The organism is Maridesulfovibrio spiralis (SeqCode) (assembly GCF_048571135.1).
Lineage (GTDB): Bacteria > Desulfobacterota > Desulfovibrionia > Desulfovibrionales > Desulfovibrionaceae > Maridesulfovibrio > Maridesulfovibrio spiralis.
Genome location: NZ_CP182344.1, coordinates 1950898 through 2008568, shown reverse-complemented (window position 1 = coordinate 2008568; position 57671 = coordinate 1950898). Strand labels below are relative to the sequence as shown.

General features: G+C 50.6%; 47 protein-coding genes (2 of these 47 only partly in view). 9 read left to right on the top strand and 38 right to left on the bottom strand.

The window, feature by feature from the left end; genetic code table 11:
- The 4 genes in view from ACNI29_RS09000 to tssJ are tightly spaced (at most 26 nt apart) and all read right to left on the bottom strand, a layout consistent with a single transcriptional unit that may run on beyond the window.
- Positions 1-2704 carry the 5' portion of a type VI secretion protein IcmF/TssM N-terminal domain-containing protein gene (locus tag ACNI29_RS09000; RefSeq protein ID WP_419781872.1) on the bottom strand. It extends 803 nt beyond the left edge of the window, so 2704 of the gene's 3507 nt are visible here — the first part of the coding sequence; it begins with the start codon at positions 2702-2704; the stop codon falls past the left edge of the window.
- Positions 2705-2730: 26 nt separating this feature from the next.
- A complete protein-coding gene (locus ACNI29_RS08995; RefSeq protein WP_419781871.1) occupies positions 2731-3465 on the bottom strand; it encodes a DotU family type IV/VI secretion system protein in 735 nt (244 codons plus the stop codon).
- A 2-nt stretch (positions 3466-3467) separates the two neighbouring features.
- Entirely contained in the window at positions 3468-4847 is a 1380-nt protein-coding gene (tssK, locus tag ACNI29_RS08990) for a type VI secretion system baseplate subunit TssK (protein ID WP_419781870.1), read from the bottom strand.
- A 4-nt stretch (positions 4848-4851) separates the two neighbouring features.
- The gene (tssJ, locus tag ACNI29_RS08985; protein ID WP_419781869.1) at positions 4852-5424 is read right to left on the bottom strand and encodes a type VI secretion system lipoprotein TssJ; all 573 of its coding nucleotides are present in this window, start codon (positions 5422-5424) and stop codon (positions 4852-4854) included.
- Between the two features lie 197 nt (positions 5425-5621).
- Between tssJ and ACNI29_RS08980 the strand changes: the two genes are divergently transcribed.
- Positions 5622-7067, top strand: coding sequence for a type VI secretion system contractile sheath domain-containing protein (locus ACNI29_RS08980; RefSeq protein ID WP_419781868.1), 1446 nt, complete (start codon positions 5622-5624; stop codon positions 7065-7067).
- A gap of 193 nt (positions 7068-7260) precedes the next feature.
- Here the strand turns inward: ACNI29_RS08980 and ACNI29_RS08975 are convergent, their stop codons facing one another.
- The 32 genes from ACNI29_RS08975 to ACNI29_RS08820 form a co-directional block, all read right to left on the bottom strand.
- A complete protein-coding gene (locus tag ACNI29_RS08975) occupies positions 7261-8034 on the bottom strand; it encodes a hypothetical protein (protein WP_419781867.1) in 774 nt (257 codons plus the stop codon).
- A 266-nt stretch (positions 8035-8300) separates the two neighbouring features.
- Positions 8301-8705, bottom strand: coding sequence for a DUF4150 domain-containing protein (locus tag ACNI29_RS08970; RefSeq protein ID WP_419781866.1), 405 nt, complete (start codon positions 8703-8705; stop codon positions 8301-8303).
- 61 nt (positions 8706-8766) lie between these two features.
- Positions 8767-9390 (bottom strand): DUF3540 domain-containing protein, encoded by a 624-nt coding sequence (locus ACNI29_RS08965; protein ID WP_419781865.1) that lies wholly within the window; start codon positions 9388-9390, stop codon positions 8767-8769.
- A gap of 153 nt (positions 9391-9543) precedes the next feature.
- Positions 9544-10605, bottom strand: a complete 1062-nt coding sequence (locus ACNI29_RS08960) for a pentapeptide repeat-containing protein (RefSeq protein ID WP_419781864.1) — start codon at positions 10603-10605, stop codon at positions 9544-9546.
- Positions 10602-14435 (bottom strand): DUF2169 domain-containing protein, encoded by a 3834-nt coding sequence (locus tag ACNI29_RS08955; protein WP_419781863.1) that lies wholly within the window; start codon positions 14433-14435, stop codon positions 10602-10604. The genes ACNI29_RS08960 and ACNI29_RS08955 overlap by 4 nt, the downstream gene beginning before the upstream one ends.
- Positions 14436-14447: 12 nt before the next feature.
- Complete coding sequence (locus ACNI29_RS08950) at positions 14448-16763, bottom strand: type VI secretion system Vgr family protein (protein WP_419781862.1); 2316 nt, start codon at positions 16761-16763, stop codon at positions 14448-14450.
- A 21-nt stretch (positions 16764-16784) separates the two neighbouring features.
- A complete protein-coding gene (tssH, locus tag ACNI29_RS08945) occupies positions 16785-19481 on the bottom strand; it encodes a type VI secretion system ATPase TssH (RefSeq protein WP_419781861.1) in 2697 nt (898 codons plus the stop codon).
- On the bottom strand, positions 19478-20518 hold the full coding sequence (gene tssG, locus ACNI29_RS08940; RefSeq protein WP_419781860.1) for a type VI secretion system baseplate subunit TssG: 1041 nt from the start codon (positions 20516-20518) through the stop codon (positions 19478-19480). The genes tssH and tssG overlap by 4 nt, the downstream gene beginning before the upstream one ends.
- Entirely contained in the window at positions 20482-22212 is a 1731-nt protein-coding gene (gene tssF, locus ACNI29_RS08935) for a type VI secretion system baseplate subunit TssF (RefSeq protein WP_419781859.1), read from the bottom strand. The genes tssG and tssF overlap by 37 nt, the downstream gene beginning before the upstream one ends.
- A gap of 6 nt (positions 22213-22218) precedes the next feature.
- Positions 22219-22638: a type VI secretion system baseplate subunit TssE gene (tssE, locus tag ACNI29_RS08930; RefSeq protein WP_419781858.1), complete on the bottom strand. Its 420-nt coding sequence runs from the start codon at positions 22636-22638 to the stop codon at positions 22219-22221.
- 153 nt (positions 22639-22791) lie between these two features.
- Positions 22792-23274, bottom strand: coding sequence for an Hcp family type VI secretion system effector (locus ACNI29_RS08925; protein WP_419781857.1), 483 nt, complete (start codon positions 23272-23274; stop codon positions 22792-22794).
- A gap of 72 nt (positions 23275-23346) precedes the next feature.
- The gene (gene tssC / locus ACNI29_RS08920) at positions 23347-24828 is read right to left on the bottom strand and encodes a type VI secretion system contractile sheath large subunit (RefSeq protein WP_419781856.1); all 1482 of its coding nucleotides are present in this window, start codon (positions 24826-24828) and stop codon (positions 23347-23349) included.
- Between the two features lie 11 nt (positions 24829-24839).
- The gene (gene tssB, locus ACNI29_RS08915) at positions 24840-25322 is read right to left on the bottom strand and encodes a type VI secretion system contractile sheath small subunit (protein ID WP_419781855.1); all 483 of its coding nucleotides are present in this window, start codon (positions 25320-25322) and stop codon (positions 24840-24842) included.
- 109 nt (positions 25323-25431) lie between these two features.
- Positions 25432-26991 (bottom strand): type VI secretion system protein TssA, encoded by a 1560-nt coding sequence (gene tssA / locus ACNI29_RS08910; protein ID WP_419781854.1) that lies wholly within the window; start codon positions 26989-26991, stop codon positions 25432-25434.
- Positions 26992-27277: 286 nt separating this feature from the next.
- The gene (locus ACNI29_RS08905) at positions 27278-28063 is read right to left on the bottom strand and encodes an ATP-binding protein (RefSeq protein ID WP_419781853.1); all 786 of its coding nucleotides are present in this window, start codon (positions 28061-28063) and stop codon (positions 27278-27280) included.
- Positions 28064-28138: 75 nt separating this feature from the next.
- The gene (gene cooS / locus ACNI29_RS08900; protein WP_419781852.1) at positions 28139-30016 is read right to left on the bottom strand and encodes an anaerobic carbon-monoxide dehydrogenase catalytic subunit; all 1878 of its coding nucleotides are present in this window, start codon (positions 30014-30016) and stop codon (positions 28139-28141) included.
- A gap of 166 nt (positions 30017-30182) precedes the next feature.
- Positions 30183-30833: a Crp/Fnr family transcriptional regulator gene (locus ACNI29_RS08895; protein WP_419781851.1), complete on the bottom strand. Its 651-nt coding sequence runs from the start codon at positions 30831-30833 to the stop codon at positions 30183-30185.
- Between the two features lie 146 nt (positions 30834-30979).
- Entirely contained in the window at positions 30980-31801 is an 822-nt protein-coding gene (locus tag ACNI29_RS08890) for a DsbA family protein (RefSeq protein WP_419781850.1), read from the bottom strand.
- A gap of 93 nt (positions 31802-31894) precedes the next feature.
- On the bottom strand, positions 31895-33121 hold the full coding sequence (locus ACNI29_RS08885) for a protein-tyrosine phosphatase family protein (RefSeq protein ID WP_419781849.1): 1227 nt from the start codon (positions 33119-33121) through the stop codon (positions 31895-31897).
- Between the two features lie 91 nt (positions 33122-33212).
- A complete protein-coding gene (locus ACNI29_RS08880; RefSeq protein WP_419781848.1) occupies positions 33213-34439 on the bottom strand; it encodes a type II secretion system F family protein in 1227 nt (408 codons plus the stop codon).
- Between the two features lie 23 nt (positions 34440-34462).
- Entirely contained in the window at positions 34463-36055 is a 1593-nt protein-coding gene (locus ACNI29_RS08875; RefSeq protein WP_419781847.1) for a GspE/PulE family protein, read from the bottom strand.
- 14 nt (positions 36056-36069) lie between these two features.
- Positions 36070-37644 (bottom strand): secretin GspD/PilQ domain-containing protein, encoded by a 1575-nt coding sequence (locus ACNI29_RS08870; RefSeq protein ID WP_419781846.1) that lies wholly within the window; start codon positions 37642-37644, stop codon positions 36070-36072.
- A 90-nt stretch (positions 37645-37734) separates the two neighbouring features.
- Positions 37735-38583, bottom strand: coding sequence for a PDZ domain-containing protein (locus tag ACNI29_RS08865; RefSeq protein WP_419781845.1), 849 nt, complete (start codon positions 38581-38583; stop codon positions 37735-37737).
- 44 nt (positions 38584-38627) lie between these two features.
- Positions 38628-40205, bottom strand: a complete 1578-nt coding sequence (locus ACNI29_RS08860) for an ABC transporter substrate-binding protein (RefSeq protein WP_419781844.1) — start codon at positions 40203-40205, stop codon at positions 38628-38630.
- Positions 40202-41545, bottom strand: a complete 1344-nt coding sequence (locus tag ACNI29_RS08855; RefSeq protein ID WP_419781843.1) for a PilN domain-containing protein — start codon at positions 41543-41545, stop codon at positions 40202-40204. Before ACNI29_RS08855 ends, ACNI29_RS08860 begins: the two co-directional genes overlap by 4 nt.
- 14 nt (positions 41546-41559) lie before the next feature.
- On the bottom strand, positions 41560-42597 hold the full coding sequence (locus ACNI29_RS08850) for a type II secretion system minor pseudopilin (protein WP_419781842.1): 1038 nt from the start codon (positions 42595-42597) through the stop codon (positions 41560-41562).
- 4 nt (positions 42598-42601) lie between these two features.
- Positions 42602-43201, bottom strand: a complete 600-nt coding sequence (locus ACNI29_RS08845) for a PilW family protein (RefSeq protein ID WP_419781841.1) — start codon at positions 43199-43201, stop codon at positions 42602-42604.
- Positions 43173-43601, bottom strand: coding sequence for a type II secretion system major pseudopilin GspG (gene gspG, locus ACNI29_RS08840; RefSeq protein ID WP_426803764.1), 429 nt, complete (start codon positions 43599-43601; stop codon positions 43173-43175). The genes ACNI29_RS08845 and gspG overlap by 29 nt, the downstream gene beginning before the upstream one ends.
- Positions 43598-44080, bottom strand: coding sequence for a PDZ domain-containing protein (locus ACNI29_RS08835; RefSeq protein WP_419781840.1), 483 nt, complete (start codon positions 44078-44080; stop codon positions 43598-43600). Before ACNI29_RS08835 ends, gspG begins: the two co-directional genes overlap by 4 nt.
- On the bottom strand, positions 44077-44493 hold the full coding sequence (locus ACNI29_RS08830) for a type IV pilus modification PilV family protein (RefSeq protein ID WP_419781839.1): 417 nt from the start codon (positions 44491-44493) through the stop codon (positions 44077-44079). Before ACNI29_RS08830 ends, ACNI29_RS08835 begins: the two co-directional genes overlap by 4 nt.
- Positions 44483-44968, bottom strand: coding sequence for a prepilin-type N-terminal cleavage/methylation domain-containing protein (locus tag ACNI29_RS08825; RefSeq protein ID WP_419781838.1), 486 nt, complete (start codon positions 44966-44968; stop codon positions 44483-44485). The genes ACNI29_RS08830 and ACNI29_RS08825 overlap by 11 nt, the downstream gene beginning before the upstream one ends.
- Positions 44969-44986: 18 nt before the next feature.
- Complete coding sequence (locus tag ACNI29_RS08820) at positions 44987-45292, bottom strand: hypothetical protein (protein ID WP_419781837.1); 306 nt, start codon at positions 45290-45292, stop codon at positions 44987-44989.
- 442 nt (positions 45293-45734) lie between these two features.
- On the opposite strand from ACNI29_RS08820, the gene ACNI29_RS08815 reads away from it, so the two are divergent.
- The 8 genes from ACNI29_RS08815 (at position 45735) to ACNI29_RS08780 (ending at position 56438) form a co-directional block, all read left to right on the top strand.
- Positions 45735-48011 (top strand): hypothetical protein, encoded by a 2277-nt coding sequence (locus ACNI29_RS08815; RefSeq protein WP_419781836.1) that lies wholly within the window; start codon positions 45735-45737, stop codon positions 48009-48011.
- A 283-nt stretch (positions 48012-48294) separates the two neighbouring features.
- Positions 48295-49647: a hypothetical protein gene (locus tag ACNI29_RS08810; protein ID WP_419781835.1), complete on the top strand. Its 1353-nt coding sequence runs from the start codon at positions 48295-48297 to the stop codon at positions 49645-49647.
- A complete protein-coding gene (locus tag ACNI29_RS08805; RefSeq protein ID WP_419781834.1) occupies positions 49640-51142 on the top strand; it encodes a hypothetical protein in 1503 nt (500 codons plus the stop codon). The genes ACNI29_RS08810 and ACNI29_RS08805 overlap by 8 nt, the downstream gene beginning before the upstream one ends.
- 61 nt (positions 51143-51203) lie before the next feature.
- Positions 51204-51818 (top strand): hypothetical protein, encoded by a 615-nt coding sequence (locus ACNI29_RS08800; protein WP_419781833.1) that lies wholly within the window; start codon positions 51204-51206, stop codon positions 51816-51818.
- Position 51819: 1 nt separating this feature from the next.
- Positions 51820-52518: a MotA/TolQ/ExbB proton channel family protein gene (locus tag ACNI29_RS08795; RefSeq protein WP_419781832.1), complete on the top strand. Its 699-nt coding sequence runs from the start codon at positions 51820-51822 to the stop codon at positions 52516-52518.
- Positions 52515-52964, top strand: coding sequence for a hypothetical protein (locus ACNI29_RS08790; protein ID WP_419781831.1), 450 nt, complete (start codon positions 52515-52517; stop codon positions 52962-52964). Before ACNI29_RS08795 ends, ACNI29_RS08790 begins: the two co-directional genes overlap by 4 nt.
- A 7-nt stretch (positions 52965-52971) precedes the next feature.
- Complete coding sequence (locus ACNI29_RS08785) at positions 52972-54360, top strand: hypothetical protein (protein ID WP_419781830.1); 1389 nt, start codon at positions 52972-52974, stop codon at positions 54358-54360.
- Positions 54360-56438, top strand: a complete 2079-nt coding sequence (locus ACNI29_RS08780; RefSeq protein ID WP_419781829.1) for a hypothetical protein — start codon at positions 54360-54362, stop codon at positions 56436-56438. The genes ACNI29_RS08785 and ACNI29_RS08780 overlap by 1 nt, the downstream gene beginning before the upstream one ends.
- Positions 56439-56530: 92 nt before the next feature.
- Here the strand turns inward: ACNI29_RS08780 and ACNI29_RS08775 are convergent, their stop codons facing one another.
- Together ACNI29_RS08775 and ACNI29_RS08770 are read right to left on the bottom strand one after the other, a co-directional pair.
- Positions 56531-57136, bottom strand: coding sequence for a UbiX family flavin prenyltransferase (locus ACNI29_RS08775; protein ID WP_419781828.1), 606 nt, complete (start codon positions 57134-57136; stop codon positions 56531-56533).
- Between the two features lie 50 nt (positions 57137-57186).
- Positions 57187-57671, bottom strand: the 3' portion of a protein-coding gene (locus tag ACNI29_RS08770; protein ID WP_419781827.1) for an IclR family transcriptional regulator. It continues 331 nt past the right edge of the window; 485 of the gene's 816 nt are visible here — the last part of the coding sequence; its start codon lies off the right edge, out of view — the gene reads right to left on this strand; it ends in the stop codon at positions 57187-57189.

Genomic DNA, 57671 nt, shown 5'->3' with positions numbered 1-57671 from the left:
CTGCCATGGCCCGTGTTGCGCCATCAACAGGGTTCTTTTTTACAGCTCCAGCCGGAGACTTGCTGTTCGCTCCGCTATCCCCGCCACTCTGTCCGGTGGAGGGATAAAGGGCCGCCGCGCTCTTAAATGCCGTCTCCTGACTGGTGGTGAATCCGGCCAGATCATTGAGTACCTGCATGTACTCATCAATCTGCTTGGCACTCTCCATACGGACTTCAATATTTTTAGCCATCCTGCCGCCCAGATCGGCTACGACCTTACGCAGGGAATTCTCAGCCTTCTGGGAAGACTCTGCGACTCCCTTGGCCTTAAGAGCCTTGTACTGGGTCAATACGATATTGAAATCGAAGAGGTCATTCACCCAAACCGGCGGTTCATTAAGATCCTTGATACCGGAAAACTCTACTTTCATCCTGGTCAGCAGTTTAAAGTACGGGTTGTCCGGATTAGCCATGACATGGGCCATGTTGTTGTAATCGTCTTTGGTCAACAGCTGCCGCTCACCCTCGGTGAAATGCTCGGAAAAAGAGTACCATGCCTGATAATATTGAGTGGCGTACCAGCTCCAGAAATCCTTTTCCCGCTGTTCAAAACCGGATTCATCCGGCATTGCCCGGCGTAATTCCGCCAGAAAGTCGGTCAGCATTTTATGTCCGGTGGTTGTGTATGCCGGAACAACATGGACCTCATTTTCAAAATCCAGTCGCGGCCCGCCCCAGAAATCGCGAAGGGTAACAGACTGCACTTCCGGGTTGGAATCAACCCAATCCACCAGCCATTTGAAATCAGCACCCTTAAGACTGAAGACCTTGCCCAGCCTTGCCTGCAAGAGCAACCGCTGCTCCCTGAAAGCTTCCTCGTTCCGGCCCCAGGCAAGATAGGAACTGTAGGTACTGGCGTAGTATTTCATCAAATCAGGATCGAAACCCTGCACAGCAAAGGACATAGCCTTTCCGGTCGGCAGTTCATAGGAGGCCAGCGGTTTGATCTTTCCGCCTTCCAAACGATTATCCAGCAGGTCGATGCGCCAGCCCAGCAGCTTGACAAAATCACTTATGACCTGCTCCGAAGATCCTGCATGCAGCCCTTCAATGGCCCGGGTCAGTTTATCATCCACCGGCTTTAGCAGTTCTGTCTCAAAATCCTCAGCGTAAAGCTCTTTGACTTCCTGCTCGGCTTCAAGGCTGGCATCAAAGCCCATTCTCGGAATCCACCAATTCGAATTAAGCTTGTCCAGATGATCAATCTTCTGGCGGAAACCTTCCATCTGCGCAATACGCTCATCAATCCTCTCGGAAAATTCAGGCGGCTTGGGAAATGCCGTAAACAAGTCATTAAGCACGCTTCGATTGCCCCAGAAAGACATGCTGAACAGGCCGCAGACAACAAAAAGCAGCAGCAACCAGACCAGCATCCCCAGATTCCGGGTCAGCAGCTTCCATTTCAAAAATTCGATAATAGGCGTGAACAGATTACGGTCACGGGTCAGCACTTTGGAAAAAAAGTCATGCAGGAACAGGCCCTGACGCGTTCCAGGTAATTTGGTCTGCACATTCTGCAAAGACGGCAGACTGTCCAGAAAGACCGAACTCTGTTCCCCGCTCTGCTCGCCGCTGGAAAAATAAATCCCCCGGAACAAGGGCTGTTCCTGATAGGGATTTTCCTCGAATACGCCGTCCGCAAAAGCGCGGATACGCGGCCGCAAACGGTCAAGCTCGTCGGCAAAAAGCAGGAAAGCGGGATCAAAACTATTTTCGCGGTCCAGCAGGGTCATGCGCAGTTCCCGCAAACGCTCGATCACCCCGGAAACAGCCTTATCCACAAATTGTTCCGGGTCTGAAAGCATGTCCTCGTTCGCCATGCCCATAGCCTGGGAATGGGCTTCGGCGGGCAGCATCTCGACCAGCCCCTTAAGCCCGAAGACCAGATCCATCTTGGTCACCAGCACATAGACGGGAAAACGCACGCCCAGCACACGCATCAGTTCATTGATCCGCCTGCGCAGACTGCGCCCGTATTCATGAAGGCTGTCCTCGTCCCCGGACTGCAAACGGTCGGCAGGCAGGGTGATTATCAAGCCGTTCAGCGGTTCACGCTTGCGATACTTGACCAGCAAGGTGAGGAACTTTTCCCACTCTTCCTTATCCCGCGATTCATCAATGGGAATGGCGTAACGTCCGGCAGTATCGAGGATGACCGCCTCTTCAAAAAACCACCAATCGCAGTTGCGGGTAGCGGAAACACCGGGAGTCGGACCGACGTCGGAAAGGATTGAAGTCAACCTGCTGCTGGCTACGGCAGTACTCTTGCCGGAATCGGATTCACCGAAAACCATGTACCACGGCAGAGCATAAAGAGGATTGCCATGCTTACGCAGATCGGAATTGCGCAGCAGATGCACGGCCTCGGTCCAGCGGGTCTGCAACTCCTGCAACCGCGAGCGTTCGTGCAAAGGAGCAGCTGCAATCGCCGAATCATCCTGATCCACAATGCGCTTGACGAACTGTTTCTCCCGCCTGCGCAACAGCCACTTGCGAATAAAAAAGAAAGCGGCAACCAGCCCGATAATCCCGCCGAACAGGCAGGCCCCTGCCCACCACGGCCAGCCCGCATAAGTAACAAGGGCATAGGAAGCTACTGCCGCCAGAACAAACAGCAGCACAATAAATATGATCTTGAGCAGATTGAGTAGGAACTTCTTCATGCTTTCGCCTTTTCACCCCTTGATAATCAGCCGAACCAAAGCTTCAGGCTGTGCTCAAGCAGAACCTTATAAGCCAGATACATCCCGCCGCAGACCAGCACGGGCAGAATGAAAAAGATTAGTGAAACCGGATCAAAAATACGCCCATAGCAACATTTGCGCGGGGCTACTTTACCGCTTCCGTAAGATTGCGGAAATGCCGGCCCGCCGTAGCTTTCCAGCCCTCCGGGAATGCGCTTCACACATTCCCGGCGCAATTCATCAAGCCTCTCCCCACCGGATTCGCTGAAGTATTTCCCGGTATAGCCGAGGGAAAGGCAAAGGGCGTAAACTTCCAGCACTTCACTCAGACCGTTACTGCTGTCCGCAACAACTTCCCCTTCTTTCTCCATATCAGCAAAGAGACTCTGGTCCGTCACACCGTTATTACGCTTGAAAAGTCTGTCCAGCCGCTCGAAGAACTCCTCCCCCGCATTGGCTGTGCCATAAAATTCCCGCTGCAGGGGATGTTTCAACCACTCGTTTACACCGCTCCACTGCGAGACAAGCACAGCCTCATCCGCCCATGCAAAAACAGCAAAACGGGCCTCGTCATAAAGTTCTTCGGAAATATCAATCCTGTCGCTGCGGTCATCCATGCGGTTGATCAGATTCCCGACATCTTCGCGCACCTGTACATACTCGGCCCCAACCATTTCTGCCGATCCGGTCAGGAGCCTGATGTAGGTGAAGAGCTCAAGGAAACAATCTGCAAGATGCATGGCTACCCTCTCATGGCTGCGATATAGACTGAAAGGTCACTGGGCGCGCTATCCCAGTAAAGGGAAAGACTTCCCGAATTAACTACATCAGCCCAGTGCGGAGATTCTGTATCAATACGGAAGCACAGAGCACCCTTGGTGCGCGGCAATCCGGGCGGCAGGTTTTCCTCGTGGATAATGCCGATACCGTGAACAGCACGGGCCAGCAGCGTGCTCATGCCCCTGGTTGCTGAAAGTTTGGCAATGTTTAAAAGCTCCGGTAAAGCCTGTTCGGGATTCTCGGTCCTGACCAGCAGCCAGAAACTGTTTCCGGCGGCAAAAGCCCGCTCGGGCAGTTCAACGGTGAAGTACGGATCACTGAATACAAACTGGCTCATCAGTTCCGGTCCGGCGGTCAGGCTATCAAGAATATTGGTGATGATCTCGCGGGCCTTCTCGAAGCAGGGACCCATGTCCTCATGATCGTAATCCGGCAGCACCTTCTGCCCGTCCGGGCCTTCGCCAAGGGCTGACATTTCACGGGAAAAGGAGGAAAGCTCCCCGATAATCTGACGCAGCAGGCCGAAGGCATGCCACGGGTGGATATGCGGAACCTGTACATAGTGATCCAGTTGCGGGGCATAGCGGTTCAGGGTCCGCAGGACCAGCAGGAAAACTGTGGAAGTAAAATCAAGATCGCCGGAACCGAGACCCGCCGGATTCTTGTACTGTTCCAGACGGCGACAGCGCGAAGCGACCTGATCGCTGATGTCCCGGAAAATATCATTCAGCCATCTTGAAGCTTTCAGGGTGATGCAGGGCGGCACGAAATTTTCCGCCAGACGCACTTCCTGAACATCACGCTCCAACCTTGCCAGCGGAATGATGTTATAGGCTCCGAGATCATCCAGCTCATCTTCCCAGAACAAACGCAGCACATAGCGCATGGGCTTTATCTGGGCCGGAGGGCCGCTGCCCAGAAGGTCGGGCTGCTCAACCGGGTCCGGGGAAACAGCGAACATGGTATTCACCGAGGCGACGGTGTCTTCAACCTGCGCGACATTGCCTCCCTCAGGATTCCATTTGCGCAGTCCCAGATAAACCGTGAAAGGTTTGCCGCCATCATCCCATGCCTTATCAAAAGAACGCGGTTCAATGTGGGCATTGCCCGGAAAAGTTATCAGGTTTCCGTTGTCGAAAAGAACCTCGATTTCTGAGACTTCAAATTCCCTGCGTTCAAGGGCTCCTTCCCTGATTTTTAGTCCGCTGACACCCCAGAAATAGGGAAGTCCGTATTGACGCAAGGCCCGGAAACGGTGCAGCTGATGCAGGTCCGCAAGCTGGAAATGCTGCGGCTGTAAAAATAATCCCTGATGCCAGAAAAGAGGCTTGTCCGCATGCATACGCCTACTCCCCTACCTTCTGGATTTCATGGGGTCCGAGAATGATCATGGCATCAAGCTTTGCCGGGGCATACCATGTATCGCTCCACCAAAGCATCCCGGTTTCGCTGACATCCATGGGAATCTGCCATGTGCGCGAACCTTTCCCCTGCAAGTCGTAATATCCGGCCACAACGCCTACAAACTTTGTTCCTTCTGCCCGGTCCATGGTAATGGTCGAATTACGCCCGGGCTGCACGAATTCGCGCTTGACCTGCGTAACGCTGGGATCAAAGCTGGTGCAGTTGAACAGTTTTTCCATTCCGGTGGAAGTCCCGGCAAGTTCATTGAATTTGCTGAGATTTGAAAGCTGGTAAAAACAGAGCAGCAGGGAATGGGGTGCTCCGTCATATTCATTGAGGTTCTTATCCACACCAAGTTTAAAGGAAATGGCGTTAATCTGATAAGTCCATTTCATCTGGTCCGGGCTTGAAGCCGGGGTTGTCACCGTTGTAGGATTCACCGGTTTATTATTTCCGCCACAGCCGCAAACCGCTACCAGCATGATTATCAGGGGTATCACTAATCTGCCACGCACAATCCGCCCTCCGATTGCATAGTTGGAGCCACCAAAAGAGATTTCAGCAATTAATACCAATTTACACTGAAAATAAATTTATGTCGACGACTGATACTATTTAAGAACAAAAGAGAAACACTTTATTGCCTCGAAAGACCGAACTGCGCTAATATGGTTTTAATTTATATCCGCAATATAACCCCAGCGAGGTCTTCATGCATATCGAACTGGCCCCTTTTAAAATTCTGGCCCTGGCCCCTTTTTCTCCTGCCCTTGAAACCGATCACCCCCCATCCATCACAACCGACACACTTTCCGTTGATCAGGCCCTTGCCGAGCTGAACCCCACTTTGGATATCCCGCTGGACCAAAAAATATTCCCTGCTGCATCCATCAGTATCTCCATCAGCAGGATGGCTGACTTCCGGCCCAAGAACATCAAAAGGCTTCCGGCTTTCAAAACAATCGCCGAGCATCTGGAAAAAGAACACCACCCTGCACAAGCAAGTATCCCGGACCCGAAAGAGGCCGCAGTTCTGGACGACATCCTGTCCATGGTCGACAGCGGTCAACCGCAGCAACCCGACACCGATCAGGGCAATCAATCCCGAAGCAATCTCTTGCAGGCCATCTTCAGCGATCCGGATTTCAGGAAAATGGAATCAGCTTGGCGGGGACTGGAACTCGTGGCCCGGCAGGTTCCTTCCGGCAGCAAATGCAATGTTGAATTCATCCTCGTGCCTGTATCTGAAAGCAATCTGCTCGCGGTAATCGAGAAGCTCACCGAAACCCTCAGCACTTCACCGCCCGACATGACACTGCTCGACCACAGCCTAAGCATCTCTCCAATATCTATAGAAATATTAGATAAAGTCATGAATTTTTCTGAACAAACTCTAACTCCTGCACTGGTCGATTTCGGACCGAAATTCTTTGAAATCGGAAGCTGGGCCGGAATTGACCGCTTACCCTTCGTCCCCACGCAGCTTGAAGGTGCGGAATACGGACGCTGGAAAACCCTGCGCCAGCAGTCAGCGGCCGGTTGGGTGATCGGTTGTGCCGGGGAAATAATGGGCCGGACCATGCACAAGCCTGAAGGCGACTTCACATCTTCACTGTCCGAGCCGGACCCGCTCTGGGTCAGCTCAGTCTGGGGAACAGCGGCCCTTTGCGCGCGCAGTCTTGCCGAGAACGGCAGGGCGACCCTCTTCGCAAACCATTCCAGTACCCGTCTGGAGGGCTTGTCCCTCACCGAAGGACGCGACCCCAGCCCGGTTAATCCGCCCCTCTACACCGAACGGATCAAAGATTTCCGGTTAGCCGGGATCAACACCTTTGCATTCAGCGGTGATCAGGCTTTCCTGCTTGGAGCGGTATCCATTGATGGCGGTCCGGCAAATCTGCGGTTCTATCTTTCAAGGCTGATCCATTTTCTGATCCAGCTATCCACAGAGAAGCGCAAAGAGTTCACTGATCTTGAACCGCAGTTGACCGAAGCGGTCGCCCTGCTCCTGCAACAACAGGGCTACCCGGAACCTTACGACCTGAGCATAAAAAAAGGAGAACCGTCCACAGATTCGGTTCTCCTTGAAATCTCGCTCACGCCCGGACCGGAAATCCTGCCCGGAGCCGCGCCAGTCAGTTTTGGTTTTAATTGGTAAAAAAATTATTTGATGCGCTTCGCGTTTTGATAAACAGATTTCGCCTCCGGCGGCTTAAACCCTTTTGCAAAAGGGTTTAAGAATCCCAAAACCTTTTATTAAGCTTCGCTGATGTTAATTCCAAAGAAATTCACTGTAAGCTATATGCGGAGCATGGCCAAAACGTCTTCCAAGTAGAGGAAGCAGGCATATATTACTTAAGCTGCAGTGAATAAAACTCTGCGTCATCGCCGTCCGGGAATTCACCGAAGATCAGTGCATCCGGGGTTCCGGTTACTTTGACGAAGTATGATTCGTTTTCGGCCAGTTCGTTTTTCACCGCCCAGCCGATGAAATCCTTGCCGCCCATTTCCATTTTCAAGCCCTTCATGGGATAATTGAGCACGCATTTTTCCGGCAACTGTCCGGCTGGCCCCACGCCGTGGGCTGCTATGTCGCCGTCGCTAACTCCCAGCAGTGCGCCTTTCCACGCATGGCCCGGAGCAGGACCGACTTCAACCCACAATCCCAGACTGGGCAGGGGATAAAGATCAAAACGGTATTCGGCCTCAATTTTCCTGATCGGCATGTTGGCCTTGGCCGCCAGCTTTGCGCCCATTTTGGATTCATCCACAATTTCCACACCGCGCAGCATGGTCGGCAAAGTCGCCGGATCAAGCTCGCCGTCATCACAGATGCAAAGGATCGGAAAACCGTGCCCGCGCCGGGCCTGCACCGCTGCTGCCAACAAGCCCAGACCGAAACGGATGTCCGGGTTTTCATAGCTGGCCTTGCTGCCCTTGATCAGCCAGACGCCGACCTCCGGCTTCTCCAACTCGCCAATCGGCCCGGCCCATTCCATCTTTTCCAGATTGTCCGACCAGAAATGACCGTTCACGCCCAAGCCGTAACGGGTGACTGTCTGGAACAGCCCCTTACCCTTGGCCTCGTCTTTCTCAAGAATAGATATGAAAATACTTTTTGCCATGTATTGCCTCCCGGCGGGCCCTGCCGGGGGCCTTAAACCCTTTTGGAAAAAGGGTTTAAGAATCCCAAAACTTTTTATTAGGGCTTCGCCAAGTTAAATATAAAATTGAGATTAATTTTTAATTGTCTTCCGTGGGATAGCGATCCGTTTGCATACAAGTAGCTTCGGCCTCCAGCGGCGAAGCCTTATTATAAAGTTTTGAGGGGATGGGGTCTGGGGAAGGGGAACTTTTCCCAAAAGTTCCCCTTCCCCAGCCGCCGGAGGCATCACCCAAGCGTCAAAACCGTTACCTGACTGGGTACGGCGCAGATTCCGGGGGCGTTAGGCATAACTCCGAGGCAGTTCTGGCCGGTCACGCTGGTCAGCCGCTGCACCGGGATGCCATCGGCAAGGATGGTTATACAGCCGACGATATATTCAGTCTGCCCGGACTCCAGATGCGAGACCACTCCCAGCTCCACGCCGGGTTCGTCGCCCTCGCTGACAAGTCCCAGCGAGGTCTGGTTCAGAGTCGGCATGCAATCGCAAAGAACGTTATATGCTGCCGGTGCCGTAGTGGCCGACTCGGCAATATTCGGATAAGGAACCGGAACCGGGACCGGGCCTGCCGGAGTCAGGCAGACATCGGGAAAGCCCATATCCACACCCGCTCCCATGGTAAGCGCAAACATATCTAACTCCTCTTTTTAATCGCCATCATCAAAAGTGAACCACAACTCACTTTTGCAGGGTCTAACCCATATGGATCAATTCACCGTCAATCTTCACATGCTCTTCGGAAACGATCATGGTATTTTTGCTCTGTATGGTCAGGGTCTCATCCACAAGCTGTCTGCGGGACTCAGCCTGACAATCTTCATGCTCCTTGGTGAACCGAAAATAGTTAACCACCCGGCGGGTAAATTCCCGGCTGATCTCATCCACATTCCCGGCAACCTTCTTGACCCGTTCAACATTGCTGCTGAACAGGCGCGAGGTCAGCGAGACCTTTCCGGCAGAAATTTCGACCTCATCTGAATGCAAAGCGGCTTTGCTGCTGATGCAGGTAAGCTCTTCATCCGCAGCAAAAGTCAGGCTTCCGTTTTTGCTGCGCAATGTCAGATCCCCCTCAACTTCCAAAGCAGTAGGACCAGCTTCCGCCCTGCTGAGTACAGAGAGAATCCAGACCCCGCCCTGCGTATCCACCGAGAGCAGCACACTGTCCCCGACTTCAGGGCTGACCAGACAGCTGACAGCCTTCTGCGCTTCAAGTTCGCCAAGAGAAGATTCAACCACAAGACCGCCATCCACCAAAATCACCCGCCCGTATTCCAACTGCGGAGCGAGAGTTTCATGTTTCCTAGCCAGATTATTCATATATCCTCCCAAGGTTGAGAAAATTCAATGTCACTTTTCCAAACAAATCCGCGAAGCGCTAATAAAAGTTTTTGAAGAGTCCAGAGAAACTTTTTACAAAAAGTTTCTTTGGTCCCGCTGAAGGCGACCCGCGGTAGCACCGCCGGAGGCATTCTAATCATGCACCCAGTTTTCGGCTTCTTCCAAATCTTTATCCGTACCTTGCAGCATAATCAGAGACGCGCCATCCCAGCGGGTATCTTTCTCGACTATGCAATGCAGTTTAGCCCGATACATGGAGGACCTGCTGAAATCGGCATGGGTCAGGTCAGCATACGAAAAATCAGAATGCTGCAAACTGGCCCCGACGAATCTTGCGGCCTGACAATTGGCCTTTTTAAAGATTGCATGCACCATGGTCGCCCCGGAAAAATCGGCGATTGTTGCGTCGACTTCCCCTAAATAGGCCTTGGTCATGTCGGCCCGGCTGAAATTTGATTCACGCAACGTTGCACCGCTGAACATGCAGCTACGTAGCACCGTACCTGAAAGATCAGCCCCGGTCAGGTCCGCGCCCATGAAATTGGACATGGTCATATCAGCACCGGAAAGGTTGGCCCCGCGCAGGTTGGCACTATCGAGCAACACCTGAGAAAACAGCTGCCCGGAGATATCCTGATTCTCCAGATCGGCCCCGCGCATCATCATTTTAAAATAGGTCCCGCCTTTGAATTTAGTTCCTTTGAATGATGCTCCGTTGAAAACCACCCGATCCAGATTGGCCCCGAAAAAATCAGCCCCGTCCAGATTGGAATGAGACAGCACGGATTTGACAATCTGCATGGACCTCATGTTTGCACCCTTGAAACTTGAATGCTGGGCCATGGACCATGTCAGCTCCGCTCCGGTAAAATCGGCCCCGCTGAAATCAGCTTTCTGCAAGGTAGCCATGTGAATTTTAGCTTCCTTGAATGAAGCTCCGGTAAAGCTCATGCCTTGCAGATTAATCTTGGTCAGCTCGGTTCCGTCGAACCGTGATTCATTAAACTCGCAATTCTTGAATCCGGTCTTGAGAATATTGGCCCCGGAAAGGTCCACACCATGCAGCTTCACGTTGTAAAAACGCCCCCCGGTGAGATCGGTTCCGGAAAGGTCCGCACCGGAAAGGTCCACATCGCGCAGGGTCCGGTTGTCGGCAATGGCCGCAAGTATCTGTTCTCGATTCAATGTGCTCATGAGTCATCATCCAGCAGTTCGAGTTTTCCATGCAGTTGGCTGCGCTTTAAGTTGGCAGCTTCGAAACGGGTATTGCCGAGCACGGACTTGTAAAAATCCACCGCAAACAGATTGGAGCCGCGCAGGTCGGTATCCACCAACCGTGCCTTGCGCATGCCGCCCATGTGAATATTGGCAGCACGCATGGATGCGGCTTCTAGATTGCTTTTGGTGAAGCGCGCTCCCTTGGCGGAAACGCCGTTGAGGTTAGCCCGGACCAGCTGGGAATTTTCCAGCAGACCGTTTTCAAGATCCGCACCCCGAAAATCGGACCCGGTAAAATCAGATTCACGCAAAGCTGCACCGCGCAGGGTGGCATTGCGGAAATCGCAATCCTTGAACTTGGAATTGCGCCCGGTCCGCAGCTTATCAAGATTGGCCTCACTGAAATTGATCTTATGGGCCTCAACATCATTAAACAGGGTTTCGTTAACTGAAGCCTTGCAAAAATCAGCTTCGTTGAGAGAGGAGGATTTGAAGATGCACTTCCTGATCGCAGCCAGCCCGAAATCAGCATGATCCGCCTTGCCGCTGATCATGCACATATTCAACCGCGCACCCTTTAGGTCTGCTTCGGTAAAATCCGTTTTCTCAAGGATAACCATGTCAAACTCAGCGTTGTGCAATACGGACTTTGAGAAATCAGCACCCTTGAACGCCGCCTGCACAGCCGAAGCTCCGTTCAGGTCACTTTCTCTGAATATCGCCTTATTAAAAACTCCGCGTCCGAAATCCGCTCCTTTAAGTGAGGCCTTGCTGAAATCAGCGTCCTTGCCCAGAGCCTGAACAAACTTGGCCCCGTCCAGAACGGACCCGCTGAAATTGGTTCCCTGCAACTGGCAACTGCTCAGGTCGGCATTGCTGAGATCAAGCCCGGAAAGATCCACACCGGAAAGGACTGCCCCCTTCAAAGATTTACCCTGCCCGTGAAACCGCTGCACTTCCTCACGGGTCAGAGCACGCATGGAATCACCGCTCAGGCCGTGTTCCGCAAGCTTCGCGGTAGCAGCATCGGGCAGACTCTTTGCTTTCAGCTTTTTCAGCCCTTCCTCCAACTCAACTTTCTTGGCCTCAAAAGCCTGGTTCAACTTCAGCTTCTGCGCATCCAGCTTGGCCCCGAGTTTCTCAGCTCCTGCCGCCTGACTTTCCATTTTGGCCTCAACATCCGCAGGCAGCAGTTTGCGCTGCTTCAAATCAGCAGCCTTAGTCCTGATCTTGGCGGCAATTTCTTTACCAAACTCAGCAGGGGATTGCTCTGGTCCTGTTTTACCCATGGCAATTTTTGATGGGTCCACACCGTACTTTGCATACTTGGCGGCTTTCTCGCGCATGGTGGCAAGCATGGCGTCCTGCTCGGCCTTAAGCGGAGCAAATTTAGCTTCCATAGCCTTCTTCACCTCGGCATGGATGCCCTTGGCTAAACCCTTCACATCAGGAAACGGCGGCATGAAGCCTTTCAGGAAATCGCCATCAGGGGTGCTGCCTTTTTCAGGCAAAGCCATGGAAACGGCATGGGCCTCCCCATGCTCTGCGGGAAGATGGTCCAGCACCCACTGCCGGATATCACTGCCCTTTTTGCGGGACTCAAAAACAGTGCGACCATGTTCGAGTTCCAGCGGCAGACCATCATTGAATGCGGACTGCCACTCGCTCCATTCTTCATTGAGCTTAGTGTCTTCCTTCCATTTTTCAGGACGGACAATCAAAATTGCGTCAACCTTTTTCAGTTCCTTGGCTGCATCCTTGCCCGGTTTCTCTTTGGGAGATCCGAGAGCCAGAATTGAACAAAAGTCACCTACTTCCTGCTCCATGAACAGGGCCTGTAATTCATCCGCAACGCAGACCACCGGAGCTGCTGCGGCTGCAGGCATGCTCGGCAGGTCAATGAGAGTCGCGCCGGGAAGGAACAGGGGTGCTTCATCAGAACCTGAAACGAGCTGTTCTTTGCCGCCGGCAAAAGAAGCCGGATTGCTCTTGATGTGGTTGAGCACCGGGCCGTCAAAACGGGGCAGCACCAGCCCTGCGGGAATGGAAAATTCATCATCACCATCCAGCCCCCAGTCTGCCGGACGCTCATGCAATTCTTCATCGTTAACGCCCAGCCACATGCGCTTGATGGTCTTTCTTTCAATACCCAGATCGGTGAGTTGCTTCATCTTCTCCGGGGCATTTTCCAGATTTCTGCGCCACTGGACCACCAGAGGGAAACCCCGGTCGTGCCAGGGATTGACCTTTTTCTGGAGTGGAAAATTATCAGGAACAGGATTATCCGGGTCCAAACCGTTCTGTTGCAACAGCTCCGGCTTGATACCCTTCATTTTGGACGAAGCTCCTTTCGCGGCATCCTTTGCCGCCGCTTCCATCTGTTTTTTGGTGGCGGATAACTTTTCGGTGGTTGATGAAATCCGCTTTTCAAGCCCCGCAATTTTGGAACGGAATTTATCAAATATTCCGAGATTTATTTCCACCAGATGCCCGTGTTCTGCATGGGCCTTGCGAGCCATTGCTTCCAGACTGTCCAGGGTCTTGTACTGTCCGGCGATGATCTTCTGTGCCCCGGCCAGCATTTCTTCAGGCTCCTGCATGGGCATGGACGGACGGTTGCCAAGGGCTTTCTGCCTGATTTCATCCGCAAACTTGGAGATGTTCTTAACTTTAAGCAGACTCTTTTTCGCTTTCTTCATGGCTTCTTCAGCCTTGGACATATCTATGTCCACACCACGATCCAAAAGACTGACCTGAAGATCACGGTAATACTCAAGGGATTTTTCTTCCCCGTCCTGATCTTCGTGGCGAACCAGCACCCGCAGTACATCCGCACCTTCTTCATCCACAACTTCAGTGGTTCCACGATAGATGAGGAGCCCGCGCATAATGGAGGGAAAAAACCAGACCGTTTCCAGCCGGGTGGATACTTCGCGGAACTCCTCATCTTCGCTTATCTGGTGGGATGGCAGTGGCCCCACCGGAAATCTGTGCGGCTTGAAATTTTTATTTACAGTAACAAAGCAGCGCATGCGCAAGCGGGGCAGCGCACTTTCAATAAACGGAAAATCAGGGTGCATGTTTTTAATCTCAACAGATTCGCCACCCTTGAAATATCCGTCCATATACTGGTCTTCCATGGCCGCATTGAAAAATTCATAATTCATGTCATCAGGATAAAACGGCCAACGCTGATTCTTCCACTTTTCATCATAAGTTCCGTTCTTGCTGGCCCGCTGCGGCCACATGAGATCAAGCGGCCCGAATCCGGCAGGGTCCACCTTCTGTGACGGGGAACCGATCTGCTGCTGCGGAAGTTCAATGTTCGGCAGAGGCACAGCTTCAGAGCCGTCAGGCATGGGAACCCTGCCCATGCCCTTGCCAAGCGGATTTTCGGCGTACTCCGGTCCGCCGTAGGCATTGGCCCAGACCACGGGCATTTCCACAAACGGTTCCGGGTCGGTGATCAGACCGTTTTTCCAAAAACGGTCACCGAAAATATTGAGTGTTTTTTCCTTCTCCCCCACCCGAACATGCACCTGCGAAGCCGGACGGAGCTGTCCGCGCGGGGCAAAACAGGAACCTGTCACCAGAAATTCACCACGCGGCTTGGGGACTCCCTGATCAATAATTGATTTGGAGCCAAGCTGCGCGGGTACGGTCTTCCAGAGTTCCTGTTCATCAAGCAGATTTTCGGGATCATTGAGGTCAAAAAAGGCCATGACCCCGACACTGAGGTAGAACTTGTCCCCGATGCCAAGCGGGCGGGGAAAGAAGGAATGTTGTTTTTCCTTGAATATCTTCATATCACTCCGGGGCTAGATATTGTTTATCAAGCCTGCGATATTGTTCATCTCTGTTGAAATACTGCTTGCCTCTGCAGAGACAGTGGACAGCGATCCGACCAGCCCGGTCCTGTTACCGGCTGTGTCGATGACATCACCGTTTACATCATTACGCTCAGCAGCCAGCTTGGTAACCTCGCCACAAACATTCGAAACACTTCCCGCAACCTCGGTCACCTGTCCGCCAAGGTTTTCAACTTCCCCGGCAAGCTTGGATGCTTCTCCGGCAAGTTGTTGTGTTGCGCCCTTAAGATCAGTATGATCAGCGACAAGATTACTATGGTCAGCACGCAGCGAAGTAAGCTCCCCGTTCATATCAGCGCAGGTAGCATTAAGATTGGTCATATCAATAGACATGCGCTTGTGGTCGGCCATCAGCTCTTCCTTCTCCAGCTCCATCTTACGGGCAGTTCCCAGTACAAGGACATTCTTGGTCAATGTACATTCAATCAGCCCGGCAAGCTTGATCCCGGTTTCCAGACCGGCCACCACATCTTCCTTTAGCCCGAAATACATCTTGGTATCATTCCCGACCAGAATGTCTTCAGAAGAACCGCCGACAAACTTGAATTCGTTACCCAAAAAAACTTCAGCGGAAGAGCCAGCAAAAGCGGAGATATGCCCGCTGGTGTGCAGCTTTACCCCGGCCTTGCCCTGTTCGCTTGCTTCTATCTGTTCGTCGGCGATCTTCTTCACCTTGTCTTCAGTCATCGGCTCATCTTCACCCGCTGCCGGGGGATCATTAGGCTCGCCCATACGAATCCATGAATCGGATTTAGGAGAATGCATCAGGATGCGCTCGCCGCCCTTTTTATCTTCAATATGAATACGGTTCTGGCCCCCGGTGGTAATCTGGCACATGGTCTGGTTGGAATCCTTGACCAGACTGGGATTCTCCGGGTTGGGAGCCGCAGCCTGAATCAAAGGACGATCCGGGTCTCCATCAACATAGGTAATCAGCACCTCGGTTCCCTTATGCAAGGGGAAGTGCATACCGTGGTTGGCCCCCCCGTAGGGCTGGGCCATACGCAGCCATGTGGTAGCCTTGCCGCCTTTGCGCCCGGACTCGTCAAAAGGCATGATCACCTTGTAGCGGCCTTCCCCGTCCAGCTCGGCGTACTGCCCGCTGCCGGAGGCATCGACCTTGGCATTGAGAGTGCCGGAAAATTTGGGCTTCACCGCCTTGCGTTCGGGCCGGTACTGGGTCTGGGCCGGGATGCAGGAGAATGAATTGCGATAGTAAAGACGGTCCGCGTCTTCAGCCAGATTAAGCCCCAGACCTGAGACAAGGTAGGCTTCCTGACTGCCTTCGTGCACGACTTCGGTGGTCAGATAACGCTGGTTGAAATCCTGACGGTAATGATCTTTCAGCTCGAAGATATACCCGGTACGCACATACGGAACCGTGGATACACCGTGAAAGACCTTTTCCCGGCAAAGGAACTCCTGCGACCTTATTTTAGCCAGCTGGTTACCCTCGTCCGGGGTCTTGAAATGCTCTCCGTAGATGTAGATTTCACCCATGCCCTGCTGCGAGACCAAAGCCTCGGCTTTCATTTCAAGGCTGGGCTTGCGGTAGTTGTAGTCTTTGAGCAGAACTTTCTTGGGCAGCGGCTGCTGCTTGAGCATGAAATTCTTGACGATTTCATCGCGGTGGGCGTGGTCCAGATTACTGGGCGGGGAATAAGTGAGGCTGGTCCCCTCCTTCATGGGCGAATGGGAAATATGGGTATCGGTGATGACCATCTTCTCGCCCTGCTCGGTCTGCTCAAAATAGTAATACATACCGTCCCGCTCCATCCAGCGGGATACAAAGTTGAAATGGGATTCATCATACTGGCAGACATATTCCCAAGAGGGATAAGAGCCCTGTAGCTTGAAATCAAAACTCAAGCCTTCCTTGAGTCCGGCCTTTTTGAGCACATCGCCAAGGAAGCCCTGCACGTTCTCATGAAGAAAAATCTGATTGCAATGGGTCAGGGTGGACCACCAGAGCTTGGGAACCAGTTCCGCCCGGTAGAAACAGACTTTCCCGGCCTGATGCAGCTGTTCAAAAGAACTGAGCATGCCCTTGAACGGGATATCCCCGTCTTCACGTTTGATGGTGAATTCCGCCGGATTTTGCAGGATTGAACCGATATCGAGATCATTTTTCTCCGAAAGCAGCGTGATGCTGAAACGGTAAATGGTCGACAAGCCTTCAGTCCCTTTAAAGCGAACCACGCTGAAGGTATTCTTATCCACACCCTTGGACTCGAAAATAAACTTGGGCTTGGAGTTATCTGCCATTATATTACCCTCTCATGCTCATTATTCAGCGGAGAATTCCATTGCAAAGGAACCGTCTTCATCCACACCCAGATGCACCGCCGCAGGCATGCCGCCTTCAGTCATATGCATAAGGATTTCCTTTGACATCCTGGGCAGCACATTGCCGTTCAGGATGTACTCGATATTGCGCGCTCCGGTTTCCACCTCCGTGCAACGGGCCGCGATCTGATCCACAACCGCAGCGTCATAGCTCAGCTTCATCTTGTTGTTGGCAAGAAGCATCTTCTCCAGCTTGCCCAGCTTGAGGCTGGTGATCAGCTTCATGGCTTCGGGGTTGAGGCTGAAGTAGGGCACGACATTCATACGCGCCAGAAGTGCGGGCTTAAAGTGCTGGGAAAGAATAGGCCGCACTGCTGATAAAACGGCGTCCATAGGCATTTCATCTGCGGAACCGTCACCGGCGGCGGTCATTTCCTGAATCACATCCGTGCCGAGGTTCGAAGTCAGGATAAGGATAGTATTCCTGAAGTTGATATCCTTGCCTTCGCCATCGGTAAGCACACCCTTGTCAAAGACCTGATAGAAGGTGTTCATGACATCCAGATGGGCCTTTTCAACCTCATCCAGCAGGACCACGGAATATGGCTGGCGGCGCACGGCCTCGGTAAGCATGCCCCCCTCGCCGTAACCGACATATCCCGGAGGCGAACCGATCAGCCGGGAAACAGTATGCTTCTCCTGAAATTCACTCATGTTCACGGTGACCACCGAACGCTCATTACCGAAGAGCAGGTCAGCCAGAGAAAGCCCTGTTTCGGTCTTACCCACACCGGAAGGACCGACCAGCAGGAAAACACCGATGGGCTGGTCAGGATTCTTAATCCCGGCCTTGGAAGCGCGGATAACTTCGGCAATAGCCGCAAGTCCCTGATCCTGCCCCTTGATACGCACCTTCAGTTTTTCATCCAGATCGGCAACAGTGGCCGCTTCATCGCGGGCCATCTTACCCACCGGGATTCCGGTCCAGTCGGAAACAACCCGGCCCACCAGATCAGGGGTGACTTCAATCTGAACCATGGGATCATCACCCTGAAGTTCAGCAAGTGCGGCATCGGCCTTAGCCAATTGTTCTTCCAGATCAGCAAGGCTTTCGACAACAGGGCCGTCTTCGGCAGCCACAGCTTCTTCGGCAGGAACAGCATCAACAAGATCACTGTTGCGGACTTGCTGAATCCGCGCCCGGATATCCAGCACCGCATGGGCTGCTTCTCTTTCCTTTAGCCACCTTTCGCTGATTTCATAGGCCTCGGCTTTCTTGGCCTCTATCTGCTCCAGCAGTTCCTTGTAGTGCTCTTCATCCACTTCAACAGCGTTGCTGCGGTCACGGTCCACGGCTTTCTGTTCCCGTTCTAGAGCCTGAACCACACGCTGGCAGTCTTCCAGCATTCCGGGCTTGGCAGAAAGGTTGACCTTGACCCGCGCGCAGGTAGTATCCAGCAGGTCAATAGCCTTGTCCGGCAGGAAACGCCCGGTGATGTAGCGGTCGGAAAAGACCGCAGCCGCAACGTTGGCATCATCACGGATAATTACATTGTGGGCCTTTTCATAACTTTCACGCAGGCCGCGCAGAATGATAGTTGAGGTCTTAACGGAAGGCTCATCAAGCTTGACCAACTGGAAACGGCGGGCCAGAGCAGGGTCTTTTTCAAAATATTTCTTGTACTCGGTCCAAGTTGTGGCGGCGCAGGTTTTCAGCTCCCCACGGGCCAATGCGGGCTTGAGCAGGTTGGCGGCGTCCGCGCCCCCGGCTGAACCTCCGGCCCCGACCAGAGTATGCGCTTCATCAATAAACAAGATGATCGGAGTCTCGCTGGACTTGATCTCGTCAATAACTCCTTTAAGACGGTTCTCGAACTCGCCTTTCATCCCCGCCCCGGCTTCAAGCAACCCCATGTCCAACCCAAGCAGGGTCACTTCACTTAGAATTTCCGGCACATCACCTTCAGTGATACGCAGGGCCAGCCCTTCGATAACAGCAGTCTTGCCGACCCCCGGTTCACCCACGAGAATGGGATTGTTCTTGCGGCGGCGGGCAAGGATATCGACCATCTGCCGCATTTCCGGATCACGCCCGAAAACAGGATCAATTCCGCCTTCACGGGCCTTGGCAGTAAAATCAATGCAGAACCGCTCAATAAACCCGCCCTCGCCTTTCGAGGAGGTTCCGACAGCTGAACCCGGAGCAGCGGCGGGCATTTTGTATTCCACCGATCCCTTGGTTACGGTCCAGAATTCCTTGAGCAGTGTTTCGCGGTTAACAGCCGAAAACAGATCCGCGTAATTGCCGGACGCATAAAAATTAGGCTTGCCCAGAAAGGCCAGCAATACAGTCCCGGAACGGATGCGGGTTTCGCCCATTTCAACAGAGGAGATCAACCATGCGTCTTCAAAAAGCTCCAGCAGCATCGGCGAGAACACAGGCTTGCCGGAATTCCCGGTTTTGAAATCCTGCAATACATCGGTGAGTGCGGCGGTTATGCGAGGCACTTCAACCCCGTACTGCCGAAACACGAGCGGAAGATCACTGTTTACTTCCTCAATGCACTTGATGAAAAAATGCTCTACTGAAACTTCATAGTTACTGAGTGAAACACTGAGTCCTGCCGCGTTGTGCAATGCGTTAGTGCAGAAGGTGTCCAGCTTTGAAAGCAGATTTCTTATGTCGACATTGATCATGATTCATACCTCTCATGGACGTGTCCGCCCTTGTTGGGAAAAGACGCTTTCGCATATTCCAAATGGTTCCCGGAAAAAACCCATGTATCGCAGCCGAGACCGGACCACTGCTCGCCGCCGAGCACTGCGGTATTGGCCTCACCGGGCATCATTTCAAGGACCAGATCATATTTAAAAGGTTCCACCAGATAACCGCGCACCAGATTATCCAGCTTGTCTCCGTCTGCGGCTCCGGGAAGCAGCTGGTGAAAACGGCCTGAATCCAACTCATGCAGATGCACCGCGAACTTGCTGTTGCGGTCTTCAAGCTCTTCCCCGACCCATGAACGCTCACCAAGCACATTGGAATCCACACCGAGACAGAATCGCTGGTCATCGGGAATCTTGACCTTGCGCAGCACGCACTGTTCCACATGGATATCTCCATGCTGCAACGAGTCTTTCAGCAGTGTTTCAAGCCCCACGGCACTGCGCGGATACTGGGTAAGCAGGCCGATATGGCGAAAACGGCGGCATTCCGGCGGCACATGAGAAAATGCTTTGTAATGCCCATAACCGAGCAGGCTGTTCAGTCGCTCCAGCCACGCCCCGTCCTTCTCGTCCACAGCTTTGAGCATCAGCCGGGATCGGCTCCAGGCCCGGAAAAACTGCACATATGGATTATTATTGATAATATTCAGAAAATCGCGGGTAACGGACTTGTCTTCAGAGGCTTCAGCCAACAACTCTTCGGTATAAAAAACCGGAAGAGGGGAAGAGGCCCCGTAAAGCCCCAGAAAAGTGGTTTCGAGACGGTAGATGTCGCCGTCCTCGCGCTCTTCCTGTTCAATGCCGGTGAGATCGGTAGCCGGGAAGCCGAGGGACAGCTGCGGACGCACCCGCAGGTGGTCGCGAAAGAACTCTTCAAGCTCCTTGCCTGTGCAGGTATGCGAATGCAGCCGCAACAGGCGAATGGCCTGAAAAAAGGAATACCCGGTCGTTTTATCGAGCAGGTTCCCTGTTACAGAAGCGGACGGTTTCCGATCATCGCAGTCCACTTGTAAAGCTCCTTGTTTAAGGTGTCCTCAACGGTCAGCCGGGTAAAACAGTTGACCGAGGCATAGCCTGAGAAAAAGCGGTTCATTACCGAACTGAACAGATACAGATCGCCGCTGTTGGCAAAGCCGTCACAGCTGAGCGACATCTTGATTTCACGCCCGCGCATGACCAGCCCGCGAACAAGGCGGTCCCCTTCGCTGACCTCCATTCCGGTAATAGCTTCCACACGCTTGGTATTGGCGACCACGGAACTGCGGTCACGGGTATCGGTAAAAATATACAGTTTAACCATTGCCCGCAGGCTTTCCATGTCAGCAACTGAAAGATAATTGAGATAAAGGTGCGAGAGCAGCCGCCAGAGCAGGTTCTTGCCCAGCGGAGGCTGTACCGGGGAGGTGGGCTGGCGGATATTCTCAAATGACGCCAGCTCCGGGGAGGTCCCGGTGGGTTTACTGATATCACCGTAGCGCAACTTTTCCGGCAGGATTCCGTTGGTGCAGGTCAAAGCCATGGACAATGTTTCCGTAACCGGCTCATCACCCTGCGCCGGATAAGCTACAGACACAAAAAGATCAGTCTTATCCCGTACCGGGGAACGGCGGTGGTGCACCGTGTATACAGGCATTTCCCCGGCCTGCGGATTAAACATATGGAAAGGTTTGTAAGGTTTTTCCTCAACCGTTCCCTGCACATAGCCGACCACGGAATCCACGGAATAAACCTGGTAATCGCCCCCGGAATCACCGGAAGGACGGACCTGATATTCAGGCCGCTTATGATCAAGGATCACCGGCTCCGCATCGCGCTTGAACAGGTTGATTGCCGGAGTAGCGAACAGGCAGATATCCTCTACCGTAAAACGGTCAAAGGTCTGGGGAATCTTCTCCAGTTCCAGAGTTATCCTGAATTTCCCGGTGCTGCCCCGGTTGCGCCAGTTCTCCAGCCCGGTAACTTCAAAGAAAAGAAATTTTTCAGGGAGGATGAAATATTCCTGCAAAATTCTGTAGCCCGGAAAAGACTGCGATGGATATGGCAGCAAGGCTTCTTCATCTTCAAAGCCCACAGCCTTGAGATTCCGCTTTGGAAGTACGCAAAGACTTCCAGCATCAGAGCTTATTTTAATATCGCGGATGTAATTGAAAAGAAATTTGTAGCGCATGGACGCGCTCGCCGCATCCCCGGTCAGGTGAAAACGAAGGCTGGAGTTATCCCACTCATCCAGCAGGATACCGTTCAACTCCAGATCAATATGCAGATTTCCAGAAGTCCCGGCCCCCTTAACAAGCTCCACCCCGTTGATGCTCAGCGGATGCAAATCAACGTCATACGTAGTTGAAAAAGTGCAAGGAACGCCGCTGACCGGAATCGAAGCAATCTGCGATCCCAGGGGGACACGCACACTTTCCATCAGGCTGGGTTTGGGAGTAAATTTAACTATGGTTGTTGAGGGGATTGGACGCAGATAATGGGGAAAAATAAGCTGTACCAGCCCGTGTATTATCTCCGGGAATTCATCATCCAGCTTCTGGTTGATCATGCCGGACAAAAACGCCGATCCTTCCAGCAACCGTTCCACATCAGGGTCAGCCCCCGGTCCGGTCAGCATGGGAGCCAGCGCGGGATGGGTCTTGGAAAACTCCACCGCCAACTCACGCAAATGGCTCAATTCCCTCTGATAATACTTTTCAATCATAACACACTAATTATCCTGCACAGAAATTTGGCCGTCGGGGTCGAGAACCGTCTCGAACACCACTGGCATGTCCTGCCCTTCGAGGGCCAGCTTGGCCTGCAATTTGAAATGCAGGGCCAGCGGGTTATCCTCCATAGGCACAAATTCAATCTTCACGTTTGCCAGCCGGGGCTCATACTTGAGGATAACCTCGGTCATGGATTCCTCGATGGAGCGCACTGCATCCAACCCGGTTGCCCCGATCATGGAAGTGAAGTCCGGCACACCGAAATCCGGGGCGATCTGGGCATTGCCCTGCCGTGTATTGAGGATCATGCGCAGATAATCGAGCACAGACTTGACCACCTGTCCCGGCTCGGCACTATCGCGCCAGTCCGGGTCTTCCTCCATGAACCGTATACGTTCAAGCAGACGCTGCGTGGTCAAGGCTTTCTCCACTCAAAACACCACACCGCCCTTTCAAGCTGGGACAGCGAAGCTTAATAAAAGATTTTGGGATTATTACCCCTTTTTGCAAAAGGGGGTAATGCCCCCGGCAGGGCGCCGCGAGGCCGCCGGAGGCATTACCCTCAACAATTTCTAACTGGACTTCCAATCGTCGGTATATTCAATATTACCGTCAGCGAAGGTCCAAGTGATCTTGGAATAGGTGAAGCTCACATCTTCCATGTCGTGATAGCCTTTGTTTTCGGCAAGAAAGGTCACGGGTTTGTAATTGTGAAGATTCACGATGATCGCTTCTTCCATTTTGATAGTGTAGTACTTTTTCTCAATCCCGGTGGCGTCGATACGGTAATGATCGATTTCAACAGTAAGCTGTTCGCCTTTGCAGCAGGCCTGAGCGAGTTTGGGGGATGCGTTGTCCACATGTTTGGTCACAGTGAACGGTTTATGAATGCGCTGTCCTGTGGGGAGTCCGGTGTGGGTGTCCTTGGGGATTTCCACATTGTGATCCAATGCATAGACGAGCATGGTATCTTTTTTATCTCCAGTCTGGGTGCAATCACCCTTGATCTGTCCCTGAGTCTTTCCTGTTACCTTCATATACGAAGTAAGTGCCATAACCCTTCTCCTCAAAATGCATGGTTAAAGGTTGACCGTTGCAGCGGCTGCTGCCGGACTCTTTCGACTAGACTATTCCTTCTCCAGCTTGCCCACCAATGAGAGGGTGAAAGAAGCACCCATGTACTTGAAGTGCGGACGGGCCTTCAGGGAAACCTGATACCAGCCCGGATCGCCTTCCACATCGCTGACCTCGATCTTGGCCATACGCAGCGGACGTCTGCTGCGCACACTGGGTGCGGGGTTGTCCATCTCGGTGACATACTGGGAAATCCAGGTGTTGAGTTCGCGCTCCAGATCGCCACGTTCTTTCCATGTGCCGATATTTTCGCGCTGGATAACTTTGATGTAATGGGCCAGACGATCCATGATCATCATGTAAGGCAGCTGGGTGGAGAGCTTGTAATTAAGCTCGGCTTCCTTGCCTTCCTTGCTGGTACCGAAGAACTTCGGCTTCTGGCAGGAGTTGGCTGAGAAAAAGGCCGCATTATCACTGCCCTTACGCATGGTCAGACCTATGAAGCCTTCCTCGGCAAGCTCGAACTCCCTGCGCTCGGAAAGAAGGACCTGCGTGGGAATCTTGGTCTGGACCGCGCCCATAGCCTCGTACTGGTAGAGGGGCAGATCTTCCACGGCCCCGCCGCCCTGCGGACCGATAATGTTTGCGCACCAGCGGTACTTGGCGAATGAATCCGTCAGCTTGGAGGCAAAGGCAAAAGCGGTGTTGCCCCAGCAGAAATCATCGTCACCGTCAGAGACGGACTCGTTGTAGTTGAAGCTCTTGGCCGGGAGGGTTTCCGGGCCGTAGGGAAGCCTGAGCAGGAACTTGGGCAGGGTCAGCCCGACGTTACGGGCATCATCAGACTCGCGGAAAGAGTTCCACTTGGCGTATTGCGGCATTTCAAAAATGGATTTGAGATCCTTGAGATTTGGCAGCTCGCTCCACTTCTCAATACCGAAGAAATCCGGTCCGGCGGCGGCGATAAACGGCGCATGGGACATGGAGGCAACAGAAGCGGTATACTGTAAAAGCTTCATGTCCTGCGGTCCGGGACCGAAATCGTAATTACCGATGATTGCACCGAAAGGCTGACCGCCGAACTGTCCGTACTCAGCGGTATACGCCTGCTTGTAAAGACCGGATTTGGTAATTTCCGGGGCATCGTCAAAATCATCCAGCAGGTCTTCCTTGGAGACGTTCATCATCTGGATACGCACGTTTTCCCGGAAATTGGTGCGGTCTACCAGAAATTTGAGCGAACGCCATGAGGATTCCATTTTCTGGAATTCCTTGTTGTGGATGATGCTGTCCATCTGGGCGGAAAGCTTTTCATCAATCTGGGCCAGCATATCGTCAACCAGATTACCGGAAACCTTGGCTCCCTGGCGTTCAGGCTTGACCATTTCCTCCAGAAAAGCCTGCAGCCCGGCCTTGGTTACGGAATAGGCTTCGTCTTCGGGCTTGAGTTTGGTGGCCTCCACAATATCATCAAGAAGCGAAACCTCAGCTGAGGATTGTTCAGCCTGCTGTTGTTCGAGTTTTTCTTCTGCCATGGATAATCCCCCTACTCGATTCCAAGTTCTTTGAGCAGTTTTTCGCGCGCGCCGTCATCCTTGACCAATTCCTGAACTTTTTTCCTGAATTCCGGCACGTTGGAGAGCGGACTCTTCAGGGCTTTCAGAGCCTCACGAAGTTCCATCAGCTTCTGTAATTCCGGGACCTGCCTAATGATCCGGTCCGGGTCGAAATCCTTAAGGCTTTCAAATTTGAGATTGACCGCCATCTGTGCATCGGCGTCCCCGCTGACCTTGTCTTCAACGCCGAGCTTGAGTTCAAGGTCCTGCGCCTTGAGCACTTCGTTGAAGTTGTCCTTGTCGATGTTGACCGGGTCCCGGTCCTCGACCATGCGGTCATCATCTTTCTGGGTGAAATCTCCGACTACCAGCAGCTTGAGAGGAAGCTCGACCTCTTCCTTGGCATCCCCGGTATCAGGCTTGTAAACAATATTGACCCGCTCCTTGGGAGCAACAGAACCTTCTTTAGCCATATTAAAGACCTCCGCTGAAAAGTTTCTGGGAACAGTCCAAACCGTTTAAAATTACGCCTAACAGATTCATGAAAATGAAATTGTTAGTAAATTTTCCTTATTTTAGGGCCTAAGTAACTCCATTGATTTTCAGGGCCTCAACAGGACTGAGCCTGCTGATACGCTGTAAAAGCTCTATGCTTTTCGCCGCCGACGCTTCACTTCCTTCCGCGACCACGGCTTCGTAGGCAACCCGCAATCCACTCAAGGCCAGCTCCGGCTCCCATTGTTCAAGCCCTGAACTCTCAATTTGTTTCAGCAATTCAATGGCATGCACATGGGCCACCCCAGCCTGACCTTCTGCGGTAAGCAATGCAGTCAATTCTGACCGCAACCTGAACGCAGATCGCAGGGAGGGAGATTTATTAATCCTACCACAAATCAGGGATATTGCCTCCAACAATTTCTTATTCACAATCAATTGATTAGCTTTGTTCATTATTTCAGCCGCTTCATCATGACCGCCAGAGGAGGCAGCATCCGCCCCGCCTTTCCCTTTTCCAAGGGATTGCAACCATGAACGGGTCTTTGAATCGGCAAACGGGGTTCCGTCCGCGAAACTGAGTGAGGCCAGTCCGGGCAAACGCTGCAGATAAAACCCAGTTTCCAGCTCAAGGGCACTGAGCGCGTCTGCGTAACCTTCGCCCAAAGCTTTCAGTGCCTCAGCGGACATGCGGGTCAGGTCGAGCCAGAAAAGATATTCCCCGATACGGGATTCGGCCTCGCGCAATGCTCCGCTGAAATCTGCAGATTTGAGTTGGTTGGCGATGGAATCTTTGGCCGGGCCGTCCGGGGCGGGAACCATGGTCTGCCCGTTTTCAGCAGGCGGCAGGTTGGTGATCGGCGTCCATGCAGACATGCGCCGCAACCTGTATCCATTGGGATCAGCAAGGTCATTGGCGAGGAGATATTCGGAAACAGGATCAAGAGAGGAAAGTCCGGCCTTGAGAATGACCATGCATTCATCGGAAGAATTGATATTGCCTGCGCTGACCGCCCCCTGTAAAACGGGGGCAGGGCCAGGCTGCCCGGAATCTCCTGCAGCCGGAGAATCAACAGCTGAAGCAGCTTCGCTTTGCTGCGGTTCGGAAGGGGCTTCTACAGGTAAACGCTGCACGTAACCTGACAAATCCCGGAGCATAGGCGCATCCTCGGATTTTTCCGCCAAGCCTGCATCAAGGTCATTGATGCGCTTAGCCAGCAGCTCCGCAGTATCTTTGGGAATTTCATCACCGTCATAGCTTTTGAGAAATTTCTCGGCATTTTCGATCCACCAGCTGATGGCCCCGAACCTGCCACGCATTCGTTTCTTTGCCGGATAGAGGGTATCCCAGAAGTTGGAGATAAGATCGTGCAGAAGCTGCGCCCCGGCAGAAAGACCTTCCACACCTTTAAAATGCAACAGCCCCACTCCCAGATAGGAGGCGACCTTCAAATCCTTGGACTTACTGCTCAGAATAACGGAACCGAGTTTGACCACCCGCTTCCAGTCCACAGCCCCCCCGGCAGTAGCGCTGGCAAGCTTATCGATTTCCTGCTGCAGCTGGTCATATTCCGGCTCATAGCGGGCATCAATTCCGGCAGGGTTCTCTTCACTGACCGGCTTTCTACCCAGTTCGAGTAAATCCATACATCCTCCACCTCGGCTTGGATTGTTAGCAGCACACCGCCCAGATACAGTACTAATTACTAACAACCATAAACCAGCAGACATAATATGGCAAACCAAGATGGAAATTATAACACACTATTGAACAACAGGATTTTTCACCTGACGATAACCGCACCCCGATCTTCTTTGTGAACCATTGTTAAATAAAAAATCCCTGAAACTCACAAAGGGAGCATCAGGGATTTTTTACTATAGGAGAATTATCAGTAGTCTAAATTTATAAGGAAATATTAATTATACATTTTCAGCTTACATCTTTACCCAATCTTTTCAGGATACTGCTGACAATTCCATCCAGCATGGGCTGCTCCGGCAGATCGAGCACCGAGGCATCTGTCATCTGCCGCTCTACCAGACCGGGAAGCGATGGAATGGAAAAACTATGTTCAGGAAGGCCGTCCAGAGCCGGAGGTGTTCCCTGAATATGCCGGTTCAAGACCAGCACCTGATTATCAAGCCCGAGGTCCTGCGCCATACGTCCCACTTCGGCTCCGGTTTGCAGGCTGCGCATGCTCGGTTCGGAAACAACCACAAGACCGTCTACATGAGTTACTGTCCCGCGCCCGAGATGTTCAACTCCGGCCTCAAGATCAACCAGCACCCAGGCATTACTTTCCATGACAATATGCGCCAGCAAAGCCTTGAGCAGGGCATTGGCATCACAGGCGCAGCCGCCGCCCGCGTTGGTGACCGCCCCCATGACCAGAAGTTTTTTATATCCGGGCGTGACGCCGTTTACCGGGGGCGCACCAAGAGGGATGTCGCGGGCCAATGACTTGGGCAGGTCTGCAACCTCGGGATTCAAATTCAAAAAACCGCCTTCATGGATTCGCTCCCGCACCAGATCTTCACGTTTAATGAGCGGCGTGGGCAACTCCTCCACACTCAGGCCGGAAGCCTGACCAAGGGAAAGAGCCGTGTCTCCATCCACCATCCAGACATCATGACCGTGGCGGGCCAGCCAATCGGCAACCCATGCGGTCAACGAGGTTTTCCCAACTCCGCCCTTTCCGGCGAACGCAATTTTCATAGCACCGTCCTTGCTTCACTATTCCCGGAAAAGCCGGAGAAAGCATTTCGCCCTCTCCGGCATCTTTTCAGTTCTCTATTCGGATAAACCAAGCCCTTTACGCTTCGCCTTGATCCGTTCATCAAACATCTCTGCGGTTTTCACCGGATCGGGTTCAATGAAGAAGGTTGCGCCCACCAGATCTTCGAGACCGGAAACCGCAAGATTGGTCACGGTTTCTGAGCCGAGGATGTTCGGTGGATGTCCAAGGTGGGTGTAGATACCGGAAGCCACCGCGTACAAACCGATAGCGGCAGCCTTCTCAGAATACCATTCCGGGGAAGAAGCCCCCACAGGAAGATCGGAGATGTCCACATTAAGCCCGTTGGCAAGGGCGGCGCAAAGCTGGAGGATACGGGAGTTATCAACACAGGAACCGTAATGCAGAACAGGCGGGATGCCGAGTGCTCCGCAGACTTCCCTGAGTCCGGGACCGGCCATTTCAATGGCTTCGGGTACAAGCAGCCCGGCCTTACCGGCAGCAGTGGTTACACAACCGGTCGCCAGCACCAGAATATCGCGTTTGATCAGTTCTTTGGCGAGGCCGACGTTCAGTGAATCCTGCTTTATTTTGGGGTTGTTGCAACCGACGATACCAACAGCGCCGCGAATCTTGCCTGCTGCAATGGCTTCAATAAGAGGAGTGAGGGAACCGCCCAAAGCCTCAATCACAGCTTCGTTGGAAAAACCGGTCATGATTTCAACCGGTTCACAGGGAATATCGACTCGTCCGGCATCACGTTCGGCATAGGCTTCAACAGCGATGGAAACAATCTCTTTGGCCTGCTGCATGGCTGTGCGCGGCTGGAAGTCGAAATGGATACCACCGGTAAAGCGGGCCTTGTTGGCGGTATCGATGAATTTGGTATGGTAACAGCCGGAAATCTGGACCAGAGAAGGCATGATGCACTGATAATCGACGACGATAGCCTCAACAGCTCCGGTCAGGATGGCAAGCTCAGTCATCAGGTGGTTACCGGCCATGGGAATGCCTTGGCGCATAAGCAGTTCGTTACCTGTGCAGCAAAGGCCGCCGACGTTGATGCCTTCGGCGCCGAGTTCCTTGGCACGGGCCACCAGCTCGGGATCACGGGCCGCAGACAGAATCATTTCGGAAACAACCGGATTATGACCGTGTACCAGCAGGTTAACCTTGTTTTCCTTGATAATCCCGAGGTTAGCGGTGGACATTTTGGGAGTGGGAGTACCGAAAATAACATCGGAAAGCTCCGTACCGATCATGGAGCCGCCCCAGCCGTCAGCCAGAGCTGTACGGGCCGCATGAATAAGTGTGTTGGGCGCATCGTTGTCGCAGCCCATATGGGTGCGGTGCATCATCTCCGCAATCTCACGGTCAATGCCACGGGGAGTCATACCGAGCTTTGCCCATATCTTCCTGCGCACTTCAGGAACACGGGAAAGGAAAGCGACCTCTTTCTTGCGGGAGCCGAAATCTGCAAAGCAGCATTCCATGAGATCTTCGGCAACAGCCATAAGCTCACGGCCTTCGGTATCAATGCCTACTTCAGCCGCCAGACGGATCAACTTGGCTTCGTCGGTAATTTTGTAATCCGGCGCTTCGCCTTCCACGATGGCCTCAAGGACTTCAATAAGATCACGGCCATGGTCGGAATGGCCTGCCGCCCCGCCGGCAACAAAACGTCCGAAGTTACGGGCCACAACAACATCAGCGTCAGCACCGCAAACGCCGCGGGGCATTTTTGCACTGATGCGGCAGGGACCCATGGTACAGTTACGGCAGGTGGTTCCGAGTTCGCAGAATTTACAATGGGGGGTCTGCATGGCCATGCGCTCATGCACAGTCTCGATACCTTCCTCCCGGCCTTTCTTGATCATGGCCTTGGCATCATCCCAAATCGTAAGTTCATCAATCGGTTTCGGTTCTTTCGCCATATTTCCTCCTATCCCTGTTTGCGGGAAGCGGCATTGCATTACCCGCAGCTAAAAAATAAAAACCCTACTCTAGTGCAGAGAGTAGACTTTCATTCTACCAGTGTATGTCGCCTAGCGGACAAATAGAAGAAAAATGCAAAAAAACTTTACTGATCCAAACTCAGGCTTAACGGCCTGCCGCCCGCGCCAGATCATCCATGTTGACAATCAGGTACTGTCCGCGCCCGCGTTTTTCAACAAGCCCCGCACGGACCATATCGTTAAGCAGGGTTGAAACGGTCTGGCGGGTTGCGCCCAGCAGCTGCGACAACTGTTCGATAGTGAGATTGATGGTCACGAGAACGCCGCCACCCTCCTGTTCCACCCCGTTATCATGGGCTTCGGCAAGCATGTAGTCCATGAGGCGGTTGTAGATATCCTTAAATGCCAGTCCGCCGATAATTGAGAATGAGTTTTGAAGAATATGCCCCAGCACCCGGACCATAGTGCGCGTAAAAAGCGGAACCGAATCCATGATCCTTTTGACTTCCATGACTCCGGTCGTCATGAGAGTCACATCATCCAAGCCTTGAATGTAACAGCCTGAATGAGTGGAATAAATATCGCCGGGGTTGAGGATTCCGAGGGTGAATTCCTTATCCTCGTATGCAAGATAGATACGCACACGCCCCTTAGCCACAACGAACACTAAATCTGTTTCATCAGGCGCAAAGATGACCGCTCCCTTGGCGTAATTTCGTTCATTGAAGATTGCACGCAAGTCGGCAAGATCAGGCTTGGCAAGTTCGTCAAGAAGATTGACGCCGGAGAACTTCATAATCCCTCACAGGGCTACGGTTGTATTTTTTGCAGCACTATCACAATGAAGGAACCCCGTCGAATCAAGACCACCGGACCCTTATGCCGGCCTGACTTCTTTTACCTCCGGCAGACGGAGTTACCCATTGTCACAGCTCAAGCCTCCTACTTCTGGTTCAAGCAATCTTCACAGATTTCGCCGTCCTGCGTTTCCGCTTTGCTTTTATTTTCTTCCTTGAGGATCAAATCAACGGTTTCTTCGAAACGATCCACCGGAACATAACCGCGTATCGCCACACCGTTAACAAGAAATGTGGGAGTTCCGTTAATCTTGAATCTCTTGGCTTCCTGTTCATCATCAACCAGAAATTCGAGCACTTGCTTGGAATTGATACTTTCCTGAAGATCTGCAGGGTCTATATTTATTTCTTGGATGATCTTTTTCAGCACGGCCCCGGTCTTATCTTCATAAAGAGCCTTCTGCTGTGCAAAGGCCAGATTATGGAACCGGTAAGCCTTCTCCTTATCAATCCGGGCTATGGCCTCATAAAACAGGGCCAACTCGCGGGATTCCTTGTGCAAGGGCAGATGTTTGAAGAAAAGCCTGTATTTTTCCGGCTGCTCAGTTGCCAATCTGCTGACTACGCTTGCCCCCTTACTGCAATAGGGACAAAGAAAATCTGAATATTCAACAATGGTTACCGGGGCATCAGCATTGCCCAGCATTATTCGCTCGTCCCAGATTCGAGGCTGCAAAGGATTTTTAATCTCCGATTCGAATTCGCCCAGACGCTTCTGCTCTTCACGTTCTTTGATGCCCCTGTCGAGTATCGCCAACAAGGCTTCACTGTTTTCATCCAACACATCGAGCAAAATCTGCGGATTTTCACGTACGGCTTCCCGAAGCTGGGCATTGAATTTCTGTTTATTCGCACAACCGGAAAAAAGAACTACAACCGACAGAATCAGAACAATTCGCTTGAGCATAAAATCACCTCAATCATTTCTCAATTCACTTCAAAGCTATCCATTAAGACATGCTGTCCGCCAGCTTATGACGGACAGCATGGTAATTTCGGACTATTTCCCGTTCAAGTCACAGCCCCAGCTGGCCTTGGCCCAAGGATAGGATTTCTCCGGCGGAAACTGCGCGGGAAGGGGAAAATCGCATCCTTTCTGGCAGACATTATCCCCGGATTTCGTGCTGTTTACACAGAATTGGGTCAACGGTGCCGTCCATGAATCATGCGGAGTAAGACGGTGTTGATTCCCTTGGGGATCAAAAACAGTTGTACCATAATTGTAGGCATCTACGGGATTCATTTTTCTGTAATTAAGCAAATGGGCAATAGATACATCTCCGGTACGGTCACAACCGGAAATGCAGTGAATATAAATCAGGTAAGGCACAGAATTCGAACTATCCAGCATATTACCTATTTTCGTAACGAGGCTTAACAGTGTTGCGGAATCAGTTTCAACAGGCTGGATCTCCCACCACAAAAGAGCACCACTGGCTGTTTTCGCCTTAGCGGTTGCATTGACCGCAGGGATTTCAAATGTACCGTTAACATACTGATTTTTAGGCGGGATTGCAGTGGCGTTAGTTACTTGGGTGTCAAAGAACCTGTACTCTGCATTAAGCACATAACCATTGGTTGGATTCCCGGTTGAAGGCGGCTGGGTCAAATCATCATTGATCAGACTGATATCTACAAAAACAAAATTATCCGGGAATTTTCCATCGCCGACCTGTGTTTTGTAACGGTTTTTGAGGGCCGCCAAGAGACCCGGAAAATCAAAATATTCTTTATTATCTTTGACCAACGTTGGGTTGGGGCCACGGAAAAGAAGGTTCTTACCTTTCTTATCCAACAGGTAAGCCTGCCAGTAGTTCTGCTCTGCGGGGTTCACATGGGTGATGGGCAGGGCGTGGAAATAATTATCATTGGAAGGAGCCTGAATGTACTGGCAACCAAGACACGCCGGAGCATTGTATGGTGCTGAGCATGAAGAATCAATATCCCAGGTGAAACCGCTTTTTGTATTTACAGTACAATTGAAATTCTGGCCCATGGTCCCGCTTGTCAGCTGGATCAGATATGATGCATCGACAACCATATTCGTAGCGTTATCGGATGCGGGTTGATTCCCCCCAAAATATTCCTTTGTACTGTTATCAATTTTTCCGTTCTCCAGCTTCCAGATAGTCACATCTGTATAATCATTAAAATTATCAATCTTATTCCCCGGCAGGGTAAGCCTGAAATGTTCGGCGGCTACCTGCGGCACATTGGGAATCAACATAAGCGCAGAGAAAAACAAAAAGACAAGACATAAACCCCTAAATTTCTGTACACAAATCATTCTTTCCTCCCTAAATTAAACTCTTTGTTGATCATCCCGCCATAAGCTGCATCTGAAATACAGGCAGCAGGATCGCCATAACAATAAAACCGACCACCGCACCCATGACCAGAATCATGACCGGTTCAAGCATGGAAGTGAGGTTCTTGACCAACTGGTCCACCTCACGCTCGTAGTGTTCAGCAATTTTCCCCAGCATGGTATCCAATGAACCGGACTCCTCACCCATGGAAATCATTTCCGTAACGTAAGCCGGAATGACCCCGCTGTCCTTGAGCGGAGTGGCAAGCTTGCTGCCCTCGCGGACCTCGGAAGTGGCCTGCTCAACAACCTTTGATACGGCAACATTTCCGGTGACCCCGGCACTGGATTGCAGTGCGGACAAAAGCGGGACACCGGAACCGATCAGGGTTCCTAGAGTACGGCACCACCGGGCCATGCTGACCTGAATAACCAGAGGACCGAAGGCCGGAATTTTGAGTTTTCCGGTATCAATGCGCATCCGTCCGGCGGGAGTGGAACCGATCTTTTTCCATGCTGGTATGACGATCGCCAGCGTCAGTGGCATCAGCCACCATGTCTGTTGCAGAACGTCTGAAATTTCGATGAGAATACGGGTGGCAATGGGCAGTTTCTGGCCCATGCTCGAAAACATCTGGGCAAATCTGGGAACCACGAGCAGCATCATGGTTGTGATGGCCCCGACCATGGCCACAAGCATGATCACCGGATAGATCATGGCCCCGGAAACCTTGGAGCGCAGGTCTTCCTGCGCCTCACGCATGAAGGCCAGTCTGTCCATGGCCTGATCGAGCATGCCCCCGGCCTCGCCTGCTGCCACGAGGGAAATGTAAAGAGTATCAAAATGTTTAGGATATTCAGACAAGGCCCGCGACAAGGGCATCCCCTCACGCACGCGGATATTTATCGTGGTGATGACTTCCCCAAGCATGGTCCCGGCATTCTGGTCCTGCAAAAAGGACAAGGCCCGCACAAGCGGAAGACTGGAGCCAAGCAGGGTGGCGAACTGGCGGGTAAAGGATGTCACCTGCTTATAACTGATCCTGCCTCCGAAAAGAGACTGTCCTTTGTGGCTGGCCTTCGGTTCTTCACCAGCAGGACTGCCCTTGCGCTCAACCCTGAGAACCCGCACTCCCTGCCCGGCAAGTTCACGCTGCACAGCAGAAGCATCAGCCGCTTCCATTTCACCGGAAAGCTGCTGCCCTTCTTTGATTGCTGTATAAATGAACGTTGCCATGTATTCTCCGAGTTTTGTCTTTCCTAATTATCCTGAGCCATGCGGTAGACTTCCTCTTCCGTGGTCAGCCCCTTGGCGGCCTTGGCAAGACCGTCCTGAAGCAGGGTCCGCATGCCTTCTTTCTGAGCCTGCGCCCCGATTTCAGCCGCACTGGCCTCATTCTGGATCAGGGCCTGGATGGTCGGGGTGTTGACCAGAATTTCAAAGATTCCGACCCTGCCCTTGTACCCGGAACCGTCGCAGACTTCGCAGCCCACGGCCTGCCATTTACCTTCCGCATCCTGAGTTTTACAATTGGAACACAGCCTGCGCAGAAGCCGCTGGGCCATTGCCCCCGCAAGGGTCGGGGCAACGAGGTATGGAGCTATACCCATCTCCACCAGACGGGTGACAGCAGTGGGAGCATCGTTGGTATGCAGGGTGGAAAGGACAAGGTGTCCTGTCAGCGAGGATTGAACCGCGATTTCAGCTGTTTCAAGGTCACGGATTTCCCCAACCATGATGATATCCGGGTCCTGACGCAGAATAGACCTCAGGGCTGCCGCAAAAGTCAGCCCCACTTTGGAATTAACCTGAATCTGGTCAATGCCGCGCAACTGGTATTCCACAGGGTCTTCCGTGGTGATGATTTTTAGTTCCGGGGACTTGATGTAGTTCAGCGAGGCATAGAGGGTAGTGGTTTTACCGGACCCGGTCGGCCCGGTCACCAGAATCGCCCCGTGGGGCCTGTGGACCAGTGTTTTCCAAATCTCCAGCATTTCCGGCTCGAATCCGACATCCGCAATATCAACCTTGATGGAAGATTTATCCAGAATACGCATGACCACCCCTTCGCCGAAGACAGTAGGGGTGGAGGCCACACGGATATCGTAATCAGACTGCTCCATTTTCAGGCGGATGCGTCCATCCTGCGGGATGCGCCGTTCGGCGATATCCAGATTGGACATGATCTTGATACGGGAGATGATTGCGGCCTGATACTTTCTGGGAACGGTGTTGACTACGTGCAGAATACCGTCAACCCGGAAACGGATTTCCAGACCATCTTCATAGGGTGAAATATGGATATCCGATGCCCCTTGAGAAATGGCATCGCGAAAGGAATTGTTGACCAGACGGATAACAGGCGCGGCCTGTGCCATATCCCGCAGATCCTCCACGTCATCCAAGGAATCCAGGTCGTCATCCAGACTTGTGAAAACCCCCTCCATTCCTTCACCGGAGTAAGCCCGCTCCAAAGCATCCACAAGATTATCCGCCGGAGCGAAAACCATGTGCACCTTCATCTCCAGAGCCTGTTTCATCTCGGATAAGGCAGTACCGATAAAAGGTGTTGCCACAGCCACCCTGACCCAGCCGCCATCTTCTTTTGAGAGGGGCAGGAGTAAGTGGTTCTTGGCAAAACCCTCAGGCACAAGCTGGATCAGCCCCGGTTCGGCAAGATAGGTTTTATCAAGCTCCATCCATTCCATGCCGAGATACTCCGCCGTGCTTCTGAGAGCGTCCTGTTCGGACTCCCCGGCCGCCCGGAGCCGCTGCCACCATGCCCTGATCCGGTCCGGAGAAGACAAGTCGTGCGGGGTAGCCGGAAGGAGATTTATTTCGTTTTCCTGCATAGCTTTTTCCGGGGCTAGAGGTCGAAAATCAGGCCGAATTCATCAACAGCCATTGGGCTTTCTGATTTACGCAGACCGCTCATAGCATCAGCCTCGTCCGGTGTGGCAATCACGTATGGAGTCAGGAAAAGCAGAAGTTCCGACTTAGTCATCTGGTCTGACTGAGTACCGAATAGCGGACCAAGTATCGGTGTATCACGCAAGTAAGGTGCACCCTTCTTCTTCAGATCATCGTTAGCACTCATCAATCCGCCGATAACCAGTGTCTGGGCATCCTTGACCAGTACGGTCGTCGAGGCGGCGCGGTCGGTGGACTTCCATTTGTCCGGGTCGGTGTCGTCAGTCTGCAAACTGGAAAGAGTCTGGTCTATTTTGAGAGTCACATCCCGGTTTTCAGCAATGGTCGGAGTAATATCCAGCTGCATGCCGAACTTACGATGGTCGTAAGTTTTGATTACATTCTGCTGCGTAGTCACCGAGGTCTGCGTCAGTTTGAGTATAGGAATCTCCGTGCCGACGGAAATACTTGCCTTCTGGTTATCAAGGGCAACGATATGCGGTGCGGAAACAACACGGGCATTATCGTCCGAAGCGAAGAAGTGCATCATCATTTTAAAATTATCCGAATCAACAATGGAAAATTTGAGAGCCTCCTGCGCGGCATTGGCAATTCCGGCTGTGCCGAAAATCTGCCCGAAATCCAATGCACCCTTAAGGTCTACACCGTCTGCGTTGGTATTAAACATCCACTCGAAGCCGAGCTTGGTTTCATCGGTCAGGGTAACTTCCACAAGATAGGCTTTGATAGAAACCTGCATGGTGCGCACATCAAGCGTACCCACGATTTTATCAATATCCTTGTGGACACTTTCCGGGGCCAGAACAATAAGCGAGTTGGTTTCCTCCATGGCCAGAATCTGTATTGAGCCCTGCCCGCTGCCCGCTGCCTGCTGGGTATAAAGTTTAGTCAGCATTGGAGCCACTGTTTTGGCCTCAATGTATTGCAACGAATATGTCTTGGAAGTCGGCAGGGAGCCGGGCTTGTCAATGTGGCTGATCAATGTCTTCAGCTTCTGCACGTTGGCTGCCGTATCGGTGAACACTATGTAGTTATTGGATTTTCCTGAAAAAATGGAGCCCTCAGGAGACAATATCTGCTTGAAGTCTGCGATTACCTCAGCCGCCTTGAGATATTCAAGCATAAGCACTTCCGTGACCATCTGGTCGCCGCCGACAGTGATGCTATCCACATTCAACCCTTCATGCACAGCTTCGCTTTTGGAAACTACCTTGTAATATCCGCCCTGCTGCACGAGGGTATACCCTTTCATATCCAAAACAGAATAGAGCAGCCGCAAAGCTTCAAGCCTGCTAACCGGCCTAGGGGATATTACCGTTACCGGACCTGTGAGCTGATGGTTGGGAATAAAAGTCTTGCCCATCAGGTGCGAATAGAATTCCAGCACAGCCATGATGTCGGTCTGCCTGAAATTGATCTCGATTTTGTTCTTGGCAGCTGCTGCGGCAGTTCCTCCAAACCCACTGGAAAGCGGCATACAAAAAGAGCAGACCATTATCAGAATGGCCAAAAAGCGTATGCTTTGTGTGAATCTCATCATAAAAATCTCACCTAATATTTTCCTGAATGTGTTTTGGTTTTATCTCCCCTGCCGGACAGGTCAGGGGACCTTGATATCCACATTCATGGGTTTTCCTTTACGGATGATTGTAAGAAACACGTCCTTGCCAATCTTGTTTTTCAGCACCGCACTGACCTGCGCGATAGAACTGACCGGCCTTCCAGAAACCGCCAGCAACAAATCCCCCGGTTGCAGTCCGGACCCCTTGCGCAACACCCGGGCCACTTTGAGACCGCTGGAGGAAGAAATTCCAAGGTCTTTACGTTCTGTGTCAGACAGGGGAATCAGGTTCACTCCAAGTCCGCCAAGCGTTGCATTACCGCCTGTACCGACAGCATTTGACTGCGCGGCAAGAGAAAAAGACAGCCCCTCTTTTTCAGTAATACCGGACTCATTCAGTAGAATCTCCGCCTGTTCTTCCCACGCGCTGTTCATCCTTAGAGTGGCATTCTGATCATTGCGGGTCAGGACAACATAGCCGGATGCTATCTCCACAACTATGCTTTGCCGGACAATCTGTCCCAACGAGACCAGAGAACTTGCACCACCATTAATTCCGGTGATGATTGCATAGGATTTACCTGCCCCCGGCATGGTTGCCTTCAGGGAAAGGCCGGAAATCTCCGGTCCCGGAGGAAGAGGCGGAGGCGGGGCATCAGTTTTTTTCTGGTAGGACCGGTGCACCAAATTCAGCTGTCCGAACTGGAAGATATGATGACGCTTGGTGCTGAAAAATGAGTAGTGGGGATACGCCAGCGGATCAGCCGGAGGAATCTCGCGGGTGGCATCCACATAATTCACCGCCTTGGGATGCGGAGCGGGCAGGGCAAGAATAATCGCCGCCCCGGCAACCGTCAGGGCCGCGACGATCATTGCGATCCTGAACAAGCTGTTAGCCGTGCTTTTATGTAAATACCTTTCCAAGCCCATAACTATCCCCCGGTCCCGTGCGTGGCATTCATATGTTTGGGATTTTCACCGGTAGAGTTGCCCTGCGCGCTGCAATTAAAGACCTTACGGGCATATCTCCAGTCAATAATATCATCCTTGGGCACGACCACATCGTAGCCCAGTTCCTGCTTGAAAAAGCCCTCATACTTTTTAAAATATTCATCGGTTTTGTTTTCGGATTCCGGCTCAGTGCAAAAATAAACCTGTGCCTCTTCCGCGCTGAGGAAACGAACACTCTTCATAATCTCTTCAATTGTCCGGCGGGAAACGCCCTGCGGATTGTCTTCAGTCAAAAAGGCCAAAGCCTGATCAGGATTATCATGCCACCAGCGGACTGCACGGGAAAAACCGTTAATGAGAGCCTCAACTGCCTCTGCGCTACCAGGCAGAGCATCCTCGCGCAGAACAAGAAATTGGAGCATCCAGTTATCCAGATCCTCCGGCCCGGCCACGGGTCTGGCAATTCTCTGCCGCTGCAACCGCCCGACATAAGGCTCAAAAGTAACCCCCACCTCTATCAATCCGGCCTCCAAACTCTGCGATACCATCTCACGGGACATATCGCTGACCTTTACGTCTGAAAGCGACATGCCGTTCTTTTTGAGCACTTCATATAAAAAGTAGTGGGCGGCTCCTCCGGTTTGCAGATACACGGTCTGCCCGCGCACATCTTTGACCGACTTGATAGGCGAACTGCCCGCAACCATCAAAGTATCACCGGACCTGAACTTCGCAAGCGGGGCAACGATGCGCAGGTCCACGCCTTTGGTAAGCAGCTGCATAAGCTCTAAAACATGAGTGGCAGTACCGTCGATTTCTCCGGCATACAACTTCTCGAAGTTGGTTTTTTCATGCTCGGAAAAATAGCACTCAACCCGTGTGCCGTTTGCATGGAGCCAGCCATTGTGGCGGGCGATTTCAAACGGGGCAAAGCCGATCCACGGCGGGACGGAAAGAACTATCCGGGCCGCATTCTCCGGCATATTGGAATCAACCTTGGCCGGGATGGAGTATTTGCTGACTACCAGACCGCCCTGCATGTCCCCGCTCTTCCCGGTTAATGTTAACTCGGAAACCACAAAGACCTGCGGAGAAGTTTCAAGGTAATAAATAAACTTCTCAATGGAAGTAAAAGCCCCCGCGAAGGAAACTTCCATTGGCTGGCTTTGCAGGAATCCTTCCTTCTTATGCGTCATGGGCCGGATTTCCTTGATCGTGACCCCGGTGATGGACGCATAATCCCTGATCTCGTTGTAAATGTCGGAAGCAGCCCAGTCCCGGCGGTCGATGAGATCAAGCTGCCGCTTCAGGGATTCATATTCGTCTTTCACCTGACGCAACTTGGCTTCCCGGTCCGGCAGGACCATGGCCTTGGGTGTATTGAGTTGAATCTTATTCTTCAGGTCGGCTTGTTCCTGTACCGTGCTCTCGTACATATTCCCCAACGGGGCCAGCACCCCCATGTACAGGCCGACAATCAACAGAAAAACAATACAGATGCCAAGAGCGCGACGATCCTGCGGGGCAAGTTTATTCCAGGCAGCCAAGAGAGCATTCATTGCGCGCCCTCCTGCTTCTCCGGTTTGAAGAAAGTCTTCCACTCCGGGAAATCAAGATCGACAACAAAGCGGAAGCCCTGCCCGTGATCAAGTTTACTCATGGAAGAAAGAACCGCGTTGGAAAATATATCGGCACTGCTCAAATTCTCCAGCAGCGACATCAGGCTGATCTCGCTTTTGGCCTCCCCTTGCAGGGTCAGTCTGCCGGACTGCCCAAGGCGCATGGTATCTAGCTTAACCTGAGCCGGGACAGCATCACCAAGATCACGAAAAACATGGGAGACAAAAGGCTTTTTAACCGTATATCGAAGAATGGTCCTGTTGCGGCGGACATATTCCCGGATCTCCATGGTCACCAGATCAGTTCGCTTGGCCAGAAACAGAATCTTGTGCGCTTCTTCCTTGAGGACCGCAGCATCCTGCTTATTCAAGTGAATCACGGAAAAAAACAGCAGCAGACATCCGGCAACAGCTCCGGCCAGTCCCAGCCCCGGCTTGATGTAGTCTTTGGGCGTAAGCGGAATACGCTCCCAGTCCTCCAGACTTTCATGGAAAGAACCTTTGACACGGCCCAAACGCAATACGCCCAGAAAATCTTCATACGTGCTGATCTTTTCCAGCCCCACTCCGGGCAGCAAACTCCCTATTGCCCGGATAAGATTTTCCGGCTCCCTGTTGTTCCCGGGAGTAATCCAGAGCACGACCTTTTCCAGCCCCATCTTCCCTTCAGCCTCAAGCTCAGCAAGAAGTACCCCCAGCCCGCTTTCAAGCGACGGACCGCCTTCCGGCAGCACCTGCCAGCTTAGGGGAACATGTTTATTGATGCAGCAAAGACGGGTTTCGCCATTCTCACATGATACCAAAAGAGTCGGCCCGGTAGTTTGAATATCCAACTCAGGAAGAATTATGGATACGACCTGAAAGCCCATGTCTTTGGCTTTTTGCAGGCATTCATGCAGATAATCATTGGGTATCCACCCCAAACTGCCGCCCACCCCTTTTCCCGCGCCGTAAAATCTGACCTCGCGGCCTCCGGTTTCCGGTGAACGGAACAAAAGCTGTCCGGCTTCCGCAGCCAAATCAGCAGCTGCGTCCTTCTGCTCTTTAGTTGAACTATGGGTGCGGCAAAGCGCAAGCATGGAAGAGGAAAGTACCGCAACACAAGGCCGGGGAGAACCAGGCTCAGGATGCCCATTAAAAGACCGCCATACATGATCCTTATGGGAATATTCAAAAGAAGCTGCGCAGTCTCCGTGCACATCAAAAATCAAAGCTGCCGAAACTTTTTTTCCAAAAAATCCGGGCACTGGGATGGACTGAAGCAACTTCTTAAATTTCATGTAACAGCCCCCGTTCATATTCGCGGCAGGGATTCGGATTCCCAGCGGGTAAAACGCAATTGATCCTTGCCCACACTGACTCTGGCGGAAATCCGCTCAACCGGCTTTCCGGGAGCAAATCCGGCTAAGCAGGTCATGCTGAAATTTTTTGACTGGACACCCAGCACCTTGGAGACCTGCGACTTCTGTCCGGCAGCACCAAGAACACTCAGCGCGGCATCTACTGTTGCAAACCCTTTCCAGCCGGTTAGGCGGTAAGCCAATAGAGCCTGCACCTGTTTGGTGGTGAACCCGACCGCATGGAGCACCTCTTTCCCGGCAGTATTGATATTCACCTTGCCTGAAGAAAAGCAGGTCAGGTGCTGCGCAAGACCGCCATGGCCGTCCTTACCATCAGAAGAACCATACAAAATCTCACGGGTCATGCCCTTGACCTGCAACAGCTCGTCCACAGTGCGGATCGGCCCGTTCACCAGCCCTTTTGCCGTGGCGACTGACAGTGGCGCTGCCTTTGGGTCCTTGTTCTGCTTATCGGTCCGGTAAAGAATTATATTTGAAGCCAGCACATTGGAAACATTTGGAAAACCCTGCAACTGATCCATGCTGGCGACATTAATGTTCAACCGGGATTCTTCATCCACCAGACCGTATTGCTGTTCCGGCTTATTGCTTTTGTGCTGGCTGCCGAAGCCATTGTCTTGTTTTGTATCCTTTGAATCTTCGGACACGGGACGGATAATAGAATAGTAGCCCGATTCCAGCTGCACGTCCTTGTAAAGGGAATCCCCGGAAAACCAAGTATCCGTGATACTGTGCACGGGGTCACGTGCGTGTTTCCTGATAATCCCCGCCGCCATGTGAATACCGCCGCGCGCCAGATTATATGCCCTGCTGTCCTGACTGTTCCAGCTTTCCACCTTGGTTTCGCATAAGGCTTCATAGGAAAACGAGGCAGCCATAACACCGAGAATGGCCATGACCCACAGCGTAATTACCAGAGCAAAGCCCTGCTGTTCTGATCGCTGTATCTGTCCGGCTGAATTCTTAAGCATACTTTTAACTTGCCTTCCGGTGCGGTGTTACTTCCAATAATATCTGTGAACGAAATACTTCCCTGCGCGATGGACCTTCCTTGAAATCCAAAACCAGACCGATCATTCCCGGCCCGGCCCCGGTAGCTGTATTTAATTCCCCGGTAACGCCGCCGCCATGCCCCCTTGCAGTCAGCCGGAAGCGGACTTCCACAAGTTCGGAACAAAGCTCCATCTTTGAGAGCGGCTTTCCCTTTTCAGGCTTTCCTTTTTTGTCCTTGCGCTCTTCACGCCAGAGAGTTGCATCCTCCAGAACATAGCGCACCCAGATCCGCTCCCCTTTTTTATCCACAATGGGAAACTGGCATTTTCCGTCCTGACAGGTAACATCCGAGTCCCGGCACTGCGGGTCCAGATTGCGCACATCCCTGCCCAGCATACTGAAAACATAAGAAGCTGAACGCATGGGCGAAAGGACCGCCTGTGCCTTAATCTCAACCTTGGTTGCGGTAACAAAAATCGAATAGACTGCGGTCAGCACAACCGAACCGATGGTAATCGCCACCAACAGCTCCAGAAGCGTAAACCCGCCGGCATCAATAGTTGGTGATGTCCGCGTTTTCACCGGTTCCTCCGGCCTTGCCGTCCTTGCCGTAGCTGAGCAGGTCAAAGTCCGGGCTGTGCTTACCGGGAGAAGTATAAACGTACGGATTATTCCAAGGGTCCTTGGGGATGATGTTCTTGCTCATGTACGGACCATGCCAGTTCTCGGGAACCGGCGCAGTGGAGGGCTTTTTCACCAAAGCCTCCAAGCCCTGCTGTGTAGAGGGAAAGTCTCCAGTGTCCAGCTGATAGCTTTGCAGGGCCATGGAAAAGTCCTCGATCTGGGCCTTGGCCGCCGCGACCTTGGCCTCATCGGTTTTACCGAAAAACCTCGGAGCGACAATTGCCGCCAGCACGCCGATGATCACGATAACCACCAGCATCTCAATAAGTGTAAAACCCAGTTTTCCTTTATGCATCATGAAGCTCCTCCGAACGGTTCGCTAATCGCCTTTGTGACCGGAACGTCAGCAGGCAGATGAATTCCCAATTTTACTATCTTTCCGAATCGATAAAGAGTCAGGGCAACATTATTGCCCGGACGTTTGCGTTGCATGATGAATGTTGAATCGCGCATTCCCTGAACCGAGACACCGTCAATTTCCAGCAGAATATCTCCGGGAAGCACCCCCCCCTTTTGTGCCGGGCTGTCTTTTTTGCAATCCACCACCAGCAGGGCTCGCTTCTGATCTTCGTTTGTCTGTTCAAGCACCTCTTCTTCAATGACGTGCATTTCCTTCTGAACAACCTTCAGCTTGAGTCCCAGCAGAGGCCGGGGCAATTGCTGATAGCCAACATCCATGGACTCAGCATTCAGCTGACACCCGGCTAAGACAAAGCTCAAAAGGACAAATAAAAACATCCTTTGGAAGCTCATATCTGATCGAGAAACCGCGTTCATTTCATCGCATCCTTTATCTGTGTTTTGCTCTCCGCCGGAAGGTTCAGGTCGACCTGAGCTGTTTCCAGAACATATTCATGTTCCCTGCCTTCAGTAAAAAACAACACCGTAACCTTAACCCGGTACACACCGGGATATTCATCCTCTTTTTGACTGACTATCTTCCACCTTCCACGAGGCAGGGTTTCGCAATTTCCTGAGGTTGTCCCCGCCTTGATATCCGCAGCGTTCAGGAAAACTGCCAGCCGCATCTGGGCTTCCAAGCCAGCACGCTCATACCCTTCCACCTGCGAAAGTGACGAAGCCGCCTGTGAGTACACACCTGCAACAGAAACCAAACCGATGGACAGAATCGCCATGGCGACCATGACTTCCATCAGCGAAAAACCGGAACTGACAGGCTTAGCGCACATGCACTCCTCCGTCAGACCCGGCAACAAAAACATTCAACCTTTCCTGATCGCCGGAAACCAGCTGCAACCTTGCGGGAGTGGCAGTTCCACGGGGATAAAAGACGATCTTCATCTCAGATCCGGAAACAGGTTTTCCCAGCAAAACCATTGAACCGACCTTCACTTTCTCCGCCAACGGGGTTCGGCTTATAATTTTGCCCCTGCCTGCACTCAGCAACTTCAAATCCCTGCTCCTGCTGTTGATTGCCACAACATGCTCTTTGCCGGTATCCGCCGCCCGAAAACGGGCCGCTGTAGCGATGCTGCGCAAATCCGAAACAGCAGCTTGCAGACTGCTGCCCGTAAGCTGCCCGCTTAAACGCGGGAGGAGCACAGCCATAACAATCGACATGATGACCATGACCACAATGAGTTCCAGCAGGGTGAACCCGTTCCGACCCTGCGCATGGCTCCTGTCTTTTGACGGCTGCTTCATATCCCTTTCCCGATGAGCCTATTGCTTGGGCATGACCCTGCGTTTCAGGATATACCCGACGTCAGGTGAATAGGTCACAAGCTCCCAACCCTGCTCTCCCAAAGGTCCAAGGTTGGGTTCATAAGGATCAAATTTAGACTTTCCCAGAACATTGGGAACAAGAATTTTGTACTCCCATCCGGCATTGATCAAAGCATCCAGCTTGGCCTCAATTCGGGAAATATCCTCATGCAGGGTCTGCAACGGAGCAAGCAACTCGCCAACATTTGCACTATTACCAACGGATTCTTCTGCGGATTGAGCAGCACATGTATCCGAAGACACACACAACAAGCACAATGCAACCAAAAAACTATTTATAACAGTCCTGGTAACAGGAAACTTGAATCCACATACAAACCTCACTATCCGCCTCCTTTTTATACTCCTATTCCCATTTATAGGATGTTAACATTTTTTTGTCTACAAACATTTAAGTTTTCGTAACTACTTTCCCTATTTGGCGCATTTAATCTCTATTTAAAGAAGCACGGTGCAACAAAAAAGCGTCTTGCTCTTGACACAAACCACACTATATTGTTTTATGCTGGTAATAATCTTTATCAAAAAACTCTCACAAACAGGGGGGGACATGAAGACCTGCGGCGCGAAAAAACGCATGATTCTACCAAGCTTTTTACTGATAGTGATCACTTGCTTTACTGGTTCAGTCTGGGCAGACAGCAATCCCTATTACTCTATGGATCCCACTCCCGGATATACAGGCATGAGTATAGCGATGGGAATCTGCCAGCCCGGGACAAATCCATCGACCAACACAGCTACCTACTCCTATCTTGTTAATGGAACATCTCCCATAAAAGCTTTCATCGTAACTAGCGGCAGTACGCCGTCTGCGGCAGCCACCTACTATATGAAAGAGGGCACTTGGAAGATAGACATCGAAAACAGTTACTTTAATCAAACACTTAGCACATACGTCAATATAACCGATACACAATGGGCGTTTGCAAACGGTTGCGGTCCGGCATCAAACGATATCAGCTGCTCGGCAAGCAAACTCATGCCCAGCCCCACTCCTGTACCGCCGGGCGGACCGAACCTGACCCCCGGTTGCCAAATGAACCCGGCAGCGGTTCCGCATGGCGGCCCCAGTCCCTACTACTCTCTGGTAGCCAAGGACGGCTATACCGGAATCACCATGAACCTCGGCCCCTGCGGAAATTCAACCACCCCTGCGGCATACAACAAGGCAATCAATACGGTTACATATTCCGTGATGAACGGAACCAAGCCACAGAAAATATTTTCAGTGGACAACAAGGTCTCGTCACCAATGGTCATTTATATGAAGCAGGACGTGAAATGGCAGGTCGACGTTGAAAACACCTACATCAAACAGAAGCTTACCGCGCCCATCACCATCAACGAAGACGGCTGGGTCTACGCGGACAATTGCGGCCCTGCATCTCCTGACCCCAAATGTTCAGCCGCTGAGCTCTTTGAGAAAAACGATTCCACCACCGGCCCCCTCAAAGTCCTCAGTCCCGGCTGCCAGCCCAGTAAATACACTCCTCCGCCACCGCCTCCGCTGGTCTGCGGCGACAACACCCAGACCACCGGCTGGGATGACGAACGCATCACCATCATCAACAACTGCGCGGACGCAGCATATATTGTACTCACTCCTCCCACTGCAAACAGCACCTATCAACAGTACAATCTGGATCTTTGGAAGCAGGCAGCGGCAAAAATAAATATGGATAAGATGTATGCAAATCCCAAGATCACAACCTCAGCTCTCATGTTCCGCAAGAAACTTGCATCAGGCGATCAAATGAATATCCCTGTCCCGGAAGGCGGTATAGCTTCGGGCAACATCGGCGTATTGCTCAACTGCCAGCAGGAACCTGACGGTGTCGGCTGGCCCGGGAACTGCACAATCGGGGCTGTTCCAGGAACAGCAAGTTCAGGCGTGGGAACAATCTTCGAATATTCAGCTGGCTGCACCTACACAACAGATGAAGACAGAAAAACCAAATGCACGGTCAACCCGTCCTCTGACCTGAAGTATTGCCTTGGGTCAACGGACTACTATGACGTAAGTATGGTTAACGGATTCAGTGTTCCCATGAATGCGGAAGTGCAGGACGGCAAAGCCCATGACTGCAACATAACTGAAATAAACGGGGTTACCGATTTGTTCGGTTGTCCCAGTGAAGACAACACAACAATCTCTGCGAGCGGAAATAATGTTCAGCCATATAACAACCCGCAGTTAAGCAGTGGAGTCAACCTGTACATCAGCAACCACGCCACGGTTGAAGGACGCGCCGCCTGTATAACTCCACAGCAGTGGCTTAATGCCGGTGGACAGAACCCCAAGAACACCCAGCTTGTAACTCTCAGCGAAAGTCCGGTGGCATTAAACGACCTGACCATAGCAGACTGGTACGGCTGTAACGGCAAGGCCGCCGGAACCGATCCTGCGGAACCTGCAACATGCACCGGCCCCGGTTGCGGTGGACCACAATGCGCTGTCGGCCCTGACGGAACTATCGGTATCTACACTAATTCCAACATAATCGCTGGCAAAAGTATCGCCTACACCAACTATGTAACCTACCTTAAGCACATCGGAGTAGGCGGCTACGCATGGCAATTCAATGACGATGCATCCACTGTACTCTGCAACAAGCCGGGCGCGAAGATTCAGCTGACACTCTGCCCCGGCCCAGAAGGCCAGAAGCCTTACGAACAGCAGAACTGGGCCTTCGACGGCAAACAATGCCTGCCGACAAAAGGCGGATCATACTCAACGCTGCTCGACTGCATGAAAGACAACTACTGGTACACCTGCCAGCAGGAGAAGGTCGAGAAACTCGGCCCCGAGAACACTTCGGTATCCGCCGATCTCAACTACTGCATGCCCTATAAATCCAAGAAAGACCCCACCGCCGTTAGTGACGGCGTGCCTCTACAGACTTATGAACAGTGCATCCAGTATCAGGACCACTGCCGCAAGTTTGGACCGGAGCAATAGCTCGACGATTCATAACCTATAACTAAAAAATGAAGCGTGGTTACGGAGTTAACAACACTCTGCAACCACGCTTTTTCAATGGCTTGCCGAAACGTAATCGAAACTTGACTAGCAGAATCAGAACTAATCTCCCCCTAAAACAGAATCACACAAACACACCATAAATACGTACACTCTATCTTGACTTGCGATAAAGTGTATATTATCGAACATACGAAGTATCTCCCTAGGGTCGGGGCAAGATGCTAATTTCGCATGTTCGATTAATCAGTTGGGGAGAGCTGTGCCTTTTGTCAGAAAAATCCACACAAATCTATTGATTTTATGCATTATTACAGTGAGTTCGTTTTGCATTGCTGAAAAAAGCTCAGCCCAGCAATGCAAACAGTACCTGTTTTACGTCGAGGCAAGCGGCAGGACAGTAACCTATGCCGATGCTATTGCAGACGCCATGTATAGATTTATGCATACCGGAAAATCTAACACGGCAGGCTGCACTATTAAATTCATCAAAAATGACGGCTATCAGGACGGAATTCGGGGAAAAGCCAAACAGATTCGATCAACCGTCTGGAAGCCCGGCTGCCGGCCACTTGATTCCATAAGCAGAGAAGACATCGCAAAAGTATTAAGAACGATGGAAGGCAACCGGGGTGAAGTGGAGGGAGTGCACACCTACATTGGGCTTATGAATAAACTGAAGGAAGAAGTGGATGTAGCTTACGATAAGATTGCAGTGTTCTACTCATTTGTATGTGCAGACAACAGCCAAAATTTCACCGAAGAGCTGTCTGCAAGCACAAGGGAATTTCATGAGGCAGCTTCTGTCATCGAACAATCTGGAAAGGTTACTTTTTTTGAGCTCCCCATCAAGAAACTCGGCCCGACCGAAAAATTGATCAGGGACGACGTCTTCAAAAAACTTCCGAAGATGTACGCGCTGAATGAGAAGCTGGATGTCCGCGAGAGCATAGCTGTTCGCAAGCCGACAGCAATAGCCAAAAGAACCCCGAAACCCCATTCCGAACCTAATTCAAACACAACCAACAAACATTCTGTCTCCAAACAAACAACTGAAGAAAAAAAGACAGCTGAGTTGTTGGCTAAATTAAAAGCACAAGCCTTAGAGAATGCCAGATTAGCTAAACAGAATGCAAAATTAATTGCAGACAATGCAAAAAGAAAAGCCCAAGCACCCAAAGCTGAAAAATCCGGCTTCAAACAAGAAAGAAACAATTCTGCGAAAAGCCAAAGGCAGCCAAATCCCCCCGGCAAGAAACAAAATATCAAGAAACAGAATCAGACCAGTAAGCAATTTGCAGCTGAAGTTGATAGATGCGTTCCGTTAAAAGTCGAATATGAAAATTATAACGACAACAAACCGGAACTTTTCGAATATATAGCTAGATTCTGCCAAGATAAACGAATTGATATAAAAAGTTTTGTCACCCACAACAACGCGCCCAATGCTGGGTTTAGTTTTAGAATAGACAGTAAAGAGTACAAATCTACCCATGGCAAAGTTGTAAGTTGCAGCATACCTAAAATACCATATGGGCTAGTGGTAGTAGAATTCATAGATATGAATAAGCGCCTTGCACACTCTAAAAGCACAATATATTTCAGCTATGAATAACATTAAAGTCAACTTTCAATTCATAGCCACCAACTTTAAACGCTATTTTTACTATTTTATAGTAACGCTATCTGTAATTACACTTATATTCATAAATAAATTCAGTTATTGGTATATCTTTGGAATCTTCATTTCTTTATTAACTACTTCATTATATAAATTTTATTTCATCAATGCACAAAAAAACAAAAAAATAATCAAAATTAACAAATGCTTTGCAATGCTTGTATCTATAGGAGGCCAATTAATCTGTTATATTATGTTGACGCTGGGATTGGTCTTTTTCTTTGCTGCATATTTTGAAGATGTAATGGACAGGACATACAAACCGAGAACATACACCGAAGAAAATTGTCCCGGCATAGAGAAATTCCTTACATCAGAAACAATTGAAATGTTTAGAAATGCAAGTATGCCTGTTCGATATTTGAACTCCTTAAACGCCAGCTCAGCTTGTGATGACTTGACCAAAAATGACATTTTTAAATTAACTGTAAATGGCAACACGAAAACCACGGAAGACAAAGGAGCACAAATAACATTCAATTTTATAACAAACATTGAGTTTAAACCAGGCGAACAAAGAAAGAAAGAATGCAACTCATCAAATTGCACACTTGTAATTAAAACCAGTGGCAAGCGTTTTTTAAATCTCGGGAAAGAAATTTTAAATAATAAAACAAAAATTAATGCAGAAAACTATTTTCTCAACTCTACTGTAAAATATGAAAATGTAGAAATTTCTGCTAATAAGATATTCTCCACTGGCAACTTCGGTGCTAAAGGAAAAAGTGAATATAATTATAAAAAAAGTTGGAACTCAACATTAGCGGATAAAATTGTAGATGTTTATTATCCGGTACACCTTTATGGCTACAATTTTAGCGGAACTAAATTTATTAAATTTATCAGAGATAAAGGAAAATTTAATGTAATAATATCTGGTTATCTTTTCTCTCCTTTAGCAAAAATAAAAGATAATCTTATTTCTACTTCCCCACTATTTATATCGTTCACAATCATATTCACTATGATGATAAGTGTTTTTGGTGCATACATAAACGAAAAAGTCAAATTTGCCTATTCATGCAAAGCTCATTGCAGCCGTAGAGTCTTCTTATTCATGACCCTCCCTGTTGTTGGCGGGACAGCTACAATCGCCGGCTTTATCTATCTTTTTTCAATACACTATCATGACTACAACATAATCAACCTGCTATCAGATGTTTGCGATAAATGGCCAACCAAAGACTGCCTTGCCAAATTGCTGGAGCTACTCGACTTTATAGAACATGTATTTCGTCCATTCATAGCATGTTCTATTACATACATGATCATAAAGTTTTATTGCCGCTCCTTAAGTAAAAATTCACCTATTTTCAACTGGAGCGACATGTGCAAAGAAAAAAGAAATGGCGACACTCAAAACTCAAACACAAAACGTAGTTACGGAAGAAAACGCATTATACCGATTTGGCTAAAAAAACAGGTGTAGTTTTTCTTAAATACTTTGTTGCTGACAACTGCCTTTGTAATCTTGACCTAAGGAGTTCAAAATGAGGAACATAGCCCTTTTCATATTAATAACACTCATTTCGGGATGCGGTCTGAAAAACACAAACCCACCAATCCCAACACAAAATGCAACCACAAACTCTACGCAGGATACTGCCCCAATGAGTTTTGTGGATATGATCAACAACCGCCAGCTTCCCATGAGTGACCCCACTATGGAAGGTTATAAAATATGGCTGGATACGTTTCTGGAAACAGCGCAATCAATACGGGATGTTACTAAAAATTTTTATTTGCACGACAAAACCAAATATCGCAGATTGCTTATTGAACAGAATAACGTTATTTTCAACAGACTTCTATTTGACAGTGCCGAATTTGAATCTGCAGTTGATTTGCAGAAAATCGAATTGCGGGAACGCCTGATAAAGTCTTTGCTCTTGGTTGTGCAGATTCGCATTGATGTTGGCTTCGGAAGCGATCAATTTGCTGAATCCCAAAAAGAGCTGGCCCGTAAAGAAGTTGCTTTGCTGCACCAGCTGGCAAGAGATAGAAGGGATATTGATATAAAACAACTGAATTTGCCTTACCCAACTCTTGGGGAATGCCTTGCAGAGTTTGACCGGATTTTTAACATTCACAAACAGGATAGTTAAAATGGCTATTGTGGGACTTGAAAATGGATTAGCGGCTGAAATTACCCGCTATGGTGTATTTGCTGCCATGGGAATAGTTTTATTTTTTATAATACGGCTGTGGTTCAAGGTCGGCCTTTCTACAAAAACAATAAATAAAGTCGACGACATTGCAGTTTCTATTACTGACAAGGATTCCTTGAGTGAGCTGGTGCAGAAAGCATACTACAGTTCATGGACCACCTTGAGCTGTGATGTCCGTGCAAAGCCTCAAAACACTGCACCGGACAATAACGAACAAAGCGTCCAGACTATTCCTGACATTGACAATTGTGCGCCGCAGGTATTCATAGACGATGCTATTTTTCAGTACGGGATGTCACACTTCGAGCGAAAATGGGTTGAACCTTATGAAGCATTGGTCAACATTTTCCCTCCACTTGGCTTTCTGGGGACAATCCTCGGGATGACCATGATTTTTATGTCCAGCAATGGAAGCATTGATGCCGGGATCAAATCCTCCGGTATGGGTACAGCCCTGCTCACCACTGTGGCAGCCTTATTCCTTTATGTGTTTTTTGAACTGATCAAAATGTTCCGTTTTTCAAAGGCGGAAACCTGTATTCGAGAATCCATCATCAACGCCCAGAGAATCCTCAATTCTGAAAAACATAAAAAGACCAATGCACCGAACAATCTGGACAGGGGCAATAGGTCATGAGACGCAAAACAAGCATGGTTTGGATTTTTTCTTTTGCTGATCTGGCTTTCATCCTTGTTCTAGCTCTTGCGATTATGCCCAAGGCAGACACTGACTATGCCCAGCTGCAACTTTCCTCGGCCGTTGACAGCTCGGCATTGGCAGCTACGTCGAACTCAAAAATCGAATACAGGGTATACGTGGCGGAGCCTTCAAATACGTTTTCAATTTTATTTCAGGAAAAAAAACCTTCAGGGGAATGGAAGAAAGTTGAACGCGTTAACAATGAATCAAGCCTCTTGATAACCTTGCAGAACTTGAAGACCAACGAACTTAGACCTGATTTTGTTGCAGCAGAAAAATCCAATACCGGCGACCTGCTACTCGCGCTTTCCATGATCAGAAAGGTCTGGCCTGAAGCTGAGGTCTGGACAACTGTCAAAAAGAAAAACAATAACCCCGGCTAGCTCTGCAATGAATAAGAATTGGGCGTTGAAAAATTATTCGCACGGAGCCGGAAACGTTGTCCTTCGGCTTACGTATTCGCAATCAAACCGGAAAAGGTCCCGGCTTTGGGAATACCTTTTTTTAACTCTGGGCGTGGCTATCAGCTTAATGCTTTTATCTAACAAGCTCCTGTTTAATGAGCATAACAAAATCATGAAAGTAGAGCCGAAGCCTGTAGAATTCTCTTTGCAAACAGAAGCACCAATACCTACGCCTGCCGTACCGAAGCATATTCCATCTGTTGTGCAGAATACCGGGTCCACCCAGACTATTGAAAACATCAAAACTGAAACTGCTGATACTAAGGAAAAACGAAAGCCGACAAAAGCCTCCAAACCTACAAAGCAACCCCAGTCGGAAAAAATGGCAGAGCAAACAACTCCCTTACCTGAAAAGGACGTCGTTCAATCCCAAGAACAAAAAGAGATGCAGGATGAAGAGGAGTTGGCAGAAGCGGTCATAGACACAAGCGTTTCGGATTTTGCAAAATTCAATCAGAATTCCACCGTTGTTAGCAGTTTGCCGCGCAGTTCAAGGAATACAGCCGAACTTTCAAACACGGTAGTTGAAGAATCCTTCGATATTGAAATCAGGAAACCTGTTTCAGCCATAAATATCCCGGCCCCTGAATCTAAACGGAGGCCAAGGAACATAATTGCGTCAGCAGATGTGGTTGAAAGCAGCATCATCCCGGTCGAGATTCATTCTAAACCAACACCGTCCGACTCCGCTGTGGCCGACAAGCCTGTCCGTAAAGAACGTGTCCGGGAAAGATTGGGCGGAGACAGTGTGCAGGCAGCTGAGGTTATTCCCAAGGTAAAAACAACATATCCTAGCGGCCCCTCAACGACCAATGAACTGTATAGTTCTGCGGCAAAGCCACGGAGAGAAGCTGCCGAACTGGGGGCAGGTTCAACAGTGAAAGAGGCCCCTGTCATCTTAAACGGCCCATCTGGTTCAGGCAAAGGCAGGCAGGTTGATACAACCCCAGTCCCGGTAACCTTTGGCGTAGCAAAAGAGAAAACGCCATCAAGGCCGGGGACAATTAACCCAGTTGAAATAAACAAGAACTATGCTCCTCCAATATCGCTTACCGACTTAAGGATATGCGCAGATATTTCCAGTGAAGAGCAACTACTCATTGAAATTGTAACCGAGCTAAGGCTTAGACAACGCAAAGGTCAGCTCAAAAACAGAAATTTTGATACCCCAAAGGGTAATCTTACCCTTTCAGGTCCGCTCCATACCACATCAATTGCTGTGGTCTTACAGCCGATTAAAGGGGTACGTTTTGATAACAGGTGTGATCTCCTTGAATTTGTGAGGGAATTCTTAAAAGCCGGACGGAGTAATTGATGAAAAAGGTTGTACTAGTCGCCGCGAGCTTATCGTATTTTCTAGTTTCAGTTGCATTTTCACATGCTGCTGATGATTGGAATAAATTTGTAGAAAAGTCATATATTCATATTTGGAAAGGCCGCCCTGAATTGAGCCTGGCAATAACAAATCAGGCCAAGGCCACCGGGATACCTTTCCGCAGCTACACTGCATCATTACTCCCCAAAGTCACAACTAAGGGGATATCCAATGTACCAATAGAAATTAGCGAGAGCGATATCCGGCCGGGCAAGGCTACACACTTGTATTTTCAAGCCGCTCTAGGTCAGTTTCTCGAATATCTTAAATCCAACAAACGTAGCTTTTTAAACAACGCCCTGCTCTTAACGGAACACATCAAAGAGGCACTTGTTGTCAGGCAGGACTATAGATACTGGGCTTTGTTCTTTAATGCCCATAAACATCTGGATGACGGCAACAGAGCGGAATTTATAAAAGCCGTGTATTCCATATGGCGCGAAGTCCTGATCCCCATGTATCAGGACAGATTGAGCGATTTTTCCACCAGAAACGAGTTCGCGATAAACTACAAACTTCACTGCATCAATACACTAAGCCTTATCATTGATCAGGCTATTGTGGGCAAACGCATGTCCGGCCTTTTCCCTTTAGGTGCGGTTGTTGAGAACATCTCACAGATGTTTCCCACAGATCAGAATCCATATCTGGCTGTTGTTGAGAATTTTAACGGACGATCTACAGATGCTTCAAATTTAAATTTCACCGTAGCCTTCATAAAGGCCAGAAATGAATACATAGCGCAACTCAGAGCCAAAAGACGTGAAGAATACGAGAAGCTCTTCCGCGACGCATTGATGTATTTTGACCTCGCTTACCATTGGGCCGATACCAATAAAGGAAGGGCTGCCGTGCTGAAAGAACGCGCAAAAGCCATGACCAGTGTTTGGATTGCAAAAGACAGTGCTGACCCAAGGACTGACACACCATACTTTGATCAGATCTTCCTGAATAAGAGCCAGAAAACAATCGATGTCTGTCTTGATACTTATGAGCGACTGGCTGCCCCGGCAGGCCAACGCCAGAAAATAATGCATGACAATGCATTTGTTCCCGGAACGGATCAATATACCACAACATTGAAAGAGCTGTGGAAAGCAAATGCAGATCTGGTGGAATGGCAGACCATCAACCTTTGTGCATCCGGCAAATATGACAACAAGCAGCATGCGCAAACCAATCACGCACGGCAGATTGTATTCGCAAATAAATACCTTGCCGGTCACGGATACAAAGATATTGTTCCAAGCACCGCTTTTTACCTGCTGGGCAACAATGCCGCAGGCCTGGCTGATTTCAGCGTCGACAGGCTCGAAAACTTTGACTCACGTGAAAGTCTCGTTCAGGCGTACAATTTTCAAGCATACTCAATCATGCTTGATCCTTTTAATCTGGACAGGCTCGTTCAATTTTCAGTCTTCTTAAGTAAAAACACTTATCCTAGTAAGCTGTACCGCGACTATTTTGTACCTTTGGGGAAAATCATATCTGAGAGCATTAAACATGCTGCCACAGACGACAGATACGCAATCTACAGCAAGGAATTGAATTACCTTGGGGATACCATACCGCGTCTTTTTCCACGTTTACCGCAGGTTACAGCCTATGTAAGAGGGGAAACTCCGGATGCATATGTCAGAAGCGCAATAATACTGTCCAATCTGTTTGACGCACTGTCTTCCTTCAGCTCTGAAAGAGTGGCCAAAGAAGTTAAACTATTTAGCAAGAAAAGAGGGGTAGATAATCCTAAAGATGTGCTTAAACAGGTTTTATCGAAAGATATGTATGGAAAAGTTTCGCAATCCATTGGGAATGGGCGTCAATTAAATCCCTATGACTTTGACAAATTGTACATGGAATTAGGAGAGCCGGCTGAAATTCCCTTACACTTATTCCTTGAGCGTCTCTACTATACCACCCAGAATGAAATCAGGAAATCACCGGACAGAATGGTATTTAACATCGACAAGTATGTTGTTGAGTCTGCCAGTGCCATGCTAAGAAAACAGCTGCGTTAAAAAATAAAGCGTGGTTGCAGTAGTTTTACTAACTTCTGCAACCACGCCTCTTAATTACGTTGGGTCAAGATACTTCGCTGCTCAAAGTTACGCTAAAGCGCACGCAGCGGGGTCACGCATTCCACGCTCCCCCATCTTTTGAAGTTCTGTGCTTCCACTCCGAACTCGTGCAGTATCTTGCCGACGATATGTCCGGTCATATCCTTAATGGATTGCGGATGGTTGTAGTAAGTCAGCATGGGCGGCATGACTACGATTCCCATTTCAGTCAGGGAAAGCATGTTGCGTAAATGTATTGGACTCAGGGGAGTCTCCCGAGCGATCATGACCAACTTTCGGCGTTCCTTCACAGTCACATCAGCGGCCCGCAAGAGCAGGTTGTCGGAATATCCACTGCAGACTCCGGCCACGGTTTTCATGCTGCACGGGACAATGACCATCCCTTCGGTCACAAAAGTTCCGCTGGCAATATTTGCCCCTACATCTTCGCGGTCATAAACATATGTGGCATAGTCGGTAAGCTGAGATTCAGTAATATGGGTTTCATGCTCCAGTGTGCGGACACCGCCTTTACTTATGACCAGATGTGTTTCCCAATCCGGCAACTGGCGCATGGTCCTGAGCAACTCAAGGGCAATTTCGGAACCGCTGGCTCCGCTTATGCCTATAGTCAGTCGTTTCTTTTGAGGAAAATCCATAATTATCTCCCGTTAGGACGAGCCTGTAATTCTAGACTTGAATATCACGACTATTCAACAAGTTGCTCCACAGCCTCATCAATATCAAAGCGAAAACTATAATCAGGCGCCTGAAACAGTTTTGATGCCTCGTAAGCAGCCCGAGGAATTTCATAAAGAAGCTTCTGGGAGAAATATCTGTCCAAACGGACAGTTGGAACAGAACAGCTGATGGTGGCTATGATATTTCCAGTGTCATTAAACACAGGTGCAGCCACACAACGAACCCCTTTATAGATTTCTTCAAAGTCAAAACCGACTCCCTGCTCACGGACAATTTCTATTTCTTTATAGATGCTGTTAATTGTATCAGTTGTAACACTGGAATCGCTGCGGCGTAATTCCTTAATAAAGCGACGTAATTCGTCCTCAGACATGAAAGCCAGAAAGACTTTGCCGGATGCGGAAAGATACGCCGGAAAGGAATCGCCAATGACAGAGTCCATCTGCAGCACATGGTCCGAGCTGACCTGATGAACAAGCACCATATTTACAC

Coding starts and splice junctions, on each gene's coding strand:
- ACNI29_RS08995 (WP_419781871.1), bottom strand. CDS start 3,465: ATGCATCTTGCAGATTGTTTCCTTGAGCTCTTCACCTACATCAGGCTC.
- tssK (WP_419781870.1), bottom strand. CDS start 4,847: ATGCATGCGGACAAGCCTCTTTTCTGGCATCAGGGATTATTTTTACAG.
- ACNI29_RS08980 (WP_419781868.1), top strand. CDS start 5,622: ATGCATATCGAACTGGCCCCTTTTAAAATTCTGGCCCTGGCCCCTTTT.
- ACNI29_RS08975 (WP_419781867.1), bottom strand. CDS start 8,034: ATGGCAAAAAGTATTTTCATATCTATTCTTGAGAAAGACGAGGCCAAG.
- ACNI29_RS08970 (WP_419781866.1), bottom strand. CDS start 8,705: ATGTTTGCGCTTACCATGGGAGCGGGTGTGGATATGGGCTTTCCCGAT.
- ACNI29_RS08965 (WP_419781865.1), bottom strand. CDS start 9,390: ATGAATAATCTGGCTAGGAAACATGAAACTCTCGCTCCGCAGTTGGAA.
- ACNI29_RS08960 (WP_419781864.1), bottom strand. CDS start 10,605: ATGAGCACATTGAATCGAGAACAGATACTTGCGGCCATTGCCGACAAC.
- ACNI29_RS08955 (WP_419781863.1), bottom strand. CDS start 14,435: ATGAAGATATTCAAGGAAAAACAACATTCCTTCTTTCCCCGCCCGCTT.
- ACNI29_RS08950 (WP_419781862.1), bottom strand. CDS start 16,763: ATGGCAGATAACTCCAAGCCCAAGTTTATTTTCGAGTCCAAGGGTGTG.
- tssH (WP_419781861.1), bottom strand. CDS start 19,481: ATGATCAATGTCGACATAAGAAATCTGCTTTCAAAGCTGGACACCTTC.
- tssF (WP_419781859.1), bottom strand. CDS start 22,212: ATGATTGAAAAGTATTATCAGAGGGAATTGAGCCATTTGCGTGAGTTG.
- ACNI29_RS08925 (WP_419781857.1), bottom strand. CDS start 23,274: ATGGCACTTACTTCGTATATGAAGGTAACAGGAAAGACTCAGGGACAG.
- tssC (WP_419781856.1), bottom strand. CDS start 24,828: ATGGCAGAAGAAAAACTCGAACAACAGCAGGCTGAACAATCCTCAGCT.
- tssB (WP_419781855.1), bottom strand. CDS start 25,322: ATGGCTAAAGAAGGTTCTGTTGCTCCCAAGGAGCGGGTCAATATTGTT.
- tssA (WP_419781854.1), bottom strand. CDS start 26,991: ATGGATTTACTCGAACTGGGTAGAAAGCCGGTCAGTGAAGAGAACCCT.
- ACNI29_RS08905 (WP_419781853.1), bottom strand. CDS start 28,063: ATGAAAATTGCGTTCGCCGGAAAGGGCGGAGTTGGGAAAACCTCGTTG.
- cooS (WP_419781852.1), bottom strand. CDS start 30,016: ATGGCGAAAGAACCGAAACCGATTGATGAACTTACGATTTGGGATGAT.
- ACNI29_RS08895 (WP_419781851.1), bottom strand. CDS start 30,833: ATGAAGTTCTCCGGCGTCAATCTTCTTGACGAACTTGCCAAGCCTGAT.
- ACNI29_RS08890 (WP_419781850.1), bottom strand. CDS start 31,801: ATGCTCAAGCGAATTGTTCTGATTCTGTCGGTTGTAGTTCTTTTTTCC.
- ACNI29_RS08885 (WP_419781849.1), bottom strand. CDS start 33,121: ATGTTGATTCCCAATGTGCCGCAGGTAGCCGCCGAACATTTCAGGCTT.
- ACNI29_RS08880 (WP_419781848.1), bottom strand. CDS start 34,439: ATGGCAACGTTCATTTATACAGCAATCAAAGAAGGGCAGCAGCTTTCC.
- ACNI29_RS08875 (WP_419781847.1), bottom strand. CDS start 36,055: ATGCAGGAAAACGAAATAAATCTCCTTCCGGCTACCCCGCACGACTTG.
- ACNI29_RS08860 (WP_419781844.1), bottom strand. CDS start 40,205: ATGAATGCTCTCTTGGCTGCCTGGAATAAACTTGCCCCGCAGGATCGT.
- ACNI29_RS08855 (WP_419781843.1), bottom strand. CDS start 41,545: ATGAAATTTAAGAAGTTGCTTCAGTCCATCCCAGTGCCCGGATTTTTT.
- ACNI29_RS08850 (WP_419781842.1), bottom strand. CDS start 42,597: ATGCTTAAGAATTCAGCCGGACAGATACAGCGATCAGAACAGCAGGGC.
- gspG (WP_426803764.1), bottom strand. CDS start 43,601: ATGATGCATAAAGGAAAACTGGGTTTTACACTTATTGAGATGCTGGTG.
- ACNI29_RS08835 (WP_419781840.1), bottom strand. CDS start 44,080: ATGAACGCGGTTTCTCGATCAGATATGAGCTTCCAAAGGATGTTTTTA.
- ACNI29_RS08830 (WP_419781839.1), bottom strand. CDS start 44,493: ATGTGCGCTAAGCCTGTCAGTTCCGGTTTTTCGCTGATGGAAGTCATG.
- ACNI29_RS08825 (WP_419781838.1), bottom strand. CDS start 44,968: ATGAAGCAGCCGTCAAAAGACAGGAGCCATGCGCAGGGTCGGAACGGG.
- ACNI29_RS08815 (WP_419781836.1), top strand. CDS start 45,735: ATGAGTATAGCGATGGGAATCTGCCAGCCCGGGACAAATCCATCGACC.
- ACNI29_RS08805 (WP_419781834.1), top strand. CDS start 49,640: ATGAATAACATTAAAGTCAACTTTCAATTCATAGCCACCAACTTTAAA.
- ACNI29_RS08800 (WP_419781833.1), top strand. CDS start 51,204: ATGAGGAACATAGCCCTTTTCATATTAATAACACTCATTTCGGGATGC.
- ACNI29_RS08795 (WP_419781832.1), top strand. CDS start 51,820: ATGGCTATTGTGGGACTTGAAAATGGATTAGCGGCTGAAATTACCCGC.
- ACNI29_RS08790 (WP_419781831.1), top strand. CDS start 52,515: ATGAGACGCAAAACAAGCATGGTTTGGATTTTTTCTTTTGCTGATCTG.
- ACNI29_RS08785 (WP_419781830.1), top strand. CDS start 52,972: ATGAATAAGAATTGGGCGTTGAAAAATTATTCGCACGGAGCCGGAAAC.
- ACNI29_RS08780 (WP_419781829.1), top strand. CDS start 54,360: ATGAAAAAGGTTGTACTAGTCGCCGCGAGCTTATCGTATTTTCTAGTT.
- ACNI29_RS08775 (WP_419781828.1), bottom strand. CDS start 57,136: ATGGATTTTCCTCAAAAGAAACGACTGACTATAGGCATAAGCGGAGCC.